At 59.8% G+C, this 57,671-nt stretch carries 47 protein-coding genes and 1 rRNA gene (1 of these 48 only partly in view); 29 read left to right on the top strand and 19 right to left on the bottom strand.

What is annotated here, in order from left to right:
- The first annotated feature begins 88 nt into the window (after positions 1-88).
- Positions 89-1,489 (top strand): glycosyl hydrolase family 28-related protein, encoded by a 1,401-nt coding sequence (locus tag Har1131_RS17195; protein ID WP_014031154.1) that lies wholly within the window; start codon positions 89-91, stop codon positions 1,487-1,489.
- 196 nt (positions 1,490-1,685) lie between these two features.
- Positions 1,686-2,672, top strand: coding sequence for a hypothetical protein (locus Har1131_RS17190; protein ID WP_014031153.1), 987 nt, complete (start codon positions 1,686-1,688; stop codon positions 2,670-2,672).
- A gap of 84 nt (positions 2,673-2,756) precedes the next feature.
- Here Har1131_RS17190 and Har1131_RS17185 read toward each other — a convergent pair whose 3' ends face one another.
- The 3 genes from Har1131_RS17185 to Har1131_RS17175 all read right to left on the bottom strand — a co-directional run bounded on the left by Har1131_RS17185 (position 2,757) and on the right by Har1131_RS17175 (position 7,117).
- Positions 2,757-4,178 (bottom strand): sulfatase, encoded by a 1,422-nt coding sequence (locus Har1131_RS17185; RefSeq protein ID WP_014031152.1) that lies wholly within the window; start codon positions 4,176-4,178, stop codon positions 2,757-2,759.
- 81 nt (positions 4,179-4,259) lie between these two features.
- Positions 4,260-6,080, bottom strand: a complete 1,821-nt coding sequence (locus tag Har1131_RS17180; RefSeq protein WP_050038322.1) for a hypothetical protein — start codon at positions 6,078-6,080, stop codon at positions 4,260-4,262.
- Positions 6,081-6,193: 113 nt separating this feature from the next.
- A complete protein-coding gene (locus Har1131_RS17175; RefSeq protein WP_225308163.1) occupies positions 6,194-7,117 on the bottom strand; it encodes a DUF1616 domain-containing protein in 924 nt (307 codons plus the stop codon).
- A 456-nt stretch (positions 7,118-7,573) separates the two neighbouring features.
- Here Har1131_RS17175 and Har1131_RS17170 point away from each other — a divergent pair, with 456 nt between their 5' ends.
- From Har1131_RS17170 to Har1131_RS17155, 4 genes are all read left to right on the top strand, one after another.
- Complete coding sequence (locus Har1131_RS17170) at positions 7,574-7,963, top strand: hypothetical protein (RefSeq protein WP_023842998.1); 390 nt, start codon at positions 7,574-7,576, stop codon at positions 7,961-7,963.
- Between the two features lie 206 nt (positions 7,964-8,169).
- Positions 8,170-9,333, top strand: a complete 1,164-nt coding sequence (locus tag Har1131_RS17165) for a glycosyltransferase (protein ID WP_225308156.1) — start codon at positions 8,170-8,172, stop codon at positions 9,331-9,333.
- Between the two features lie 225 nt (positions 9,334-9,558).
- On the top strand, positions 9,559-11,076 hold the full coding sequence (locus tag Har1131_RS17160) for a lipopolysaccharide biosynthesis protein (RefSeq protein WP_151147609.1): 1,518 nt from the start codon (positions 9,559-9,561) through the stop codon (positions 11,074-11,076).
- 82 nt (positions 11,077-11,158) lie between these two features.
- Positions 11,159-12,439, top strand: a complete 1,281-nt coding sequence (locus Har1131_RS17155) for a nucleotide sugar dehydrogenase (RefSeq protein WP_044952871.1) — start codon at positions 11,159-11,161, stop codon at positions 12,437-12,439.
- A gap of 33 nt (positions 12,440-12,472) precedes the next feature.
- On the opposite strand, the gene Har1131_RS17150 is transcribed toward Har1131_RS17155, so the two are convergent.
- The gene (locus Har1131_RS17150) at positions 12,473-13,609 is read right to left on the bottom strand and encodes a VCBS repeat-containing protein (RefSeq protein WP_044952869.1); all 1,137 of its coding nucleotides are present in this window, start codon (positions 13,607-13,609) and stop codon (positions 12,473-12,475) included.
- A 420-nt stretch (positions 13,610-14,029) separates the two neighbouring features.
- Here Har1131_RS17150 and Har1131_RS17145 point away from each other — a divergent pair, with 420 nt between their 5' ends.
- The 3 genes from Har1131_RS17145 to Har1131_RS17135 all read left to right on the top strand — a co-directional run bounded on the left by Har1131_RS17145 (position 14,030) and on the right by Har1131_RS17135 (position 17,913).
- Positions 14,030-15,100 carry a glycoside hydrolase family 88 protein gene (locus Har1131_RS17145; RefSeq protein ID WP_014031144.1) on the top strand — a complete coding sequence of 357 codons (1,071 nt, stop codon included), beginning with the start codon at positions 14,030-14,032 and terminating at the stop codon, positions 15,098-15,100.
- A gap of 50 nt (positions 15,101-15,150) precedes the next feature.
- Positions 15,151-16,482, top strand: a complete 1,332-nt coding sequence (locus tag Har1131_RS17140; RefSeq protein WP_050038325.1) for a glycerate kinase — start codon at positions 15,151-15,153, stop codon at positions 16,480-16,482.
- An 81-nt stretch (positions 16,483-16,563) separates the two neighbouring features.
- Complete coding sequence (locus Har1131_RS17135; RefSeq protein WP_151147606.1) at positions 16,564-17,913, top strand: DUF362 domain-containing protein; 1,350 nt, start codon at positions 16,564-16,566, stop codon at positions 17,911-17,913.
- Positions 17,914-18,137: 224 nt separating this feature from the next.
- Here the strand turns inward: Har1131_RS17135 and Har1131_RS17130 are convergent, their stop codons facing one another.
- Both Har1131_RS17130 and Har1131_RS17125 read right to left on the bottom strand, forming a co-directional pair.
- The gene (locus tag Har1131_RS17130; protein ID WP_151147603.1) at positions 18,138-20,318 is read right to left on the bottom strand and encodes an LUD domain-containing protein; all 2,181 of its coding nucleotides are present in this window, start codon (positions 20,316-20,318) and stop codon (positions 18,138-18,140) included.
- 2 nt (positions 20,319-20,320) lie between these two features.
- Positions 20,321-20,842: an LUD domain-containing protein gene (locus Har1131_RS17125; RefSeq protein WP_014031140.1), complete on the bottom strand. Its 522-nt coding sequence runs from the start codon at positions 20,840-20,842 to the stop codon at positions 20,321-20,323.
- A 462-nt stretch (positions 20,843-21,304) separates the two neighbouring features.
- Between Har1131_RS17125 and Har1131_RS17120 the strand changes: the two genes are divergently transcribed.
- Positions 21,305-22,309, top strand: a complete 1,005-nt coding sequence (locus Har1131_RS17120) for a HEAT repeat domain-containing protein (protein WP_014031139.1) — start codon at positions 21,305-21,307, stop codon at positions 22,307-22,309.
- A gap of 607 nt (positions 22,310-22,916) precedes the next feature.
- On the opposite strand, the gene Har1131_RS17115 is transcribed toward Har1131_RS17120, so the two are convergent.
- Both Har1131_RS17115 and Har1131_RS17110 read right to left on the bottom strand, forming a co-directional pair.
- Positions 22,917-23,684: an IclR family transcriptional regulator gene (locus Har1131_RS17115; RefSeq protein ID WP_050006930.1), complete on the bottom strand. Its 768-nt coding sequence runs from the start codon at positions 23,682-23,684 to the stop codon at positions 22,917-22,919.
- A 298-nt stretch (positions 23,685-23,982) separates the two neighbouring features.
- Positions 23,983-25,017, bottom strand: coding sequence for a galactitol-1-phosphate 5-dehydrogenase (locus tag Har1131_RS17110; RefSeq protein WP_014031137.1), 1,035 nt, complete (start codon positions 25,015-25,017; stop codon positions 23,983-23,985).
- A gap of 346 nt (positions 25,018-25,363) precedes the next feature.
- Here Har1131_RS17110 and Har1131_RS17105 point away from each other — a divergent pair, with 346 nt between their 5' ends.
- From Har1131_RS17105 to Har1131_RS17080, 6 genes are all read left to right on the top strand, one after another.
- Positions 25,364-26,797, top strand: coding sequence for a sugar ABC transporter substrate-binding protein (locus tag Har1131_RS17105; RefSeq protein WP_129756240.1), 1,434 nt, complete (start codon positions 25,364-25,366; stop codon positions 26,795-26,797).
- Between the two features lie 36 nt (positions 26,798-26,833).
- Positions 26,834-27,766 carry a carbohydrate ABC transporter permease gene (locus tag Har1131_RS17100; protein ID WP_014031135.1) on the top strand — a complete coding sequence of 311 codons (933 nt, stop codon included), beginning with the start codon at positions 26,834-26,836 and terminating at the stop codon, positions 27,764-27,766.
- Positions 27,766-28,644, top strand: a complete 879-nt coding sequence (locus Har1131_RS17095) for a carbohydrate ABC transporter permease (RefSeq protein WP_044952797.1) — start codon at positions 27,766-27,768, stop codon at positions 28,642-28,644. The genes Har1131_RS17100 and Har1131_RS17095 overlap by 1 nt, the downstream gene beginning before the upstream one ends.
- Positions 28,645-28,735: 91 nt before the next feature.
- The gene (locus Har1131_RS17090) at positions 28,736-29,896 is read left to right on the top strand and encodes an ABC transporter ATP-binding protein (RefSeq protein WP_064289109.1); all 1,161 of its coding nucleotides are present in this window, start codon (positions 28,736-28,738) and stop codon (positions 29,894-29,896) included.
- Positions 29,897-29,967: 71 nt separating this feature from the next.
- A complete protein-coding gene (locus Har1131_RS17085) occupies positions 29,968-30,621 on the top strand; it encodes a class II aldolase/adducin family protein (protein WP_129756242.1) in 654 nt (217 codons plus the stop codon).
- A gap of 32 nt (positions 30,622-30,653) precedes the next feature.
- Positions 30,654-32,129: a rhamnulokinase family protein gene (locus Har1131_RS17080; protein ID WP_151147599.1), complete on the top strand. Its 1,476-nt coding sequence runs from the start codon at positions 30,654-30,656 to the stop codon at positions 32,127-32,129.
- A 4-nt stretch (positions 32,130-32,133) separates the two neighbouring features.
- Here the strand turns inward: Har1131_RS17080 and Har1131_RS17075 are convergent, their stop codons facing one another.
- The gene (locus tag Har1131_RS17075) at positions 32,134-32,907 is read right to left on the bottom strand and encodes an SDR family NAD(P)-dependent oxidoreductase (protein WP_014031130.1); all 774 of its coding nucleotides are present in this window, start codon (positions 32,905-32,907) and stop codon (positions 32,134-32,136) included.
- Positions 32,908-33,027: 120 nt separating this feature from the next.
- Here Har1131_RS17075 and dgoD point away from each other — a divergent pair, with 120 nt between their 5' ends.
- From dgoD to Har1131_RS17060, 3 genes are all read left to right on the top strand, one after another.
- Entirely contained in the window at positions 33,028-34,179 is a 1,152-nt protein-coding gene (dgoD, locus tag Har1131_RS17070; protein ID WP_050038331.1) for a galactonate dehydratase, read from the top strand.
- 69 nt (positions 34,180-34,248) lie between these two features.
- Positions 34,249-35,280 carry an NAD(P)-dependent alcohol dehydrogenase gene (locus tag Har1131_RS17065; RefSeq protein WP_064289106.1) on the top strand — a complete coding sequence of 344 codons (1,032 nt, stop codon included), beginning with the start codon at positions 34,249-34,251 and terminating at the stop codon, positions 35,278-35,280.
- A 431-nt stretch (positions 35,281-35,711) separates the two neighbouring features.
- On the top strand, positions 35,712-36,740 hold the full coding sequence (locus Har1131_RS17060; protein WP_008311924.1) for an LLM class flavin-dependent oxidoreductase: 1,029 nt from the start codon (positions 35,712-35,714) through the stop codon (positions 36,738-36,740).
- Positions 36,741-37,002: 262 nt separating this feature from the next.
- Here Har1131_RS17060 and Har1131_RS17055 read toward each other — a convergent pair whose 3' ends face one another.
- The 3 genes from Har1131_RS17055 to Har1131_RS17045 form a co-directional block, all read right to left on the bottom strand.
- Entirely contained in the window at positions 37,003-39,408 is a 2,406-nt protein-coding gene (locus Har1131_RS17055; RefSeq protein WP_151147597.1) for a DUF2309 domain-containing protein, read from the bottom strand.
- Entirely contained in the window at positions 39,398-40,885 is a 1,488-nt protein-coding gene (locus Har1131_RS17050) for a proton-conducting transporter membrane subunit (RefSeq protein ID WP_151147595.1), read from the bottom strand. Before Har1131_RS17050 ends, Har1131_RS17055 begins: the two co-directional genes overlap by 11 nt.
- A gap of 440 nt (positions 40,886-41,325) precedes the next feature.
- On the bottom strand, positions 41,326-41,799 hold the full coding sequence (locus tag Har1131_RS17045) for an Lrp/AsnC family transcriptional regulator (protein ID WP_014031125.1): 474 nt from the start codon (positions 41,797-41,799) through the stop codon (positions 41,326-41,328).
- A 278-nt stretch (positions 41,800-42,077) separates the two neighbouring features.
- On the opposite strand from Har1131_RS17045, the gene Har1131_RS17040 reads away from it, so the two are divergent.
- The 5 genes from Har1131_RS17040 to Har1131_RS17020 all read left to right on the top strand — a co-directional run bounded on the left by Har1131_RS17040 (position 42,078) and on the right by Har1131_RS17020 (position 47,843).
- Positions 42,078-43,328 (top strand): ABC transporter substrate-binding protein, encoded by a 1,251-nt coding sequence (locus Har1131_RS17040; protein WP_370455092.1) that lies wholly within the window; start codon positions 42,078-42,080, stop codon positions 43,326-43,328.
- A complete protein-coding gene (locus Har1131_RS17035) occupies positions 43,325-44,515 on the top strand; it encodes an ABC transporter substrate-binding protein (protein WP_151147592.1) in 1,191 nt (396 codons plus the stop codon). Before Har1131_RS17040 ends, Har1131_RS17035 begins: the two co-directional genes overlap by 4 nt.
- Positions 44,512-45,711: an ABC transporter substrate-binding protein gene (locus Har1131_RS17030; protein WP_151147589.1), complete on the top strand. Its 1,200-nt coding sequence runs from the start codon at positions 44,512-44,514 to the stop codon at positions 45,709-45,711. Before Har1131_RS17035 ends, Har1131_RS17030 begins: the two co-directional genes overlap by 4 nt.
- A gap of 158 nt (positions 45,712-45,869) precedes the next feature.
- Complete coding sequence (locus Har1131_RS17025; protein ID WP_050038338.1) at positions 45,870-46,349, top strand: universal stress protein; 480 nt, start codon at positions 45,870-45,872, stop codon at positions 46,347-46,349.
- Positions 46,350-46,463: 114 nt separating this feature from the next.
- Positions 46,464-47,843, top strand: coding sequence for a sugar porter family MFS transporter (locus Har1131_RS17020; RefSeq protein ID WP_014031120.1), 1,380 nt, complete (start codon positions 46,464-46,466; stop codon positions 47,841-47,843).
- A 42-nt stretch (positions 47,844-47,885) separates the two neighbouring features.
- On the opposite strand, the gene Har1131_RS17015 is transcribed toward Har1131_RS17020, so the two are convergent.
- Both Har1131_RS17015 and Har1131_RS17010 read right to left on the bottom strand, forming a co-directional pair.
- The gene (locus Har1131_RS17015) at positions 47,886-48,761 is read right to left on the bottom strand and encodes a fructosamine kinase family protein (RefSeq protein WP_044952795.1); all 876 of its coding nucleotides are present in this window, start codon (positions 48,759-48,761) and stop codon (positions 47,886-47,888) included.
- Between the two features lie 122 nt (positions 48,762-48,883).
- Positions 48,884-49,237, bottom strand: a complete 354-nt coding sequence (locus tag Har1131_RS17010; RefSeq protein ID WP_014031118.1) for a transcriptional regulator — start codon at positions 49,235-49,237, stop codon at positions 48,884-48,886.
- A gap of 146 nt (positions 49,238-49,383) precedes the next feature.
- Here Har1131_RS17010 and Har1131_RS17005 point away from each other — a divergent pair, with 146 nt between their 5' ends.
- The gene (locus Har1131_RS17005) at positions 49,384-49,887 is read left to right on the top strand and encodes a GbsR/MarR family transcriptional regulator (protein ID WP_014031117.1); all 504 of its coding nucleotides are present in this window, start codon (positions 49,384-49,386) and stop codon (positions 49,885-49,887) included.
- Between the two features lie 8 nt (positions 49,888-49,895).
- On the opposite strand, the gene Har1131_RS17000 is transcribed toward Har1131_RS17005, so the two are convergent.
- From Har1131_RS17000 to Har1131_RS16980, 5 genes are all read right to left on the bottom strand, one after another.
- Positions 49,896-50,447, bottom strand: a complete 552-nt coding sequence (locus Har1131_RS17000; protein ID WP_014031116.1) for a hypothetical protein — start codon at positions 50,445-50,447, stop codon at positions 49,896-49,898.
- A gap of 204 nt (positions 50,448-50,651) precedes the next feature.
- Complete coding sequence (locus tag Har1131_RS16995; RefSeq protein ID WP_050006925.1) at positions 50,652-51,485, bottom strand: hypothetical protein; 834 nt, start codon at positions 51,483-51,485, stop codon at positions 50,652-50,654.
- A gap of 66 nt (positions 51,486-51,551) precedes the next feature.
- A complete protein-coding gene (locus tag Har1131_RS16990) occupies positions 51,552-51,785 on the bottom strand; it encodes a DUF2249 domain-containing protein (RefSeq protein WP_014031114.1) in 234 nt (77 codons plus the stop codon).
- Between the two features lie 167 nt (positions 51,786-51,952).
- Positions 51,953-53,386, bottom strand: coding sequence for a hypothetical protein (locus Har1131_RS16985; protein WP_044952793.1), 1,434 nt, complete (start codon positions 53,384-53,386; stop codon positions 51,953-51,955).
- Entirely contained in the window at positions 53,379-54,128 is a 750-nt protein-coding gene (locus tag Har1131_RS16980; RefSeq protein WP_014031112.1) for an ABC transporter ATP-binding protein, read from the bottom strand. Before Har1131_RS16980 ends, Har1131_RS16985 begins: the two co-directional genes overlap by 8 nt.
- A 165-nt stretch (positions 54,129-54,293) precedes the next feature.
- Here Har1131_RS16980 and Har1131_RS16975 point away from each other — a divergent pair, with 165 nt between their 5' ends.
- The 4 genes from Har1131_RS16975 to rrf all read left to right on the top strand — a co-directional run.
- Complete coding sequence (locus Har1131_RS16975) at positions 54,294-55,163, top strand: winged helix-turn-helix domain-containing protein (RefSeq protein ID WP_014031111.1); 870 nt, start codon at positions 54,294-54,296, stop codon at positions 55,161-55,163.
- Positions 55,164-55,310: 147 nt separating this feature from the next.
- Entirely contained in the window at positions 55,311-56,636 is a 1,326-nt protein-coding gene (locus tag Har1131_RS16970) for a hypothetical protein (protein WP_129756252.1), read from the top strand.
- Between the two features lie 161 nt (positions 56,637-56,797).
- On the top strand, positions 56,798-57,415 hold the full coding sequence (locus Har1131_RS16965; RefSeq protein WP_151147587.1) for a nitroreductase family protein: 618 nt from the start codon (positions 56,798-56,800) through the stop codon (positions 57,413-57,415).
- Between the two features lie 250 nt (positions 57,416-57,665).
- A 5S ribosomal RNA gene (rrf, locus tag Har1131_RS16960) occupies positions 57,666-57,671 on the top strand; it runs 117 nt beyond the window's last position.

Below are 57,671 nucleotides of genomic sequence, written 5' to 3'. Positions count from 1 at the left end.
CAGAAATATTCGCGGAGCTGACCCGGACGAGCGCGGTATTAGCACTACACAACCAGGACACAACTCCTGACACGGAGGTGCTGTAACCATGGCACAAGATGTTACCGACCACGGTGCTGTCGGAGACGGTTCAACGGACGACACGGCCGCGATCAGAGCGGCGGCTGACGCTGCGTCCCCAGGTGGAACGGTCTATTTCCCGGCCGGCACATACCTTGTCGGTTCCAACAGTCCCTTCCCGCTCGATTATCCGATGGACGGAAGTTGGGATAATCTCACGTGGAAGGGTGAGAGTTTCGGTTCGACAGTCCTTCAGATGGTCGGAGGGCAGTCACGCTGGCACATGATGTTCCGCGCCCGCAGCAGCGACGGGTCACAGATGACAGGTGTTCGGTTCGAACAGCTGACGATGGATATGAACGGCAGCCAGCAATCCGGTGCTCCAGGGAGTGGCTGGTTCCGCGTGTACGACGGGAGCGGAACCTTCACCATGCGCGACTGCGTCATCAAGAACTCACTCAACTTTGGCGTCCAGCTTGGCGATGATATCGCTGGAGACTTCAAGTACTGTCAGTTCTCACGCTGCGGTGATCCAGATGTCTCGGCCGGGCACGCGCTGAATCTGAATCAGTCGTCGAAACAAACCACAAACATCTCGTGGTGTCTCATTGAGGACAGCGCAGGGACCGATATTGATATCGGAGATGACACCACCGCGGACTACCAGACAGTCATCGTCGAACGGAGTTATTTCTCTGCTGGACTCGGCGCAGTAAAGATCGACCCGGGCAACCTCAAGACGGTTCTTCGGAACACCTACATCGCTGGTGGGAGCCGAACGACTCGGGGAATCAAGACCAACAACGACAACTACGACTGTGGCTCGCTTGAATTGGAGGACGTTGTCATTGAGAACTGTGGGGGTCCCGGAATTGACCTCGGTGGCGGCGGCCACGGTACTCTGACACTCAATCAAGTTGCAGTCAGAAACGTCGAAAACGATGGCATGCGGTCCTTTGGCGGCTACTCAGGCATGGGTATCTATGCGGAAGGTGTTGACTTGGGAACATCCGGAACCATCTCCGTACACAATGTCAGTCCGAACAACGATGGTATTGCTCTCTTCTTTGACGAGAGTTCGTCCGGGTCAATTGAAGAAGTCAGACACGACGGAACGAGTGGTATCGGTAGTCTCAGTTCCGTCACAGTCGGGACAGCCGCGGCCGGTAGTACTCAGCTGAAGCCGGACACGGTGGCCAAAAGCGAAGTCGGTCCACGAACTAGCGAGAGCACTACCGACGGAACAAACGAATCCGAAGAGACGACGGAGGAGACCAGCGGGTCGATCAACCTCGGAAACCTGGGGGGCTACAATCAGCCGGCAGAGGGCGTACTAGACTGGCATATCCCCCTGAACGAGAACTTCCAGAGTATCGAGTCGGATATTATCAGTCTTGCTGAAAAAGTGAACGAACTCGAAAACAACTGATGCGCCGTCCGGCGTGGCCCTGCTTCCAAGTTTGTTTGATCGGTTTACGTTGAGACAGGTGCGAATCGAACGAGGGGCGAATAGCTCGTTTTACAACGTTGTTTTCGGCCATTGAATGTACATAGTGTCGGGAGACAGTCGTTCTGGAACGGTTTTTGCAAGCATAACTAAACCCAAATACGCCGATGGCTGGTGTATGCATACCGACGCTCGAAGCTGGCTCACCGAACTGGCGTCGGGGATCCAGAACAAGCATCCGGCGGACATCGCCCGCTCGCTTCGCGGAGCGTTCAATGGTCCCTACTACACACTGACAACCAGGTATCCGATCGGAACGAATATATTCGAACGCGACTGGGACTTGCTTCTCGTCCTCGATGCCTGTCGTGTCGACGCACTCCAAGCAGTTGCACCCGAGTATGAGTTCATTGACGATGTCGGTTCGATCTGGTCCGTCGGCAGTGCGTCACACGAATGGATCAGTAAGACGTTCACAAACGACTATCAGGAGGAGATCGCGGAAACGGCGTTAGTGACCTCAAACCCGTTTTTTCCACAGACATTCGAGGACCGGACATACCCACCAAAGGCCTATACAATTCCGGTAATGTGGCCAGACTGGGATATTGTGGAAAAAGACGCCTTCAAGAAGTTCCTCCACGTCCACAATCACGATTATGACGACTACTTCCCTGAGGCCCCGCCACAGGTAATGACCGATTACGCTATCGATACCGCCCGAACCACTGAGTTCGAACGGATGGTGGTACACTACTTACAGCCACATACGCCGTACATTGCAGAGGCCTACGAGGAAAATCGGCCGCTTCTGGAGGTTGAAGCGGATCCGTGGACGGCCATGGAGCAGGGGACGGCATCCGTCACAGAAGTTAAAGAATTATACCTGGATAACCTCCGGTTCGTGCTGGATTCAATCGAACTACTGCTGCAAAACATCGATGCCGAGAAAGTCGTGATTACGGCCGACCACGGTGAACTCTTCGGTGAAATGGGACTGTATGGCCATCCTGAAGGATTCGCCCATCCGAATTTAAAAAAGGTACCGTGGGCGACTGCAACTGCTACCGACACAAACGAACACACACCAGAAGTAGACGAAACACGACAGGAGGCGATGGGATCCGATACCGAACAGCGGCTTGAAGATCTCGGTTACTTATAATCGAAGCGACGGTCTCCCGGACTGAAAGTACCGTCATCGGTCTGTGCTGTAAGCGGGAACGTGTTTACGCCCCGCGTGATTGGATTAGTCCGTGACATATCCAAGGTCGGCGAGATGATCTTTCATCTCATCTGTCATTGTCCGCTGTGTGTCGGTCGACTGTGACTCGCCAACTCGGTTGATGGCCTCTTCAAACGCGGCCCGGTATTCGGCGGCGACCGATGGATACAATTCGAGAACGTCTGTCTGCTCGTCCGGGAGTTTGTACAGCTGACTTCCCTGTTCAGACTGCAGAAATTTGAATCGTTTGCCGCGGAGGGCATGCAGAAGTCCCGAATGATAGCGATCAGTATCGACAGTCGGATCATGTTCCGTCATCTGTGTGATCGCTGTTTCGTACGTGTCGTTCCCGCGTTGGCTAAGAGCATAGGTTCGGGGGTCAGCACGTGGGTCCTGACCCTGGAATCCGTCCAGGGAGTCAGGACTGGCGCCAGCCTCTAAAAGCAGCGCTTGCATCACGTCAATGTGCTGTAAGAGCGTATCGGCCGGGAGATCCGCCAGCGATTGGAGTCCGTGAACCACCATTGGGACGTTGACCAACCCGTCGTGGAGCGACAGTTGATGGCCGAGCACATCGTCTTCGCCCAGTAGATCACCGTGATCGCCAGTCACAACGAACACTGTCGGACCCAGATCAAGCGAGTTCAGGTACTCGAAAAATTGCCCGACATACCAATCAGTGTACGACATGAGGCCATCGTACATCGCAGCGAGAGCGTTGTCGGTCCGATCGGAGAAGTCACATCCGGACGCCGTAGACCGGTAGTGGTTCGAACTCACTTCGACCGCTGTTTCGATTGCTTCATCGGTTGTCTGTTCGAGAGTGTCTGTGAACGTATCTCGGAACGACAGCGGTGGTGCGTACGGAAGATGCGCACCTAGCGTATGCACAAACATGAAAAAGGGCTCTTCGGACCCCTGGAACGACCGCAATCGACGTTTAGCAAGATCCAGAGCCAGGTAATCTGTCCGGTGCTGGTCCGTCGACAGCGTATACCCTCCGGAATGTGTCCGTAGTTTGAGAGCATATTTCAACAGCGTCCGGACTCCAACCGTACTGAGGAAATCAGATTTGTTCACGAGGTCGAACTGATCAAATCCACGCGACAGACCGGTTGAATCGCTGCAGTAGGCATTCTGCGAAACACCGGCTGTATGATAGCCAAGGTCCGAGAAGCGCTCGGCTACGGTCGGTATCTCTTCGGGTAAGACCTCGTTCCACAGCCCCGTTCCATGATACGAGGGGTAAGTCCCAGTGAGCATCGATGCATCGGACGGAAGCGACCACATAGCATGAGTGATGCAGTTCGTAAAGGCCTGCCCGTCGGCCAGGTTCGCAATACGCTGCATGTTTGGAGTCGTATCGCGGGCCTCCGGAGCCATACTCGTTCTATCGGCCCGGACGCTGTCGAGCGTGAGCCAGATGATATTCGGTTGTGTCGACATTACTCGTATTGGAAACTACTGGCGGTCCTGATAGCTTAAGTTTACACTGCGTAACGGCTCTCAAGTAGAGTAAGCACTGAGTTATTGGGTAATTCCCCCGGTAGCTGTAATCCGATAAATACGAACTTCACCGTTGTCGTATAGCTGACCAACGGTGGGGTCGTTCTGTAATTTATCGTAATCCGCCGGTCGGAATCTCCACTGGTCTTCGTACTCCGGATACATTTCCTGATAGAACTCCCGACCCTTCTTCGTGATTATCATATACCGGTCGCTGTCGTACGACGGCCCCAGCGTCGCGTTGCGGTCGTACGAGAAATGATCCGGAGGCCTCGGGCTGCTCGGGTCGATAACTTCACGACGAGAAGACTTGTTTTTGCCGTGATACGCGTCGCTAAACCTGTAAAACGAAATCCCGTACTCGACGGTCTTCGTGTACCGATTTCGATTGTCAAGCAGCCATTGTGAGCCTTCGAGTTCCTTGTCGGTCACCTGACGACTGGTTTCCGCTGCTAAAGGGGAGTGATACAGTGTCACAACGCCAAACACCGTATGAGAGAGCAGTAGTAAGCATAGAAAACCGGTAACTAGGTGTCTCATTTCGTACCGCTGGTAGAGTTTATAAAACAGCGACCCGGATAGCAAAACAGCGAAGATATTGACATAAATTAACGGCCGTCCGAAGCCAGCGATAAGGTTAAATACCAAAAACAGCACAGCCAGACCCAGGAAACCGATGAAAGATAGCGAAAACGATAGTTCGTACTCGGATATCTCAGGCATATCGGTCAGCGTGTCGTACGCTATCAGTAACAGATAGAGCCCGCCGATACCCATCAACACTCCAGAGAGTCCGTATTTTGCGAAGCCGATAACTAGTATATCGCTGAGTTGCGGGGACGTTTCGCTGACCACGGAGCTGTACTTATCCAGTTCCGAACCACCGCTTGACGTGCCGAGAAGGCCCTGAATCGCCTCTCTGCTTCGGTTTAATATCGGCTCGAACGTATAATACCACGAGAAAAACAGTGCAACCATCAGTTGGATGGTGACTCCCTTCCCAGTAGAACCACGCCATGGAGAAATCGTGTCCACAGAGGGGGTCAAGCTCCCGATATGGTTCGCAACGAAATACGCTATTAGACCCAGAATAAGGAATGCGGTCGTCAAAGGATGATAGATGACAACAGCCACGAGGACGATCAACAGAACCGCCCGTGATTGGAGCGAGCGAGTCCGGCGCTCACGGAAAAATACGTAGAGGACAAACGGAACGAGCAGTGAACTCTGTGTGAACGGGGATGGGTTCACGTATGCCCCACCAGCGACGAGCAGGAGCGCAAATGGCAGCGTCAGAAGCGCTCGTCTACCGTCGTAAAGCCAGGTCACCAGCACATACCAGGCCAGGACGGAGAACAGTGGAATGATGACCGAAATCGAGTTTATTATTTGAAGCGGGTCGATGCCGGTCACATACGAGAACGATAACGTCAGTAAGTGGATGTTCGGGTAGATGTCCGACGGCGGGAGTGCTCCCAGCGAGTGGATATTCCGAATAAAGCCCACGTGCGTGAGAACATCTGCGCGGTCATACGCTTGGTAGCCGCGAAAGTACGGGAGCAAAAACAGTACGGCCTCGACAGCCATGATAATTACCACGCCCAGGGGCCACGAGCGGAAGTCGGTTCTGTCGGTCAGTGCCGCCCTGAGAATCACAAGTTGGCCCGAAAAAATGCCGAAAAGCACGAGACCCCAAAAGAGCATCGGATAGCCCCGATATATCGAGAACTCGTACTCCTGTGCCTCGGGAGTGAGAAACACGATGATCGTAAGCAGCAAAACAGCGGTAGCACCGCCAACGAGCAATCCCGAGTCCAAGAGTTCTTGCTGTCGGTCGTTCATGCGTCTTGTTCACCTCGGAGCAAACAGCGACGGGTACTATTTCGCTCTAACATAGCTGTGAGTGGCTGAGACAGGACCTGAGGCGGTTCTGAAAGATATTGAATACACATGTATTATTGCGTGATATTGATCCAGATGTGGACATCTCGGTATGCATTTTCGAGAGTCGGATTCGCCGGTGGCGCCCCCTTGTACAGGAGCACCACTAGCCTGTGACGGTCAGCGTCCGCTACCGTGTTTGCCGTGATCGGCATTGCCTGACGTGACACGTCGCCGTCACCGACATTTACTGAGAGGGTGTCAATCGTGGTTGCCCGTGTTACAGTCCGTTCGCCACCGGATGTCGAGACGGATTGCAATCGAGTGACGACGGTGTATTGAACGGTTTGGCCCTCGTGATTCCCTACGGAGACGACAAGCTCAGTTTGCTCGCCCACCTGAAGCGAGGTGGGATAGCCGTCAGCAGTTAGATTACCAGTTTCCGCTTCCTCTGTCAGGATGGACAACTCCGTGTATTGTTCTCCACCGTTGGTCTGTGTCAGCGCCGCACCCGCGATTCCAGCGCTAAGTAACAGAAGGCAGACTGTGATCACCTCGGCTGCGGATCGGATCGTCGGCTTCGACTGAAACGAACCGGTCAGTATCGATGTCAGTCGTTCAATGGGTACGCCAGCACTCTGTGAGTCAACGATGCGATGGATAATTGCGATACCCGACATCACAGCGGTGAGCGCGGCGACTGTAACGACTGTGCTTACAGGTCCAATCGGCCACGCAACGAAATTTAGTACCAATACAGACAGCGGCACAATTGCGATACTGAGACCAACGGTCAGTACCACCCCCTCAGCGAATGAAATAGGGTAATGGGTGATCCGCTGTTCGTCCGCCATAGCAGACTGCGAGTATATCGCAGGAAAAAGTGATGTCAAAACTGTATAGCCCGGAAGAACGAAAATAAAGAGGAATCCAAGGGTCACGCGAATCGGTGTCGGCACTGCGTTTGGTCTCCGCAAGCTAATAATCACGGCCGCCATTGATATCAGGAGGACTAGTATGAGATCCGCACTGAGTGAGAGGAACCCTTTGATATCCGTGCTGTCGTCCGGCATTCTACAGGCCCCCGCTTGTACCCATTGCCGTGTCACCTGCCAGATAACCAAGACCCGCTATCAGGGCGGGGTTCACGTGCCAGCTAATACCCCAACGATGATTCATCGCTTCACAATGCTCCATACACGCTGATTGTTAGTTTGGCTCTAACGACCTCACAGCGGATTGTATGGATCTCAATTGCAGCCACGACTCCTCGGAGGACGAATTGGTTGTAGCCCCCGCTTATAAGTTAGATAGGTGCAAAGCGGCAACCACAGACTGCGTATATAATAATACCCCTGCTTGAGGGATAGTAAACAGCACATAATTGTAAGACAGTCCTGTCAACAGTGGATTGATGGTAACGCCCCTACAGGATGGGTTAGGAGGACCAGGCAGTGACAGACCGTGACGAAGGCACTCTTGATGCGAGACTCCCGGAACACCCTTCCGAGCTTGGGTTAGTTAATCAGGATGGGGCGGGTTCGGACGAGACCTCATCCCGTGGGTGGCCGACCGAGCAGTCAAAACTACTCCAAACGATAGTTGGGGCGCAAGCGGTCTGGATGCTACTCATGCTTGTACTGTTGATCGGTATCGATATGCTGTCCCCCGACCTCTATTTCATCGTTTCATTCCACGGTTTGGTCGGACTTCGTCTGCTGTTTGCACCGACAGACCAGCCACCGGATTGGTGGCGAAAGCTCGATATGCTTGTATATATAGGGTTTGTTATACTTGCAGCGGTTATTTTCCAGGGGCCGTTACAACTTTTCGAATGGCAGTAGTTGGATTTCCTCGGGTAGAACACTTCTAACAAAACGTGAAAGGGTAGATTGTACTGGTGAATGCCTGCTACTACCCGCTGTGTGTACTGCGTTCTATCCCGCGTGATTCGTTGGCCGGACACTGAACTACTGCGGCGAACAGACTCCACTCCCGTATCAACGGAGTCGCTGAGCACATAACAGACAGAGATGTACCGAACGTGCCATTGGCATTCGATGGAGGCTACTCAATGACCAGCGCTAGTGTGGGGGCTGAACCGGACCTGGCGTTTTATATTCCAAACCTGACTGTTGGTGGGGCCGAACAGGTTACTGTCAATATCGTTAATGGGCTGGCCGGTAGGGGCTACGATGTCGAACTTGTAGTGTCACATCCGGGTGGCGAACTGCGGACAGCGGTCGCCGATAGCGTCGCCGTGATCGAACTGGCTGACGTGCGTATTCCTGGCATCGGTATCGGTGCCCATCTGCACAAACTAGCGCAATACTTGGGGGACACAGAACCAGATATCCTCATTTCTGAGAAAACCGACGCAAATATCCTTTGTCTGGGTGCAAAACGAGTGGCCGAGTCGACTACGACAGTTGTTCCGACAGAACACATTGCGTTCGGGATGATGCCCGACGAATCGCTGAAGTCGAGAGGTGTCCGGAAAGTAGCGGCACAGCTTTATCCAGCAGCGAATGACCTGATCGCTGTATCAGACGGTGTCGCCGACAGCCTCGGCGAAAAGACAGCCGTGGACCGAGGGGATATCTCTGTTCTTCACAATCCAGTCGAAATAACCACAGTTCAGGACCGGGCGCATGAGCCGGTATCACACAAGTGGATCGAGGACACTGACACCGATGTGCTGCTGTTCGTCGGTCGTCACCATCCCCAGAAGGACCTCAAAACGTGGCTCCGGTCATTCAAGCGCGTTAACGATACGTTACCGGATACTCGTGCAGTAATCGCAGGCCGCGGGTCAGAAACCGAAACGGTCCGTGAACTTACCGTCGAACTGGGGCTCACTGAGGTTACGTCTATTCCAGGTTACGTCGATAACCCATATCGGTTCATGAACCAGGCTAGCCTGTTCCTTCTTTCCTCTCAATTCGAGGGATTACCCACAGTATTGATCGAGGCGATGGCCTGTGGGTGTCCGATCGTCTCGACAGACTGTCCGAGCGGTCCGCGTGAGATACTCGCAGATGGAGAGTATGGAAGACTTACACCAGTCGGGGATGTCGATTCAATCGCCACTGCCGCCCTGGAAATGTTAGAGAATCCGACACCGGCAGCAGTGTTACAGGACCGCGCAGCCGACTTCGCACCGCAAACTGTTCTTAATGACTACGAGCAGTTTATTGAAACGAGACTCGGGTGAGCAGTACCAGAGTAAGCCACTTGGCGAGTAGTAGCTTAATAACTATCCTGTCTGTTTCCATCGTGTTGGATAAATGGACAGTGAGCGTGTCGGGAACCACGGTAAGCCTCTCATAGACCGGGTTTCAGCACCTGAGATGTGTCGACAAGATGTCTCAGCAGGCGACGACAGTAGAACAACTGTTTGTGAGGGCCTGGCTGGCTCTCCTCACTCCGCTAGTGGAAAATGACACGGATACTGAATTGGTTACGTTCTCTGGCTTCTCGCATAAAAACCATACTGACCCCGGAAGGAGGGTTATTAGAGCAGTCCGTCACCGGCGGAATCTGGCTTACCGCGCTTAACATCTCCGGTCGTATATTTCAGATCCTGACTCTATTGGTACTGGCACGGCTTCTGGATCCGCGTGCATTCGGTATTGTCGGACTTGCGTCACTCGTTATCGTCGGCCTCCGACGTGTCTCGAAGCTCGGTCTCGACGACGCTCTCATCTACAATAAAGACGAGAACGTCGATAGATATCTCAACACCGTCCTTGTGATGAAAGGAGTTCGTGGGCTTGTCATCGGTGGTCTCGTCTTTGTCGCTGCGCCACTCATCGGCCAGTTCTTTTCAGAACCGGCGCTAATCAGTATTGTACGCGCAATGGCAATCGGTTCGGTTGTCATGGGCTTTCAGAACCCGGCGATTGTCTACTTCAAGAAGGACCTGAACTTCCATAAGGAGTTCGCGTACGAAGTCGGAGCTGAAGCCGTGTACTTCATCGTCGCGTTCGCGTACGCGCTCGTGAACCCCACAGTTTGGGCCCTTGCATTTGCATATATAGCTCGAAACGTCGCCCGGTTCGGGCTCTCGTATCTGCTCCATGAGTACCGGCCGTGGCCGTCCTTCGATACGGACCTGGCGCGTGAAATGATAGACTACGGGAAGTGGATCACTGGCTCAAGTATCCTGAACTACATCAGCAACGAGGGTGACGACATCTTCGTCGGCTGGCTGTTGGGGTCAGCAACTCTCGGGTTCTATCAATTCGCGTATCGGCTCTCGAACGCCCCTGCAACCGAAGTAACACATGTGATTTCCCGCGTTACGTTTCCGGCGTATTCGAAGATCCAAGACGACATGGAAGCGCTACGGGCCGGGTTCTACCGAACGATTCGGCTGTCGACGTTTTTGGTCGCTCCGATGGCCGTTGGCATCGCAGTCGTCGCTGAGCCGTTTGTCCTCGCGTTTCTGGGTGAGCAGTGGTTGCCGATGGTCCTGCCGATGCAGATCCTCGCTATCTATGGCTTGATCCGCGGGTACATCGCTTCATTTGGCTCTGTCTGGCGTGCAACTGGGAACCAAGATTATCTGGTCAAGCTACAGGCGCTGACTATCGGCCTCATCGCCATCCCGATATACCCAGCCGCAACCGAGTTTGGGATTGCAGGTGTTGCGGCGACAGTCGTGGGTGTGTACGTATTCATTATGATGCCTTTGGACATGTATCTCGCTGCTGCTGCTGTCGAGGGGAGTCTCCAACGGTTAGCCATTGAGTTCGCCTACCCGCTTCCAGGGGCAGCGGCAATGGCCGCAGTAGTGCTGTGGGTACAAGAGATGATCTCAGTCATTCCAATCGTAGAGTTCGCGGTGCTTGTCGTCGTAGGTGCGGCTACATACGCGGTATCCGTTTTGTTGATGGAGGCTGGCAGCGAGTGGGGGATCATCAACGAGTTGCGGTCACTAGTAAGGACTATCTGATAGCTGTGGCCGTAATATTCTAACAGTCTATATGCCAGTATCCAACATATAACAGAGTAGTGAAACGACCAGAATGCTATCGATGAGAGTCTGCGTTCACGGACTCGGGTACATCGGGATGGCCACTGCGTCGTTGTTTGCGAACAACGGCCACGACGTAGTCGGATTCGATACCGATGACCGAGTCCGCAGCCAACTCAAACGAGGCGAGCCAGATGTTTCGGAAGACCAACTCGAATCCTATGTCCGAGCGGCAATCGATTCGGGCCTGACGATAAGTGATGAGCCGGTGCCGGCTGCATATCACATTATCTGCGTCCCGACACCGTATGACAAATCGGCCGGCAGTGCTGATCTCCGATACGTCAAAGAAGCCTCCCAGACTGTCAGCTCGTTGCTACGCCCCAACGATGTCGTCGTCCTTGAGTCGACCGTTCCCCCCAGCACGACGGCAACAGTGGTTGCACCGATACTCTCTCAGTCGGGATTAGAACCCGGCGAAGACATCGGACTGGGATACGTCCCCGAAACCATGCTCCCGGGGAACGCGATCACCGAATTACGTTCAAACGACCGGATCCTCGGCGGATACGACAGTGCATCTACTGCCGCAATCAAGAACCTGTATGAGGCGGTTCCCACGGGCAGTCTCAACGTTGCCCCTGACGCTACAACTGCTGAATTCGTCAAACTCGTACAGAACGCGTTCCGGGATGTCAATATCGCGTACGCCAACGCCTTAGCGCTCATAGCCAGAGACTATGGAGTTAATGTACGCGATGCAATCGAATTAGCGAACAGTCATCCACGAGTCGATATTCTAAACCCTGGACCGGGTGTCGGCGGTCATTGCCTCCCTGTAGACCCGTTCTTTTTGGGCGCTAATTCGGATAATACTGACCTGATCGACACGGCAAGGCAAGTGAATCAGCGCATGCCACATTACGTCGTCGACAGACTCGCTGAGGAACTGGGACCGCTCGACGACAAGACGATTGCTATCTTGGGCGTCGCATACAAAGGGAATGTCGACGATACGAGGAACAGCCCAGGACTCGAGATTGCACGGACGATAGTGGGCGCCGAGAGCGAGGCCCCCAGTCTTGAACCAGACCGGCAAGATACTACTTCGCTCCGTTTATGTGACCCCTATGTATCGAACAGTCGGTACGATTTGGAACCGCTTTCCGATGCTCTAGACGGAGCAGACGCGGCGGTACTGGCGACAGCACACGATGAGTTCGCAGACCTTTCGCCGGAGCGGGTCGGTTCGCTCCTCGATACCCGCGTAATTTTTGACACGCTCGATGTCCTCGACTCGGAAGCGTGGACGGAAGCGGGGTTCGACCTGCTGCGTATTTAAGGACAGGGTGCGGGGTTGAAACCCGTTCCAGTGTCAGTGCCGATACCAGACATCGACGTGGTGGGCCGGACCGTAGGACTTGCCGACGATATCCAGCTTTCCGTCACCGTTCATATCAACTAACTGTGCTTCGTGCGTGGGAATCCCGGAAACGACGGTGTGGTCCCGGAACTCTCCGTCCCCGAGGTTTTCGAAAACCAACTGCTCGGGACTGGCGTTTTCCCCGAGCGACATCTCACCGACGTAGATGTCGGGATATCCGTTCCCGGTCAAATCTGCGGTTTGAAGGCTATGTGGACAGAACAGATCGTCTTTGAGAACCGTCGGCGACCCCGCCGGATACTCGACCACAGCGAGGCGACCCGGATGCGTCCCGTACGTTGGTGAATCACCCTCAGAGAGAATGATTTCCGGCGTGCCGTCTTGATCGAGATCGGCAACGGTGACCCGCGTATCGTCCCAGCCCGTACAGACATCTGAACGAACCCAGTCGCCGTTGTCGTGGTGATATACGTTCGTCCCAGCAACCACCTCCTTCGTTCCGTCGCCGTCGATGTCGGCCACAGCGAGCCCCTCGATACGGATGTCTTCGTCGATGATGTGAGCGTTCGAATCAGGCCACGGTTCCTGGGACGGAGCAGCCGGAATATCGTAGTAGAAGACGGTTTCGCTGTCCTGTGAGAGTCCGATCAGTTCGGCGTCCCCATCGTTGTCGACATCAGCGACGAGCAGGTCGTGGTACTTCTCGAACCGATCGGATATCAGATGCTGTTGCCAGGGATCCGTCGGCGATTCCGGTTGCTCGTACCAGTACACATTCGACCGTCCGAATCCCTGTCCGACGACGAGGTCGACGTTTCCATCGCCGTCGATGTCTGCGAGGTCGGTTCCGACGCCAGGGTGGAGATCGGTCTCCGTCGCAAGCGTGTGCCGTTCCCACCCCGGGTTCTCGTACCAGAAGATGTTCGTCTCAAGCCGAGGTGTGACTCGACTGAGTGGCCCGTGTGTCGGAACCTGAATTCGATTGCCCGCGACCGAAATTGTCGGATTTCCGCCCATCCCCGTTACGATGATATCTGGTCGACCGTTGCCAGTCAGGTCCGTGGTTTCAAGACTACTTAGTTTGCTACATGGCGGGTCGTCATCGATACGTTCGTGAGAGAACTCCATGTCGACGGATTCGAGGGACACCGGTATTGTTATTCTAACCCTATCAGGGAAGGATCACAGGGGTACAGATTAGAGATTGATAGGATGTCTTATTGAGTCCGGACCTGGCCATCCTATATCCGTAATGCGCTATGTTACAATAGACAATCATTAGAATGATACCACATATGAGAATACAGTTCTATATTGGCAGCATAGGAAATGGTATAATGAGAATATAATCCCAAAACCCAATTTTCAGTAGCCATGACACCAGGTCAAATATATAGATACTGGACGACCTATCTCAGTTAACAGGAGGTACTCTTCTCTACAGTATGCCGTTCGAAACAAACACGTCTCAGGCGTTCGTCAGCCCGCGATAGCTATCGGACACATACTTTTTTATTAGTACGGCTGGCAGGTAGATGTAGCGATCAGATGTCGTCAGACAACGCCACACAGCCAGCAACACGTGCAGCGTCGCATCTCAGAACGCTCGACCTCGACGGCAAGTCGTGGATCACCGGCGTCGCCATAAACGGCCTCCTCGCCGAGGGGAGCGAGCAGTCCGTCACGGCTGCGAAAGACCTCGTCGACAGGGCCGTCGCGACACAGGACGACAACGGACAGTTGGGATACGGACCGAGCTACCCCATCGAGGTGTTCAGCCACGGCCGGGAGTACGAGGCCAGCTGGGAGCTCACGGTGAAAAAGTGCATGAACACCAACAACACGACCGCTATCGGCCACGGCGTGCTCGACTTTTACGAGCGGACGGGCGACGAGCGATACCTCGACGCGGCGAGGGGCGAGTACGAGTGGCTCCAGTCAGTCGACCGGACGGAAACGGGGGGTATCCCCCACCACGACCCGGAGGTTGCCGGAATCAAATCGCTGTGGATCGATTCGGTGTATATGATGTGCCCGTTCTTCAGCCGATACGCCGAGGCCGCAGACGAGCCAGCGGCCCACGACGAAGCCGTCACGCAGTATCTGGTTCACGCCGAGCATCTCCGCGATCCCCGGACTGGACTGTTCCGACACATCTGGGTCGAAACGCCGGATCACTACCCGCAAGGGGCGTTCTGGGCGCGGGGCAACGGCTGGGCCGCCGCGGCGGCCGTCGAAATCCTCGACCGCTTGCCGGACGACCACGATCAGCGCGAGGATCTGGTCGAGCGCTTCAGGGATCACTGTGAGAGCCTGCTCCCACTGCAAGACGGGAGCGGCTTCTGGCACAACCTCGTCGACGACACGGATACGCCCCTTGAGTCATCTGGGACGCTGATGTTTGCCTACGCGTTCAACCGCGGCATCGAACTCGGACTTCTCGACGAGTCGCAGTACCGCGATTCAGCGGATGACGCGCTCGATGCTGTGACGCATGTCGTCGACGACGAGGGCGCGGTCGGCCGCGTCGCCGGTCCCCCGGGCGGACCCGAAGCGCCGCTGACGGTGACGCCGTACGGGCAGGGCTGGTATCTCATGGCCGCCGATAGCGCGCGCTGACCCCGCCCCGGCGAGGCAGATTTTTTACCGGCCCGGGCGGAAACAGTGGTATGATCCGAAACCGAGCGACGCTTGCAGCAAGCTCCGCACACGAGGTGGCACTCGACTGTATCGAGGCCGCCATCGATGCGGCTGCGCCGGATGTTGCCACCCGGTCGGCCGTAAGCCGTGAGGGTGAGACGCTCACTATCGGTGAGACGACGTACGATCTCGACAGCTACAGCGACGTTGTCGTCGTCGGCGGTGGGAAGGCCGCCGGCGGTGTGACGCGCGCACTGGAATCCATTCTCGGTGACCGTCTCAGCGGCGGGCACGTCGTCGTCAAGCAGGCTGCCGACACCGACACGGTCAGGAGTTCCGTCGGGGACCACCCGTTACCGTCTGACCGCAACGTCGAGGCCACGACCGATATTCTCGAAACAGTCGACGACGCCGACGAGGACACGCTCGTTCTGTTCGTCCTGACCGGCGGTGCGAGCGCCCTTCTGTCGGCCCCGGCCGGAGAGCTGACGCTGGAAGCCCTCCAGACGACGGACAGGCTCCTGAGCGGCGGCGTTGCGATCGAGGAGATCAACGCCGTCCGCAAGCACCTCTCGGACCTGAAAGGCGGGCAGATAGCGCGGCGTGCGGCTCCCGCAACCGTCGCCGGCCTGCTTCTCAGTGACGTGGTCGGCAACGACCGCTCGACCATCGGCAGCGGTCCGTCGGTCCCGGACGAGACCACGTACGAGGACGCGCTCGCCGTGTTCGATAGATACGATCTCACCCCACCACCAGCGGTTCGCAAACACCTCGAAGCCGGACGGGACGGAAAAATTCCTGAGACGCCGTTTCCAGACGACCCGGCCTTCGACAGGGTCCGGAACTATCTCGTCGGCGACAATGCGACCGCACTCGAAGCCGCCGCTGTCGTCGCACGGGATGCCGGGTACGACCCGCTCGTACTCACATCTCGCCTGCGCGGGGAGGCCCGGGAGGTGGCGAAGCCGCTCGTTGCTATCGCCGAGGAGGCCACATCGACGGGGACTCCGGTCGAGCCGCCGGCCGTCCTCCTCGCCGGGGGAGAAACGACAGTCACCGTGACCGGAGACGGGGGGCAGGGCGGTCCCAATCAGGAGTTCGTCCGCTCCGGCGCACTGGACCACGGCGGCGACGCGGTCATCGCGGCCGTCGACACTGACGGCGAAGACGGGAGCTCCGTCGTGGCCGGTGCCATCGCCGACGCGACCGTCATCGACGACCGCGAGCGCGCTCGTGAGGCGCTGCTCGCAAACGACGCCGGCTCGTACCTCTCGGCGGTCGGGGCGACGGTCGAGACCGGGCCGACCGGCACGAACGTCAACGACGTGGCCGTTCTCGTAGTTCCTGACTCGACCGAGTGACGACTGCGTTTGCCGTGCCCGAGAGCTGGTTCATCGAGCCTTTGGGTCACGTTTATGACCGGACGCGCTGATACGTCACGTATGGACGCAAGCGATCAACAGATCGCGGCCAGCGCGCTTTCCTTGCCGGAAGAGACAATCGTCGAGGCCTGTGGTGATCCACAGCTCCCCGAACTCGGCGTCATCGAACAGAACTGGGAGACGGACCCGATAGCGCCGGACGACGTCGCAACACACGCGGCCCGGGCGGTCGAGTCCCTGTCCTTTGCCGACGTGCCAGAAGGCGGCGAAGTCGCGCTGGGCGTCGGCAGCCGTGGTATCGCGAACCTGCCCACTATTGTCGCCGGTGTCGCCGACGCAGTTTCCGACGCCGGCTACGAGCCGTTCGTCTTCCCGGCCATGGGGAGCCACGGTGGGGCTACCGGCGAGGGGCAACGAACAATGTTGAACGAACTGGGCGTGACCGAGTCGACCATCGGCTGTGAAATCCGGTCGAGTATGGACGTGGTTGAGGTCGGACGAACACCGGACCGTGACGTGCCTGTCGTCGCCGATGACAACGCTGTGGCGGCTGATGCAATCATTCCCATCAACCGCGTCAAACCGCACACGGACTTCGACGGGCCAGTCGAAAGCGGGCTCTCGAAAATGCTCGTCATCGGCATGGGCAAGCAGCGCGGCGCACAGATTGCCCACAAGTGGGCCGTCGACTGGTCGTTTCGCCAGATGATTCCAGAGATTACTGGCCGGCTGCTCGAAGAGTTGCCCATCGTCGGCGGCGTCGCAATCGTCGAGGACCAGCACGACGAGACAACGCTGATAGAGGGCGTGCCGCCGAGTGGCTTCCTCGACCGCGAAGAAGAACTGTTAGAGACCGCCTACGAACTGATGCCGACGCTCCCGTTCGAAGAGCTGGATCTCGTGGTGTTCGACCGTCAGGGGAAAGAAATCAGCGGTCAGGGACTCGATACAAACGTCATTGGCCGCCGACCGTTCTCGATAAACGAGCCGGCCCCAGAGACACCGGATATCAAACGCATCTTCACACGCGGGCTGACAGAGAAGACCCACGGGAACGCGATGGGCGTCGGTTCAGCCGATGTCGTCCACGAAGATGTCGTCGCGGAACTCGACGCGCAGACGTCGCTGATCAACGCGCTCACCGCGAGCACGATTCGCGGGGTGAAAGTACCGCCAGTGGTCGAAACCGACCGCGCCGGCATCGTCGCTGCGCTGTCGACGATAGGGGTCGTCGACACCGACACCGTTCGAGTCCTCCGTGCAGCCGACACGATGCATCTCCACCAGCTCTACGCATCGCCGGCGCTGGTCGAGGCCGCACGCGACCGTGACGACCTTCGTGTGGTCGAAGACCCGTCACCGATTGAGTTCGATAACGGACAGCTCGTCGCGCCGTCGCTTCGCGAGTAGCTGCCGGTAGCGGACCTGTGGACTTGCACTGCAGAGCATGAACAGGACAAGCAATGGTACATAAAGGTCGTCAGAGCACGGATGCGCGACCTCAGATCCCGGGATCCAATCCGACGTACGCCCCCGACATACAGGTGGATATAAGCACGGTATAAATAACGGGCGTACACGCGTTAGGTACAATGTTTCCTGCCTGCACGCAAATAACAAGCCGCAGCGGTCGCTTACGTCGCCAACAGCTCGATAGGATGGCGCGGCTGCCGTTCCAGCAGGGCGTCGATCTGTTCGAGACAGGAAGTCCCGCTTGCGACGACGGGGCGGTCTTGGACACCGTCCTCGCGCAACTGCGTCCGGAGCCGGTCGCCAACGTCCATGCTCAGTTCGTAGTAATCGGACTTGTACCCGAAGCTCCCGGCCATGCCACAGCACTCCACGTCGGATGTAACAACGTCGTAGCCACATTCTTCGAGGACAGCGACGGTATGAGCTTCAAGACCGAGTGTTCGCTGCTGGCAGTGGCTGTGATACGCGATTTCCGCGCCGGTGACGGTCGAGAGCGACTCGACGGACCCTCCATTGTCGAGCAGCCCGAACACGTATTCGAACACCTCGTAACTGTTCTCCGCGATGTCGGTGAAAGACGACTCATCAAGGAGTCGCTCGTATTCGCGGGTGAACATCGCGTGGTCGCTCGGCTCGATAACGACCACGTCGCGGCCGTCTGCGATATGTGGTTCGAGGGCCTCTGTGACCCGCTCAGCGTGGTCTGTCGCCGTCGCAACCATACCCTGTGACAGCGGCGCGCGGCCGCTGGATGGTACCGGTGGGACCACCACATCGACGCCCAGCGATTCGAGCACCTTCACCGCGGCTTTGCCGCGCTCGACCTGTACGTGATTCGTGTACAGGTCCGGGTAGAGCACCGCCCGGCGCTCGGGGTTTGTGACCTGTGAGTCACGGGCAGCGGCCCAGTCGACGAGCGTCTCCCGCTCGAACGTCGGGAGGTCACGTCGCGGGTCGATACCCAGAATTAGGGCCATCGCTTGCTGTGCGACTGTCGTGTCGGCCAGCCAGTTCGACACCGGTGCGGTGGCGCTGCCGAGCTTTGCGACGGTCTCGAAGTTGCCGAAGAAGCGCTTTTGCAGTGGCGCACCGTCGTCCTCCTCGTCGGGCGTGAGTCCGTCGACGAGCCACTCTCCGGGAGCGTCCTTGTCGCGGTTGATCCGGTCCCGGACGACGGTGTTGATCCATGGGATATCGATGCCGACCGGGCAGGCGTTCACGCAGCGGGTACACCCGGTACAGAGGTCGTTGAACTCCTCGGCCACGTCCAGCCCTTCGATGCCGGCCTCCCAGCCCGTCGCAATGCCACCCGAATACGTCTCCCCGCCGAAGGCGTGGCCGCCGACGCTCTGAAAGTTCGCACACGAGTTCGAACAGGCGGAACATCGGATGCAGTACAGCGTCTCCCGAAGCTGCTCGTCATCTCGCATCTCCAGTCGGCCGTTGTCGATCAACACGAGATGGAAATCGCGGTCGGAATCGAATTCCGACAGCGGTGTTTCGTCGTCGGTGAAATCGACGACCGGCGTGTCGACTGGCGGAGTCAGCAGCGAGACGTACGACGTGATGTCCTGTCCGGTGCCCGAGCGACCGATGAGTTCGATGAACGGGTGGAGGTCTCCAACCGTCGGGATGACCTTCTCGACGCCGGCCACTGCGACGTGCGTGTCCGTCGCGGCCACGGTTTTGCGGGCGTTGCCCTCACTGGTGACCAGCGCCATCGTCCCGGTATCGGCCGTGACGAAGTTCGCACCGGTGATGCCGACTTCCGCGTCGATGATCTGCTCGCCCAGCTTTTTCCGGGCGAAGCGGGTCAGTTCCTCGGCCGTCTCCAGCGGCTCGTCGGGCTCGAACCGTTCGTTGAACAGCTCCGCGATGCTCTCGCGGGACTTGTGAATCGCCGGGGCGACGATGTGAGAAGGGGCTTCGTCGGCGACCTGCAACACCCACTCGCCCAGGTCCGTCTCGACCACGTCCACGCCATCTGCTTCGAGCGCTTCGTTGACCTCGATCTCCTCGCTGGTCATCGACTTGCTCTTGACGACCCGGTCAGCCGCTCGTTCGTCGACGACATCGCGAATGTAGTCGTTCGCGTCGGCGGCGTCGTCGGCGATGTACACCGTTCCCCTGTTCGCTTCGACGGTCTCCGTCAGTTGGTCGAGGAGATCTGGAAGTTCCTCGATGGCGTCCTCCTTGATACTCCGGGCCGCTTGCTTGAGTTCCTCGTAGTCTCCCAGGTCCGCGACAGAGTCGTAGCGCCCCGTGTTGAACCCCTGCGTGTTCTCCGCGACTGCCGCGCCCTCGGTCCGCATCAGTTCGCGGAGTTCGTCGGCGGTCGCCATCGTCACGCACCCTCCTCGACGATGATGACGTGGACTTCCTTGGGTCCGTGTGCGCCTTTGACGAGCGCGCCCATATCGGCTGTCGCGCTCGGTCCTGTTGCGATGATCGCGCTCCCACCGGTTTCGTTGAACCGTTCGTCCAGTTCTGCCACTGCCGCGTCCATATCGGGCTGGATGTCTTCCTCGTGAAGAATGGCGACGTGACGCTCGACAAACAGGCTCAGGAGTTCGCTGGCCTCTTCGGTCATCGAGAGGACGAGCGAACCGTAGTCGCCGATGCCGAGTTCAGCACCGGTTACGCCGGTGGTCGCTTCGCGAAGCGCGACCGGAGTGGGGTCGACCGTGACCGGCGTCCCCGTGAGAGAAAACGCCTCGTCCCCGGCCGTTTTGTCGAGCGCGATCCCGACTGCAGGCTCCGTGACTGCCTCCGTAACAGCGGCTTCGAGGTCGGACTCGGCAGTGCTTGAAACTGTCACACCCAATGCTTCGAGAGCGTCCTCGAACGACGCGCGTTTGCTTTTCATCTATGCGCGAACCGAAAACCTACATCATCATTTAGTTTTTGTCTGAAACGGGCGGAAGTCCGACAAATCCAGTGGGCTGCCGCGTATATCCAGCTACGCTGGGCATCGTTTTACTATAGTAGCCATTGAAAATCAATGCACACCTGATCGCACGACGGCAGTGCGATCAGTGTGTAAATCGTTTCAATTGTTACTATAGATCAGCAGACAGTTACTGTATTTACTTATATTGCCACTCGCCCGATGTAAGCTGATTAATATATTCGCCACACAAATACATCCAAATATCGGTACTCTCTACCGACATCTCTCATAAATAGGTGTATAAACCATAGATGCATTACCATATACGGCATTAATGGCGGTATCACAGTTTCAACGGTGTGCGGTTATTTCGGATCGAGTAATACCCGGGAGGCAAGGGGTTTTGTGGGTTCTCCGAGAAATGCCGACAACGGACCGATGGACGACCAATCCGGTGCACCTCCAGATTCAGAGATTGTGACGTTACTCGAACAAGGAGAGAAAGCTGACGCACTGACAGCACTTGAGCGGCTTTCGATGGCCGGAGCGGCTGACCAGCAGGCGTGCTTGCGGTCACTCAAAGCGGCTGCTGACGACCAGCCGAAACTGTTCGACGGCGTACTGACGTCGCTCACTGTGTTTTTGCAGAATAGCGAGCGGCCAACACGGCTCACGACAGCGAAATTGTTCGTCACGGTCAGCGAGAGCGCGCCGGACAGCGTGGTTCCGGTTGTCCCGACGCTTGCCGAGCGACTGGCGGATGAGTCGGAGTTCTACTACGTTCGCGCCCGGTGTGCAGAGGCGCTGGGCTACGTCGCCGTCGACCATCCCGATGCCGTCGTCTCACCTGAGGTCGTGGCAGACCTGCGCATCGGCCTGGAGTTCGACAAACCAGAAGTTAGGGAGAAATTAGCGAAGGCGCTGGCCCACGTCGCCATGGGCCGTCCCGACAGACTCCGCTATCAGGTCGACTCGCTCGCCGAGCATCTTCGAGCGGACAGCGAACTGGTTCGATATCACCTGAGCACAGCTCTCGTCGTTATCGGCTCTGCGTGTCCCGAACGGCTTACAGACGCCAGGGAAGCACTCGTCTCGTGTCTCGAAGACGAAAGCAGATACGTCCGCGGGCGGGCAGCCGAAGCGCTGGGGTTGCTTGCCGGCACTAAGAGCGTGGAAGCGTTCCCGGAAGCACAACTCGAAGAGTTCACTGTGGACGAGGAGTTTGTTGCCGAGCGAGCCCGGTTCGCTCTCTCCCAGTATCGCGGGGCGGAACCTGCTGATGGCTTTACAGGAATAGCCGCGAGAGATGCAATCCGCACACAGACATCCGACATTGTCTCGGAGATCCGGACGCCGGAAGGCGATGACGGGTGCCCACACTGCGGGCTTTCGCTCCCCGAATCCGGCCCCCCGCTGTGCCCGGGCTGTGGCACCCCATTGTGAGGGCACAGTCGGTTTTCCTGCAGTTCCCACAGAAACCGCATTGTCTCCGTCTCTGACAGGGTCACGGTTGCAGTAGTTATCTGGTGCTGCGTCGTCTCGTAGCGATACCCATCAGAGCTATCTACTTCCGTGGAAGATCAGATGTTGCGTATGGGACATACAGACTTGGATGGAATAGACGTATATCTGGCAATTCCATCTCCAATTTTGAGATATATGACCGGAAATGTGTCAATTATATATTCATATTAGCGGTGGACGTGAGTTAGAGACCAATAGCCGCTGTTGTAGTCGGTGGGACTGTCCCCACAACACCTCGCTGTTCAATCCTGCGGCCTGTTCTGCTGTAGAGAACAGCACGCGATTGACAGCAGTAGCACTCACACGATGGTGCTTAATCTCACAGTCAGTACAGAGGGGCATAAAGTGATCCGCGATTCCTTCGTGAGATTACTTCTGATGCCGGGGTGACCGGAAACTATCTTTTCGACGCATGAAGATCAGGCGTCGTCGGTAGCGGTGTGTGGCAGTGAGGCCGTTCGTCCATTCCGATGGCGGCCACCAACAGAATAGAATAACAGTAGTACGCTCGTTATTCAAGAACCCATCAATTCGATGTAAGGGCCACCTGAATGGATTTTGTCGTGCTGAGGACTTGCCCGGTGATATCCTCCCTGAGGTATCGGCCGTTCAAACGCTCAACGGGGCCACAGATGCCCAGTGCAGCGATCCGATCACCACTGACGTCAGGGAGCGGGGCGGCAACACCGATAATCCCCTCGTACTGTTCTCCTCTACAGAACGCAATGCCGTCATCACGAACCCGGCGCAGTTCCTCGATGAGTTCATCTGGGTCGACGAGAGTTGCGTCAGTCGGTGCGACAAGCTCTCTTTCATCGAGAACCGATTCGACGCGATCACTCGGGAGCGACGACAGCAGTGCCTTTCCCGGTGCGTTGACATGGAGTGGCAACCGTTCGCCCGCGTGGAACGGGACTGCCCAGCCGTCCTCGGGTTCGGAGATCGACACCGGGACACCGGCCGTTTCTTCGAGGACGAACAGTGTCGCTGTCTCCCCTGTTGCCGTCGCGAGATTGTCCAGTTGTTGTTTCGCCGCCTGATAGAAACTGAGTCCATCACGCGTTCGCTCACCGAGAAACAACGGGCGGAGCGACGCCTCGTACTTCTCTGCGCGCTTGACCACGTATCCGGCCGCACGCAACGTCGAGAGGTGGTTATGGGCGACGCTCTTGGAAACCCCGACGAGATTGGCAAGCTCTGTAACGCCGACAGGCCCCGTCGCGTCGACAAGCGCTTCGAGGATAGCCACCGATGTCTGGGTTGCTTCGACTGCATACTGTGGTTCGTCGGTCATTGACCGTCGTTTCGACCCGCCGCGACAAAAGCCTGTTCACTAGAGCAGAACAGATGGTGGCATGTGCAGTAGGCCCAGAAGATATCCTACATTATTTATCACTATTTTCTGGATCGCTACGAGTTCCGACTGTCGAAATTTATTCGTTCTTCTCTCCAGAACAACTGCGGCCGGTTGCAAGGCACCGCGTCAAGTGTGGACTGTACTGTTCGAGTTCACGAATTGCTTCCATAGCGATACCGTGGTCAAGCGCCACGACGACCGCATTTCCGGACAGTATCGAGGAGGTCGTACTCGCTCACTCGGAATCCCCTGGAACGACTACTTTCTTCAGCCCCTCAGCGTTGCCCATCCGTTCAAACGCTGTCGGGAGATCGTCGAGCCCGATACGTTCGGTGATGAGCGTCTCGGCATCGATGCGTTCGTGTCTGAGCAGTGTTATCGCTCGCTCGAAGTCCTCGGTCGTCAGGGAGAACGAGCCGCGGTAGTCGACCTCGTCGAAGAAGACATCGAACGGGCTGATTTCCATTGTCGCTTCTTGGTCAGGGACGCCGAAGATGAGTGTCGAGCCACCGGACGCAGTCACAGCGTTGGCCTGCTTGATTGTCGGGACGAGCCCAATAGCCTCGGCGCCGACGTCGACCGGTCCGCCGGCCGCCGCACAGATCGCCTCCTCGGGATCTTCTTCGTTGGGGTCGACGACGGCATCTGCGCCGAGGTCGGCAGCCAGCTCTCGGCGTTCGTCATCAAGTTCGGAAACCACGATTGGGGCAGCGCCCGCGTTGCGGAACGCCTGCAGGAGCAGCAAGCCAATCGGGCCAGCGCCGATAATACCGACGCTGTCTCCGGGTTTGATGTCTGTCTGCTCGACGCCGTGGACACAGCAGGCGAGCGGTTCGGCGAGCGCGGCCCGTTCGAATGACATCTCGCCGATGTCCTCGACGTTGATCGCCGGGACGCGGACGTATTCAGCGAAGGCACCGTCGAGGATGGTGTCACCGGCACCGCCGATGCTCGTGTTGTTCTCACAGAGGTGCGTCTCCCCCTTCTTGCAGTATGAACAGGCGTTACAGGGGACGGTGGGGTTGATTGCGACGCGGTCTCCGACCGCGAAGCCCTCAACGTCGGCACCGACTTCCGCAACGGTCCCGGCACCTTCGTGGCCCAGGACCAGCGGTGTCTCTGCGGCAAAGGTGCCGTGGTACATATGATAGTCGGTCATGCAGACGCTACAGGCGCCGACCTGCACGAGAACCTCGTCATCCGCAGGGTCCGGTCGGTCACGCTCTTCGACGGTAATTTCGCCGACATCGGTCAACGTGCTGGCGCGCATCAGTCGTCCTCCGACGGTCGGGTCGCGGTCGTCACTACAGCAGTACCTCGGTCGTGAGTTGGTGTGGGTCGGGTCATGGGTGGTCTGGGCCGTAGCCCGTTGTCACTGGTCCAGCCGAGCTGGACGCACACAGCGGACTCAGCCACGATCCGTACTATCGATGTTTTCGGACCGCATATTAAAATCTTGCCACGGTCTCCCGTAATCGGGCGACAGAGGAATTCGCAGATAGAGGCGTCCTAGTACTGCAAACCGTCGGATCTCGCCCAGTGAGATGGGTATTCTACCTTACAGATGATTACCTTTATTATGCATCGGTAATTCGGTAGTGACGAGGCAAACTGGCATGACCAACTCCAACAGGCGGACGTTTCTGAAAGCGACAGGTGTCGGACTACTCAGCGGTCTCGCTGGCTGTACACGAGGCGGCGATGGCTCAGATGGGAGCGGAAGTGACGGCTCAAGTGGGGGTAGTGATGGCGGAACCAGCACCGACGGAAGCGATGGCGAGCTCGCGATTCCACTCAGCGAGTACGAGGACGCCGATATCGACTGGCGACAGTTCGAGGGGTCCTCGATCAACATCGGGGCCGTCCAGCACCCCTGGGTTTCGGCCATCAAACCCGCGGTCCCGGTCTTCGAGGAACTGACCGGGATCGACGTCGTCTGGAACGTCCTGCCCGAACAGCAGTTCCGGACCAAGCGCCAGACGGACGTCAGTACCGGCGCTGGGCAGTTCGACGTTTTCTACATGGATCAGGTCGTCAACCAGTTCCGTGAGGAGGGCTGGATACAGCCGCTCGATCCGTTCTTTGACGACGACAGCCTCTTCGACGAGGACTGGTACGAGCCCGACGACCTCTTCGAAGCGTCGCGGTGGCAGGCTCACGGTGGCGGCTACAGCGACACATGGACCGGGATGCCGATTACGGTCGAAGTCCAAACGCAGTTCTACCGCAAAGACCTCTACGACAAGCACGACCTGGAGGTCGCGGAGACGCTCGAAGAGTTCCGTCAGAACGCACAGACCATCCACGAGAACGAGTCGGACGTCGTCGGCACCGTCGGCCGTGGCGACAAGGGCTACGGGATGAACATCTACGTCCTGAACACGTTCCTGCGCCAGAACGGCGCAGAGCTCTGGGACAGTTTCCCGGACGATTCCGGACTGGACTCCGACGGCGTCATCAACGCGGCGGACTGGTACGTCAGCCTGCTGCAGGACTACGGTCCCGAAGGGGCCTCGACCCAGACCTGGTCGGACGTGCTCTCGACGATGCAGGAGGGCCGCGCCGGCCACATCGTCTCCGACGCGAACCTGTTCTGGCCCGGACTCACCGGCTCTGACTCCTCAGTTGCGGATAACGTCGGTATCGCGAAGGTGCCCAGCCCGGCCGACGGCCAGTTCTCGCCCAACGCGTTCAACTGGCAGATCTCCACGTCCAAGAACGCCCAGAACTCCGAACAGGCGTTCCTGTTCATGGTGTGGGCGTCCTCACAGCCGACCAACACCTGGATGCACGTCGAGGGCGACGCCGCCTTCTCCGTCCGACAGTCCGTCTGGGAGAACGACGAGTTCCGCTCTCGCGTCGGCGAGAACTTCGCACAGGTCACCCTCGAATCCCTGCAGGAAGCAGCGCCGGACCCGTTCGACCGGAAGTACCCCGAATGGGGCCAGCGGTACTCGGAGGAACTGCAGCGCGCCATCGCCGGGCAGAAGTCCGCTGAGGAGGCGATGACACAGGCGGCATCCATCGCAGAAGACATCTACAGCAATTAAGTCTCAGCCACACCTGCGCCACAACACATCCCACAAATGAGTACACCAACGCAAACGGAAACGACACCTCAATCGACCTTCGCCAGGCTGCGGGACCTGTGGAACGACTACCTCCCGTACTGGTTCATGGCACCGATGGTGGCGGTGATGGTGATGATCACCTTCTTCCCCGGTGCCTACGACCTGTATCTCAGCCTGATCGCGGAGCCGACACTCGATGTATTCGCAGCTGATTTCGTGGGGCTGCGCAACTTCGAGACGGCGTTTACCCGCGGCGGCGCGATCCACTCGTTCGTCATTACGATTACTGTCGTCGTCAGCGCGCTGCTCCTCGAAACTATCCTCGGGTTCGTCCTGGCCGCGCTCGTCGCCGGCGTCGGCTCCGGCCGGGCGAAGTCGTTCTACCGGGTGTTGTTCATCATTCCGATGGCCGTCGCCCCCGTCTCGCTCGCGACCATCGGCCGGATCATGCTGAACAGCGAAATCGGAATTATTCCGTACGTCATAAACACCGGCACGCCGTTCGCAGCGCCGAATTTCCTCTCGGAAATCCCGCTGCTGACGGTTATTCTCTTAGACGCGTGGAACTGGACGCCGTTCATGTTCATCATCTTCTACGCCGGCCTCTCGTCGGTGCCGAAGACGCTCATCGAAGCGTCGCGCGTCGACGGTGCGCCGATGTGGCGTCGCTACGTCCACGTCATCATCCCCTACATGAAGCCAGTCGTGTTCGTCGCGACACTCATCCGGTTAATCGACCTGTTCCGAACGTTCGGCGTGGTGTACGGGCTCACGGGCGGCGGCCCCGGGACGGCGACCCAGCTCGTGAGCATCAACATCTACGAACAGATGTTCATCAACAACCAGATCACCGTGGCCGCAGCGATCGCCGTCGTTTACCTCGTCCTCGTCGTTGCACTGTGTAACGTCATCATTGCGAAGGTCGGCTTCGAGGGGGTGTGGGACTGATGGCGACAACGGATAGCGACTCCGCGACCGCGTCACAGCGACTCGACAAGGATACGCGTGAGACCATCGTCACGGTGGTTCGACACACCATTCTCCTGACGTGGTCGTTCATCGTGCTGTTCCCGCTGTACTGGCTCGCTTCGATGTCGCTGAAGCCGCCCGGAACAGCGAATTCGCTGCCCCCGGACTGGATCTTCCTGCCGACGGTGTACAACTACATCCAGTTGATCCAGGATTCCGGGTTCGTCGCGGCGTTCGCCAACAGCCTCGTCATGGTGTCGGCGTCGGTCGTCCTCGTGCTGTTGATCGGCGTCCCCGCCGCGTATGTGCTCTCGCGGTACGATATCCCCATGGAGCGGGACGTGCTCGTGTGGATACTTTCCTCACGAATGCTTCCGCCGATTGCCGTCGTGCTCCCCTTCTTCATCATCTTCCGGGAGCTCAATCTGTTCGACACGCGGGTCGGGATGGTGCTGATGTACGTCAGCATCAACCTCTCGCTCGTCGTCTGGGTGATGAAAGCGTTCTTCGACGGCATCCCCGAGACGCTGGAAGAGGCGGCCCGTGTCGATGGCGCGACCCAGTTCCAGGGCTTCAGGAAGGTCGTCCTCCCGGCGGCCAAGCCCGGCATTTTCTCGGTCGCCATCATCAGCTTCATCTTCGCGTGGATCGAGCTGCTGTTCGGGCTCGTGCTGACGAGCTTCGAGGCCGTACCGGTGACGCTGTTCGTCTACTCGTTCATCGGCTCGCGCTCGATCGAATGGGGGATGCTCGCGGCCGCCTCGACAGCGATGATCGTTCCGGTCGTCATCTTCCTCATCGCGGTCAACAAGTACCTCGCGGCCGGGCTCAGCTTCGGCGTGGTGATCAAAGAATGACGACGCTGTCCACACCACGACAGGTATCGCTCGCAAACGACGCCCCTGCGGCGGCGGTAGCTTCACTTAGCCGCACATCGGAGGCAAGATAATGGCAAAGATCACAATCGACGACGTTACGAAGCGATTCGGTGAAGGAGATGAGTCAATCGTCGCGGTCGACGACGTCTCGCTGGACATCCGCGATGGCGAGTTTATCGTCTTCGTCGGTCCGTCCGGGAGCGGGAAGTCGACGCTCATGCGCATCGTCGCAGGGCTGGAAACGCAATCCGAGGGCGATATCAGAATCGGCGATAAGGTGGTCAATCAACTCGGCCCGCGCGCCCGGGATATTGCGATGGTATTCCAGAACTACGCGCTGTACCCCAACATGACCGTCGAGGAGAACATGTCCTTTGGGCTGAAAATGTCGACGGACATGTCCGCCGACGAGATCGAGGAAGCCGTTACGTCCGCTGCCGAGATGATGGACATCGATATGCTGTTGGACGACAAGCCCGGCGAACTCTCCGGGGGACAACAACAGCGTGTCGCGCTCGGCCGCGCTATCGTCCGTGACCCGAACGTCTTCCTGATGGACGAGCCGCTGTCGAACCTGGACGCGAAGCTCCGGGCGGAGATGCGCACCGAGATCAACCGGCTCCAGAACGACCTCGACGTGACGACGCTGTACGTCACCCACGACCAGACGGAGGCGATGACGATGGGCGACCGGCTCGTCGTCCTCAACTACGGGGAACTCCAGCAGGTCGGCACGCCGCTGGAGTGTTTCTACCGCCCGGCCAACCAGTTCGTGGCCGGCTTCCTCGGCTCGCCGTCGATGAACTTCTTCGAGGGCACCGTCGAGGGCGGAACCCTCCGCGCGGACGGCTTCGACTTCGACCTGACCGAGCGGATGCAGTCCGCTGTTGGGAGTCGAAACGAACTCGTCCTCGGTATTCGGCCGGAGGATATGACGCTTCACGACCGGGCGAACTCGGGCCACGAGTTCGAGGCCGTCGTCGACGTCGTCGAACCGATGGGGAGCATCTCCTACGTCTATCTCCAGGCCCGGTCACAGAGCCACGAGCAGACGTTCATCGTCGAGACGGACGGCCAGCGCCCGATCAGCGAGGGCCAACACGTCTACGTGGAGATCCCGGACCGGGACGTGCACCTGTTCGACCGCGCCAGCGGCGAGACGATCCACCAGCGCCAGCTCGGTGACGACGCGGAGATGGCGCTCGAAGAGCAAATGAAACCCGCCGAGTGACGGCGATACCTGTCGTCGCCTCACTCGCCGTAACCGACAGTTATCGACACACGACACATGACACATGACACATGACAGCTCAAGATATTCCACACTACGAGACGCGTAACGCTATCTGCGAGTACGGCCGGAGCCTGCTCGACGACGACCTGACAACCGGGACTGGCGGGAACCTCAGCGCCCGGCTCGACGAGAACCACATCGCGATCAGCCCGTCGGGAATCCCCTATGGAGAGATCGAACCGGAAGACGTTCCGATCGTACACACGGACGGCACTGTCGTCGAGGGCGACGTCGACCCGTCGACAGAACTGCCGATGCACCTGGCCGTCTACCGCGAGCGACCGGCGGTCGGCGGCGTCGTCCACACCCACTCGCCGTACGCGACGACGTTCGCCTCGCTGGGCGAGCCGATACCGGCCTCGCACTACCTCCTCTCGTTTACCGGGACGGAGGTCCCCGTCGCCGAATACCGGACGCACGCGACCGAAGAACTCGGCGAAGCGGCCGTCGACGCGCTGGGCGAGTCGTTCAACGCCACGCTGTTGCGCAACCACGGCGTGCTGACCGCCGACGAGTCGCTGGACGACGCCTACACGGTCGCGTTGATGGTCGAGTACTGCGCCCGCATCCACCATCAGGCCCGGGCCATCGGCGAGCCGGAGATCCTCCCGGACGAGGAGATCGACCGGCTGGCCGATAAGCTCGACAGCTACGGACAGTGACCACTCGTGCGAACCACACCTGAGAGCATCCCATGAACCACGTCGCAATCGACATCGGCGCGAGCGGCGGGACGGTGTTCCTCGGCGAGGTGACCGAGTCCTCGTTCGCGGTACAGGAGGTCCACCGGTTCGACAACCGACCCGTCGAACGGGACGGCCGCTACGTCTGGGACGTCGACGCGCTGGTCGACCACATCGGCGACGGGCTCCGTGCGGCCGACGACCGCGCCGACGGCCTCGACACGGTCGGTATCGACACCTGGGGGCTCGACTTCGGACTCCTGGCCGACGGCGAACTGCTCCGGGACCCGGTCTCCTACCGCGACCCCGAGTCGACGGCCACACGCGAGCAAGTGTTCGAGGCCGTCGGCAAGCGGCGGCTGTTCGACGCGACCGGCATCACGAACTGGAACACCCCGAACACGCTGTGGCAGCTCCATACCATCGCCGAGCGCGAGCCGGAACTCCTCGAAGCGAGCGACGGCCTGCTCATGATGCCACAGCTCCTGTCCGCACGGATTGGAGGGGTGCCGGCGGGCGAGGTGACGATTGCCTCGACCACGCAGATGGTCGATCCCGAGGAACGAACGTGGGCCACCGACCTGCTCGAAGAGCTGTCGGTGCCGACTGACCTGCTCCCGCCGCTGTCTGAACCCGGACAATGTCTCGGGGCGGTCGATGACGACGTCGTCTCGGGGCTGTCTTCGCCGCCGGAAATAGTGACGCCGGCGAGCCACGACACGGCGGCGGCCGTCGCCGGGCTCCCGCTGGTCGAGGACGCCGCGTTCCTCAACACTGGCTCGTGGTTCATCCTCGGCGTCGAGCGCGATGCACCAGTGCGGACAGACGACGCCTTCGAACACGGCGTTTCGAACGAACTCGGCGTCGACGGGAGTGTCCGGCTCCTGAAAAACATCAACGGCTTCTTCATGCTCGAAGAATGCCGCAAAGCGTGGCGCGAAGCGGGCGAACCGCTGGAGTACGAGACGCTGTTGTCGGCCGCCGAGGAGGCCCCGCCACGGGCCGCACTCGTCGATACGGATGCCGAGACGTTCGGCATCGACGAGCCGATGCCCGAGCAGATCCGGGCCTACTGCCGCCGAACGGACCAGCCCGTCCCGACGGGGCAGGGCAGCATCGTCCGCTGTCTCCTCGACAGCCTGGCGGCGAAAACGGCGCTGGAACTCGACGCGCTCGCGGCAGTCGTCGACGACCCGCCATCGCATATCGTGCTCGGTGGCGGCGGTGTTAGAAACGAGCTGTTCTGTCAGCTACTGGCCGACGCCACTGACCGCCCAGTGTCGACTGGGCCAGTCGAGGCGACGGCTGTCGGCAACGTCCTCACACAGGCCGTCGCCGCCGGAACGGTTTCTGACATCGAAACCGGGCGGCAGTTGGTCGAATCGGCGTTCGAGACGACGACATACGAACCGGGTACCGCTGGCGAGTGGGCCGACGTAAAAGACCGGTTGGCCGCACTGACCGACGCCTCGTCGCCCGAGGCCTGACACCTCACCGCGAGGTGTAGCCGCCGTCCATCACGACGGTCGACCCCGTCATGTACGACGACGCGTCCGACGCGAGGTAGACGACGAGTTCTTTCAGTTCCTCAGGCCGGCCGAGTCGGCCCATCGGCGTGTTCTCGAGCCACGTTTCTTCCATCTCGGGGCTCTCTTCGAGCACTTCGTCGACGAGTTCGGTCCGCATGTAGCCGGGCGCAATAGCGTTGACACGGACGCCCTGCTCGCCCCACTCGACCGCCAGTGACTGGGTCAGCATCCTGACGCCGGCTTTCGTCGTGTTGTAGCTGGCCTGTTTCTGCGGGACGTTCACGTCGAAGCCTGACATCGAGGAGACGTTGACGATGCGGCCCTCGCCCCGTTCGAGCATCTGCTGGCCGACGTGTTTGGCACAGAGAAAGACACCGTCGAGGTTGACCGATACGACCCGCCGCCATGACTCGATGCTCGTCTCCTCCGCAGGGGAGTTCTCGACGATCCCGGCATTGTTGACCAGTACGTCAATCGGTCCGAGGCGGTCGGTCACGTCTTCGACCATCGCCTCGACCGAGGCTTCGTCCGTCACGTCGACCTCCGTCGCGACGACGTCCGTTTGACCGTCGAGTTCTGCGGCCGTCCGTTCCGCTTTCTCGATGTTCACGTCCGCGATAGCCACGTCGGCCCCCATCTCGGTGAGCCCGGTCGCCATCTGTTTGCCGAGACCCTGCGCCGCACCGGTGACGATAGCCGTCTCTCCGTCGAGGGAGAAGCTGTCAACTACACTCATGCGTACGCTTGGTGCTCCGGTAGCCTCCAGCATAAATGTACGCCTATTTTTGTTACAGTCTTTGTCGGGCCGATATCGGCAGCCAGTCATTACAAGTACTCCCTCGCAGATAACATAGCTATGCAAATCACCGACTTCGAACTGTTCGCCGTGCCGCCGCGGTGGTTGCTTCTTAAACTGGAGACTGACGAGGGGATCGTCGGCTGGGGCGAGCCCATCGTTCAGGGCCGGTTGGAGACAGTCCGTGCCGCTGTTACCGAGCTTATCGAGGCGTATCTCCTTGGGGCCGACCCACTTCGAACCGAGTATCACTGGCGGAAGCTCTATCAGAGCGGGTACTTCCGCGGCGGGCCGATACTCATGAGCGCGCTCGCGGGCATCGACCACGCGCTCTGGGACATCAAGGGGCGGCACTACGGCGCACCGGTGCACGAACTACTCGGCGGGCACGTCCGCGATAAGCTACTCGTCTACCAGTGGCTCGGTGGCGATGATCCGCAAGACGTGGCCGCGGCCGCGAAAGAGGACCGAGAACGCGGCTACAGAGCGTTCAAGTTCAATTTCGCCCGGGAGTTTCGGCCGATTGAGACGCCGAACGCTGTCGATCATGCGGTTGAGCGTGTGGCTGCAATCCGTGACGCCGTCGGTGACGACGCCCTCGTCGGAGTCGACTTCCACGGCCGCGTCTCGAAACCGATGGCCGCGGATCTCGTCGAGCGACTCGAACAGTTCGATCTGATGTTCATCGACCAGCCGCTGCTCCCCGAACACGACGACTCGTTTGCCAGTATCGCCGAGCGGACGACTGTTCCGATAGCGACTGGCGAACGGTTTTATTCGCGTTATGACTTCAAGCGCCTCCTCGTTGACGACGGGGTGTCGATACTCCAGCCCGACGTGACCCACGTCGGTGGCATCAGCGAGATGCGCAAGGTCGCGTCGATGGCGGAAACGTTCGACGTAGCCGTCGTTCCACACTGTCCGCTCGGCCCCGTCGCGTTCGCGGCGAGCCTGCAGGTCGGGTTCTGCGCCCAGAACGTCGTGCTGCACGAACAGGACCTCGATCTACACGACCCGACGACGAGCCAGCGACTCAAGGTCCTGGAGGACCCGAAGACGTTCCAGTTCGAAGACGGCTACGTCAAACGGCCGACCGGCCCCGGACTCGGTATCGATCTCGACGAGACTCTCATCCGTGAACTGGCACAGACAGAGGTCAACTGGTACAACCCGGTATGGCACCACGAGGACGGGAGCGTCGCGGAGTGGTAGCTGGACACGGCAACCCAATGGGGCGGCCCACCCTGTGTATTTTTATGGCTCTGTTCCGTGCCAACAGGTATGCGAACTGCTGTACTGGTAGAACCAAATGAGTTCGAGCTGAAGGACCGTCCCAGACCGTCGCCCGGGCCCGACGACGTACTCGTTGCCGTTCGCGACGTTGGGATCTGTGGCTCCGACGTCCACTACTACGAACACGGTCGTATCGGCGACTACGTCGTCGAAGACCCGCTCGTCCTCGGACACGAGAGCGCCGGTGAAGTCGTCGAAGTGGGCGAGAACGTTACGCACCACGAACCGGGCGACCGGGTCGCGCTCGAACCCGGCGTTCCGTGCCGGCGCTGTGCCCACTGCAAGCGCGGCGATTACCACCTCTGTGAGGAAGTGACGTTCATGGCGACGCCGCCACACGACGGCGCGTTCACGGAGTACGTCTCGTGGCCGGCCGACTTCGCCTACACGCTCCCGGAGGCCGTTTCCACTGCTGAAGGGGCACTGTGCGAGCCGCTTTCGGTCGGCATCCACGCCTGCCGCCGCGGCAGCGTCGGAACCGGGGATACAGTGCTGATAACCGGAGCTGGGCCGATTGGGCTGATGGTGCTGGAGGCCGCGCGTGCCGCGGGCGCGACGGACGTAATACTGACCGATGTCGTCGACGAAAAGCTGACCTTCGCCGAAGAACGGGGAGCGGACCTGACCGTCAACGTTACCGAAACGGATCTCGATGCGGCGGTCGCCGAGTACACGGACGGCGTCGGTGCTGATGTGGTCGTCGAAGCCTCCGGCGCGGAGCCGTCGATCAAGTCGACAATCGACGTGGTCCGTCGGGGCGGCACGGTCGTTCTGGTCGGACTCGCCAGCGAAGCGGAGGTCCCAATCGACGTGCTGGAACTCATCGACAACGAGGTCGACGTCCACGGCTCGTTCCGGTACAAGAACACCTATGACGCGGCTGTCGACCTGTTGGCCGACGGCGAAGTCGACGTTGAGGGAATCATCGACTTCGAATCCGGACTTGAGGACATCGACGACGCGTTCCGCCGAGCGATGGAGCCGACTGTGGTCAAGGGCATGATATCACTTGATTCGTAACCGGCACTGCATTGAGAAGACTGCCCCGGAAAAGCGCGATATGATAGCTATACAGGTATTGCTGAGTATTGGTAGTAATTTCAGCAGGCCCGTTGTACGCACGACCCCGTGACGCGACTCTGAAACAATTAATGAGGCGGTATATTCTCTGAATGTACGGCCTCATAGCGCTTGAGGCCCACGTATTTGGGATCCGGAGGGTTTCGGTAGGTGCCCGAGAGATATAATTCTCCGACCTTCACACTGCCCAGAGATAGCCAGTATAGCGAAGTGAGACATTCTGATTATTATAGTATTGCATAAAACTATTGCTTTTTCTAGATATCAGTTATATCCGGGTGGGACGTTCCATCAGAGCGGCGTGCCCGAGTGAGATACCCACGCACTGTGAGTAGCCGAACGGTTAAACCTCGCCACCGTTGTGGGCGGATATGGACCTCTCAATCGTCGATCTCTCTCCGGTCCCGAATGACGGAACTGCGGCTGACGCGTATTCGAACACCGTCGACGCGGCCCAGCAGGCCGAACGCCTCGGCTATTCCCGGTTCTGGGTGGCGGAACACCACGGGATGGGAAACAAGCTCGCCGGAACAACACCCGAGGTACTGCTCGGCAACCTCGCCGCCGAAACCGACTCCATTCGGCTCGGGTCGGGTGCGGTCCTCCTCAACCACTACAGCCCGTTCAAAGTCGCAGAACTGTTCGGCTCCCTCGATGGCCTTGCTCCCGGACGAATCGACGCGGGGCTTGGGCGGGCAAACGGGTCTCCGGCCGTGGACCGCGCGCTCGGGACGGACCGCCGCGTCCGGAACCCCGACGAAGACCACGCCGAAAAAATCGAAGCCGTCGTTTCGCACCTCTACGACAGCTACCCGGACGGACACGCGTACAGTGATCTGGAAATCCCTCGTTCAGATGCGGAGACGCCTGTGCCGTGGGTTCTCGGGTCGAGCCCGTCGAGCGCCGCACTGGCCGGCGAGCTTGGTCTGCGCTACTGTTTCGCCGCGTTCATCCGACCGGGGTTAGCCACCCGTTCCTTCGAGGAATACCGAACCCACTTCGAATCGTCGGAGTTGGCCGGCGGCGTCGACGAGCCACAGGGGATGGTCGCAGTGAACGCGGTCTGTGCCGAGACCGACGCGGAAGCGGCGCGGCTCCGCGCCGTGGCCGAAGCGTCGTTCAAGCGGATGGAGCGAGGGGTCGTTGGCACGACTCCATCTGTCGAGGAAGCGATCGACGAACTCGGAGCGGTGCCCGAACCGACGCCCGCCACGCTGGATGCCGGTGAGTGGCCACGAGCGATCTCCGGGAGCCCGGAAACGCTCAATAACCTTCTCGAACAGCTGTCTGATCGTGTCGGAGTCGATGAGGTGATGATCCAGCACGTCGTCGGCGACCACGCTGACGCGCTCCGCTCCCACGAGTTGCTCGCAGACGGTGTCGGGCTCACACCGCGCTGACTCTCTCTATTGGCGTGGGATGTAAACGGAGTTCTATGTTATACTATCAAAAGTCCAGTTTATGCCACTAAATATTCGCTTGATAGCCTCTATTTGCGTTGTTTACACCACTATTTACCATATATGGAAGTATCTATTTCTGATTGTAGACAAATTACATAGATAGGGTTATTTTGGAGTGGTTTTCTATTTTGAGTGTCTTTTATATAAGTTCAAAAAGTTAGTGTGCCAGCAGTTCCAGATACCGGCTGTTCGGGCCAGCTTAGTCGTTTGCGGCCGCGGGTGCGAACGGTTCCGTCGCTTCAGCTTCTGACAGGTCAGACACTGGCGACCACTCTAGGTCACGCTCGTACTCGAAGGCACGGTGGTCCTGCGTGGGATCGACGACTGTCAACGAGAGCCAGTTGTTGTCGAGTAGGTCTGCCAGTTCCGGGTGTTCAGCGAGGACGCCGTTGACGCGGTCGACCGGAGCGTGGATGACCGTCGAGAGGCGGAGCGGCTGGTGGTACGGGTCGTCGTCGGCCGCCATCAGCGACTGGAGCGGCAGGCCGGTCATCAGGTCGCCGCCGTTGCCCTGGTAGACGCCGACGTTGCCGACGGGGTTGTGGGTCACCTTCGAGCCGCTCCCGTAGACGGCGTTGTCGACCGTCGAGAAGTAGTACTGGGTGTTGATCCACTGCGTGACGACCATCGGGCCGGTGAGTATCGCTTCCAGCGCCTCGCCGTCAGCGTCAGTCGACCAGTCGTAGGAGTGGAGGAACGCGCGGCCGCCGAGGTCGACATCACTCGTCAGTTCGCGGGGGCCGACGACGAAGCCGGCGTTGCCGGCCAGGCCCCACTCGGGGCGGGTCTCGGCCCAGTCGGCGGCGCGGCGCTCCGTCTCGGTGACCCCTGATGAGGTGTCGGCACCCATGGACTCGGCACGCTCGGCGGCCGCGTTCTCGCGGGCAGTGGCGAGGTCGGCGCGCAACTGGTCGAGATCGGCAGCGTGGCTCTCGGGTACGTCGCTGTCGTACAGTTCCACCTCGTCAGTCGTCGTGTTGTGTTCGCCAGCGAGGAAGACGGTGTCTTCGGGGATTTCGAAACCGCGGTCGCGGAGCGCGGCCCTGACCTCGTCGTCGTTGCAGATTTTCGCCAGCACGCGGGCGTTCGGGCCGCCGGGATTTCCGGCGCAGGCCCCACAGTCCAGACTCGAATCGTAGGGATTGTTGGTCGTCTCACTGGCATGCCCGGTGAAGACGACGAGGCGGCTGAACGTCTCCCAGCCCATCAGGTAGAACGCGGTGGCGGCGTACTCGACTTTCTCGTCGGTGGTCAGTCCCACCGGCAGGTCACCGGCGTAGGTGTGCTGGTGGTGGACGAGCGGGTCACAGAACTCGTGTTCATCGGGTACCGAGTCGTCGACCGCGTCGAACAGGTCATGCACGCGCCCGGGGACGAGCGTGCGGGCTGCGAGCGCGAGGCCGTACCCGCTCCCGGCAGTCTCGACGTAGCCGTAAGCTGTGGCGGCGTTGGCCTCTACCGTTTCGATGATTTCGTCGGCGGTCTCACAGATGCCCGACAAGCGGTCGTGGCTCGCCTGGGAGTCGTCGTCGGTCGGCACGTCGGTGACGTGGTGCTGCGGGTCGAGAATCGGTGGACAGGCATTGACAGACACGTCGGTGTCGTATCCCTGGTACTCCATCGGGATCCCGAAGAAACCGGCGTACCCATGGGTCTCGTAGTCGCCCGCGGCCTCGATGTGACGGCGGATGATCTCCGAGCGCGTGTCGATACAGAAGACCATCTGTGCGTCCGGGCAGCCCGGTTTGTCACTGTCGGCGAGCGACTGGCTCTCCGCGGCGACGGTCTCGACGAGGTCGCCGCGGTAGGTCGCCTCCCAGGCGCGCAGGAACGCCCCGGCGAGTTCGGCGGCCGGGTCCGGGTCGATGCTGTCGTTCGAGGGGGCGATATCAGCACCGACGGCATCTAGCAGGGCCAGACGCGCCGCGAGGTACCCCGCCAGTGAAATCGGGTACGCCGACTGCCACGCGCCCTCGTCGTCGGCACGCTGCTTGATGAGTCCTGTCCAGCCCGGGAGGGCGGTCAGTTGCTCCTCGAAAACCGGCACCCACTGACTCACCGGGTACGGTGCGAGCACCGCTTCGATGGCCGCAGTCGGCGTTTCGGGCAGATCAGTAATAATTCCCTCGTCGGGGATTTCGCTGTCGTGCTCAGCCACTCCGCGGAAAGCTGTGTAGAATCCCGCTTCGCGGTTCGGCATCGACCAGTGGGCGCTCCCCTCGTCGAGGAACGTCGACAGCCACTTCGTCAGCACCTGGTCGACGCGGTCGGTGGCGGTGTCGGAATCGCTTTTCGAGGCATCGGTCGCTGTGGCCATCCGGTCGAGCAGTACCTCGGGGTCGTTCTCGTAGCCGGCCTCGGAGAGTTCCGCGTCGAGAATCTCCGGGTCTATCTGGCCGTGTTGTAGCGCCGCACGGAACGTCTCCGCGCTGGGGTAGCCACGGCCGCCCAACAGGTCGGCTGCCTGCGTGACTGCCTCACTGAACGGCTGGTCCTCGAACCCCGTGAGGGGGTTTGCTGTCACGAACGAGTGGATGGGCCAGAGGGAGCCGACGGTGGTCGCTGCGGTGTCGATACTGTCGTGGATGGTGGATTCAGTACTCATTGTAGTCCTCCGTAGCAGTTAGCACAGTGTCGGCTGCCGGTTGACCGGCGTTCAGCAGCGCCACGTAGAGGCGCTGGCTGCGCTCGTGAACCCCGGTCTCGATGCCGGTGTAGATGCCGACGAAGACGACGGCGATAATGCCGTGGAGCAGGGTCAGTTCCGTCGTTGCCGGGCTGACAGGCATGAGCCCCGAGACGCCCGTATAGACCGCGGCGTAGATGACGATAGCCGGGAAGAAGACCACTGGGACGGCCCCGTAGCGGGCCGCCGTTGGAAGCGAGGTATGCTGTACGGCGCTACGGGCCGCGTGGAGCGTCGTGAACACCACAAAGAACGTCAGCAGGAGGCCGCTGTCGACCTTCGTCCCTTTCCCCGTCAGCACCGCGAACACTGCGCCGCCGGCGATGCCGGTCAGCAGTGTGACGATGACACCGATGATGCTCGTCGTCGTTCCTACCGTGTGTGGCGTCCCCTCGCTCGGGCTAGTGTGTTCGACCTGTCCGCCGGCACTGAGGAACTGGTAGGCCTTGTAGAAGCCGTGGAGGATGAGGTGGGTAATAGCAGCCCCGAAAAAGCCGAGGCCGGCCTGCATGATCATGAATCCCATCTGGCCGACCGTCGAACAGCCGAGTTTACCCTTGATGTCGGTCTGGACCGACTTCAGGAGTTTCCCGCCGATGGCGCTTGCACCGCCGACGGCGACGATTGCGAGCATGAGCGCAGGGTCGACAGTGATGACTGGGGCGAAGCGGGTCAACAGGATGCCGCCGGCGTTGACGAATCCAGCGTGCATCAGCGCCGAGGCGGGCGTCGGTGCGGTCATCGAAGAGAGAAGCCAGCCGTGGAACGGGAGCAGAGCGGACTGAATCATCGCTGCGAGCACGAGCGCGCCGGCGGCGACCAGCCACACCGGGCCACCGAGTGCGTCGGCAGCCGCCGTAACTCCGGTGACTGTGGTCGCATCGGTCGTCCACCACAGCGCCGTTAGCGCGACGGCGAGAAGCGCGCTGCTGGCGATGAAGTACTTGCGGGCGACCGTCGCAGCCGCCTGTGCCTGGTCCCAGCCGCCGACGATTCCGATGAGTTTCGCCATCAGCAGCCCCATCGCGAGCCACAGCGCCCCGAACAGGGCAAGGTGGTCAGCCGCGACCAGTCCCATCACGACCACCGTGAAACCGAATACAGTGGCGAAAAAGCCCGTTTTGAGGCGGCTGCCTGCCAGGTAGCGGCGCGAGTAGCTGTGAACGATACCGCTGAAGAAGGTGGCGACCACCCACATCAGGACGGTCAGCCCATCGACAGCAACAACGCCGGGTATCTCCCACGCGACTCCGGTTCGGACCCGAACGGCAAGCACAGCAATGCTCGCGGCAAACATCGACCACACGAGCCATGTGAGTGCGACGGGTACGAGCGGCGAGTCAGCCGTCGTGTCCGGGAGTGATCCAACCGTCTTCGGTGAGTTGTGTCCTGACATCGTTTTTCGTGACTGATCACGGCAATCACGGAATGTGATTGACCAGTTCCGGTTGTCTTCATCCCTAGTGCGAACGGACTGATTATTAAATCCTTCTATACTACCAATTTGTTCCTAAAATAGTAGATTATAGAACATTATGTTTTTGTGGTTGAAGCTCGGTCGAGAACCACCGCCAGGGGAGTAAGCGGGTACCTCGCGGCCTGTGCTGGCAACACCGTTCGATTACGAGTCCGCTGTACACACGTACACAGATTCGACTATGAGGGACCGAGTGAGTATTGAGATGGAGCGATATTACCAAACTGTTCGGAGAGGCTGCTCAGGAAAGCAGATCGTTGCCGGGCATGAGACGGTTACTCTCATACCCTGTCTGACCGCGTCGTCCCGGGCACGCAGGTGTCCAGAGCGTAACCCTGTGGTCGCGGCGGCGTCGTCAGCTAGCTACCGTTTTCGGAATCGAACTTACCGAAAGGCGTCGTCTCATGGCTCCGAACGAGTACTTCGTCGGCCACTGTCAGGCCCATATCGAGAAGTGCCTGTGCGACAGGGGTGATATCGCTATCCGATTCGCCGACAGCCGTCACGAGGAGATTCTCCTCGCCGGTGACCAGTTCCTGTACCGATACCACACCGTCTATATCCAGAATTTTCGGGATTAAATCGCCTCGCTCGGGAATCGACGCAGTGCAGTAAAGCAGCATCCGGAGCGGATAGCCCGCCTGCTGATAGTCGACGTCAGCGCTGTAGCCCTTAATCACCTCGCTGGACTCGAGATGGTTAATGCGCTTGCGGACGGTGCTGTCGGACGTATCGGTTCGCTCTGCGATGTCCCCGGACGACATGTTTCGAGCATCCTCCTGTAATGCGTACAGGATTGCCCTGTCCACGTCGTCGATTTCCTCGTCAGCCATACTAGTGTGTCCACAGCAAGGACACTTTACTGTTGTACGTTCCCCCGATCCGCTGTTGTGGCTGTCAGCGGTAGCAGCGAGGTCTCGAACGCGCCAGCCGCAGCTTGTGAATAGATGCAGCATGTCTCAGGGTGGATAACAGCGGGGAAGTTGCGCTCTCGACGAGCATACGTGACACGGACTGCCGGGACAACCGACCGGAGTCCGTGACGGCGGCCAGTTTTCAGGCGCGCCTAAATTCCGAAGCAGTTATATATTTTTAGGTGGGCCTAACAATCATGTCGAGAGATGATACAAACCACAAGTCCCCGACTAGACGTGACTACATGAAGTATGGTGGCGCGGTGATAGGTGGGGGGTTGTTGGCGGGCTGTGTAGGTCAATCCGACTCCAAGTCAACTCCGAGCGAGCGAGGCACAGGCGACGGGTCGACCTCAATGGCCGAACCAACCACGGCTGATGACGGGTACTTGGTTACAATGTCGCCCATGGGAACCGTCGAGTTCGAAACGGTCCCCCAGAGTGTGTTCACGATACTGGGCCACCACGTAGACATGCTGGTCGCGCTTGGGCGAGGCGACGCGATCAACGCGATGCACGCGCCTGAATACCACCAATCGCTGTATCAGAAGTTCCTCCACCGACTGGAGGGAGTCTCAATCGACTGGGATGACCTGTACTCTTCGTGGCCGCCGTCGAAAGAGAAACTGTACGAACTCGATAGCGATGTCCATATAGCGGACCCAGCGAAGGTTGCGACGGCCGAGGGATGGGACGACAGTAGCCTCGAAGAGATAGGCTCGAACGTCGGCCCGTGGTTCGGGAACACGCTCAGCGGCACTCATCAGAAACCGCCATCAGGCTGGGCTGATGCGTACGAATACTATACGCTCTGGGAGATCTTCGGAAAGATCGCGCAGGTGTTCCGAGAGAGCGACCGGTACGAGGCACTCACATCGGTCCGCGAATCGATGCTGCAGACTATCAGAGCGGGCCTGCCCCCGGAACAGGAGCGGCCGAGCGCGGCCATGGTCCTGTTCTCCACATCCGACGAGAAAATATGGGGGTACAAAATGAACCATCCGGGCTACTACGCTGCCCACACCCGCCCGCTGGGTGCTACCGATGCGTTAGCCGACGCCGTTGGTGACGAGTACGGCGACGACGGGCGGAATATCACGCTCGACTCCGAACTGCTTCTTGACGCCGACCCGGACGTGTTACTCGTCCTCGGGCCGATGACGGGGTACCACAATCTCGACGACATTCGGTCACAACTGGCAGACGACGAGGTACTGAGAAAGATAACTGCCGTCCAAGAGGGGCGGATATACGCTCAAGGTGCCCGTCGGCAGGGTCCGCTCCTGAACCTGTTTCAGACTGAAATGACCGCGAAACAACTGTACCCCGACCAGTTCGGTGAGTGGCCGGGCTACGTCGACGGCGAGCCATACCCCGAACTCCCCGTCGAGGAACAGCTGTTTGACCGCCAGCGTGTCGCTGACGTAATCACGGGTGAGGGACAGTGACTGACCCCGGTAGACCGGCGCTTGAACAGCCGACACGCAGAGATTATATCAAGGGAGCCGGGCTGATTGCGGGCGGCAGTTTGCTCGCCGGGTGTTCGAGCAACTCCGCCACGGACTCTACCGCGACTGAGCCAACGGAGACAACCGAGACCCCAACAGCGACTGAGACTGAATCATACACTGTCAATATGGAGCCGGTGGGCGACGTTACGTTCCAGACGGTTCCCGAGCGATGGCTCCCCTACGGTGGCACTTACGCCGATATGGGCGTGGCACTCGGGCAGGCCGATGGCCTCACAGGTATCGGCGGGGCGGACCGCTACTACACGTACGTCTACGATGAGCTTCCCGGTGTGTCCGTCGACCAGGAGACGATTGACGCGAATCCGGAGGTCCGAACGAAAGAGGAGTTTTACGAACTCGACAGCGACGTGCACCTCTATGACCCAGGGATGCTCATCAACTGGTTCGACTGGGCGCAGTCGGACGTCGACGAAATCGCCGAAAACGTCGCTCCGTTCATCGGGAATCTGATCTTCCGTCGCTCCGACGAGTGGCACGACTACCGGTACTACACCCTGTATCAAGCCTTCGAGAAGGTTGCTGAGGTCTTCCAGGAACAGGCTCGGTACGAGGCGTTCAAACAGCTACACGACGACTTTATCGCGGACCTGCAGAGTCAGCTCCCGCCAGCTGAGGAGCGTCCGAACGTCCTCCTTACGTTCGAGGGCACCGACGAACCGGAGTCGTTCTCGCCCTATCGGCTGAACGACAACGGCACGAGCAAGAAGCAGTGGCGTGATCTCGGCGTCACCGACGCGCTTGCCGGAACCGATATCGAGAACCTCAGCACAACCAATCGGGGCGAGTACGACTACGAAACGCTTCTCTCAGTCGATCCGGACGTTATCCTCGTCCGCGGCCACGAGCGAAAATCTGCGACCGAGTTCCGGGAGACCGTTCTACAGTTTATGCAGGACCACAGCGTCGGGAGCCAACTGACCGCGGTACAGAACGGACGCGTGTATCGCGGTGGCTACCTCCGACAGGGTCCGATTCACAATTTCTTCCTGACAGAACGGGCGGCCCAACAACTCTATCCCGATATCTTCGGCGACGTGACCTCCGACACCGAACTCTTCGACCGGGAGCGAATCGCCGATATCGTCACGGGTGAGTTCGAATGAGTGGCCCGGACGGAGCAACGTTCGAACGACCGACGCGGAGAGAAGTCGTGAAAGGCGGTGGTACACTCGCCCTCGGTGGACTACTCGCCGGATGTTTGGGCAACAGCAGTCAGGAATCTTCGGAAGCTGGGACCGGTGACTGGGCCACGGATACCGAACCGAGCGCTACCGGGCCAGCGACTTCCGACGGAACGTATTCGGTGACGATGGAGCCAGTCGGAACCGTCGAGTTCGAAACTGTGCCCGAGACAATCGCCCCCTTCACCGCGGACTACATCGATATGCTGGTCGCGCTCGGTCACGGCGACGCAGTACAATCAATCTGGTACCGTGGACGGTACAAGACGCTGCACTACGAGGAACTCGATGGAGTGTCTATAGACCTCAACGCCCTCACACAGCTCTGGAGCGACGGCGTCTCGAAGGAGGCGTTCTACGAGATGGACGCGGATCTGCATCTCATCGATCCGCACGCACTGACACACTGGCTCAAAGCATGGGAACAGTCCGACCTCACGGAAGTCCGGGAGAACGTCGCTCCGTTTATCGGAAACCTCGTTTTCCGACGGACTGACGACTGGCACAACTACCGGTACTACAGCCTGTACGAGGCTTTCGAGAAGGTGGCTGAGATGGTTCAGGAACAGGCGCGCTTCGAGGCGATCCGTTCAATCCATGCCGAGCTAGCCGAAACGGTGCAGGCTCGGCTCCCGGCACCAGAGGAGCGACCGAACGCCGCGCTCATGTTCGCCGGCGAGGAGCCGGAAGCGTTCACGCCGTATCGGATTAGCGGGAACGGGGCCAACAAGGAACACTTCCAAACGCTCGGAATTGCCGACGCGTTCTCGGACACCGGAATCGAGGGGTACTCCGGCTCGGAGTCGCTCGATTACGAAGCGTTGCTGGAGATAGATCCAGACTCACTCCTGCTGCGATACCATCGCGAGGGGAAGACCCGTGAGGAGTTCGAGAACTCAGTGCTCGCCCATATGAAAGAGCACGAAGTGGGCAGCCGGTTGAGGGCCGTCCAGAACGACAGGGTGTTTCGCGGCGGTCCGATCTACACCGGCCCGTTGCACAACCTATTCATGATCGAACGGTACGCGAAGCGCTACTTCCCCGAGACGTTCACAGAGGCGCAGTTGTTCGACCGAGAACGCCTCGCGAGGATTATTACAGAAGGAGTTGCCGAGTGAGAGACAGGTCCGTGCCACCGCGACACCCGCTCTCAGAGGAGTAGGTGGATGTCCCCGTCGCGGTGGAAGCGGGTCGTATAGCTGAATACAAATAATTACTATAATTATAGTAAACTCATAGCAACTTCTATTTACCCCGGCAGCGAAGCTCAGTGCTGATGACTGAAGTGACAGCAGCGACCGATACGCGCGGCCTCGAAACCGTGCTACTCGCGGTCGGTAGCCGCGACGACGCCCGAGTCGACACGCTCGTCGATGCCGTTACTGAAGTCACGGTGCCGACAGACGCGACAGTAATCATCGCACATGTGTTCGATCCGGACTCGTACCGGGAGGCGGTAGAGCAACTGCTCGAAACGCCAGACGAAAACATCGACCCGGACGAGCTGGCCGCACAGATGTCGGTCACCCAGGAGATCATCGACGAGCTGGAAGCCGAGTCGGTGACGACTGTCCCCCGTGCGACGACTGGGACGAGTGGGGAAGGTATCGTTTCCATCGCGAGAGACGTGTCCGCCGACCGCGTGATTGTCGGCGGGCGGCAGCGCTCTCCGGCGGGGAAGGCTATCTTCGGGAGCACGGCTCAGGAGGTGATGTTGAACGCCCCGTGCCCGGTTACGTTCGTTCGCGACCGATGACCGTGCAGACTGCGCTCCGGGCCTTGCCCGACGCCGCCCGCCCCCAGTGGCTTCGCCGTGGTACGAAAAGACTTGGAAAGACTTTTACACAGATTCGAGTTCATTTTTACACGGATGTCCACAGCCACCATACGGAACGTCCTCAGCGGTGACGGCGACCGGTTCGTCTACGTCGTCTCCGCGTTAGCCGCGCTGAACGGACTGTTGTTCGGGTTCGACACCGGGATCATCTCGGGCGCGTTCCTGTTCATTCAGGACTCGTTCGTCATGTCGCCGCTCGTCGAGGGAATCATCGTCAGTGGTGCGATGGCCGGGGCCGCGGCCGGTGCGGCCGTCGGCGGCCAGTTAGCCGACCGCCTCGGTCGCCGCCGCCTCATCCTCATCGCGGCCATCGTGTTCTTCGTCGGGTCGTTCACGATGGCTGTCGCGCCGAACGTCCCCGTCCTCGTCGCCGGTCGGCTTATAGACGGCGTCGCTATCGGTTTCGCGTCGATTGTCGGCCCGCTGTACATCTCCGAAATCGCGCCGCCCAGGATTCGCGGCGGGCTCACCTCCCTCAATCAGCTCATGGTGACCACCGGAATCCTGCTCTCGTATTTCGTCAACTACGCGTTCGCCGACGCGGGCGCGTGGCGCTGGATGCTCGGTGCCGGGATGGTCCCAGCCGTCGTCCTCGCTATCGGCATTCTGAAGATGCCCGAAAGCCCACGCTGGCTCTTCGAGCACGGACGGAAAGACGAGGCGAGAGCCGTCCTCAAGCGGACGCGGTCCGGCAGCGTCGAGGAAGAACTCGGTGATATCGAGGAGACCGTCGAGACACAGTCCGAAACCGGCGTCCGGGACCTGCTGGCTCCGTGGCTCCGCCCAGCGCTCGTGGTCGGGCTCGGACTCGCCGTGTTCCAGCAGATCACCGGCATCAACGCGGTCATTTACTACGCCCCGACGATTCTCGAATCCACCGGGCTGGGAAACGTGGCCTCAATCCTTGCGACAGTCGGTATCGGAACGATCAACGTGGTGATGACCATCGTGGCGATCCTGCTCGTCGACCGTGTCGGTCGTCGCCGACTGCTCCTCGTCGGTGTCGGCGGGATGGTCGCGACGCTGGCCGTCCTCGGTACTGTGTTCTACCTTCCCGGTCTCGGCGGGGGCCTCGGCGTCATCGCCACGATCAGTCTGATGCTGTTCGTGTCTTTCTTCGCAATCGGTCTCGGCCCGGTCTTCTGGCTCCTGATCTCTGAGATATACCCGCTTTCCGTTCGCGGGTCGGCGATGGGTGTCGTCACCGTCGCCAACTGGGGTGCGAATCTCCTCGTGTCGCTGACCTTCCCCGTCCTGACTGACGGCGTCGGAACCTCTGCGACGTTCTGGCTGTTCGGCCTCTGCAGCCTCGTAGGGTTGGTGTTCGTTTACCGCTACGTCCCCGAAACCAAGGGCCGGACGCTGGAGGCAATCGAAGACGACCTCCGGCAGAACATCTCGCTGGCTGACTGAGTCGACCATCGGAACGGCGGGCGGGTCCACCGCTCCCGCTTTTTACACCCCGAGGCGGTCTAACGCGCTGTCGAGCCTCGGGAGTCCGTCGTCGCCGAAAAACCGGACGTTCTCCAGGGCGTGGAAGGCGATATACACGTCGCGCCGTTCGTCGAAGTACCGCTCGGAGATATTGCGGTGGCGGCGGTACTCATCGTAGAACGCAGCGCCGATCGAGTCCAGTCGGTCGACGTACGCCAGGTCTACTTCAGCGTGGCCGAAATATATCGCTGGATCGAGGACGGCCCGAACGGTTCCGTCAGCCACGACAACGTTTCCGGGGTGGATGTCGCCGTGCAGCAGCGACGGCGTGGCCGGCTCGACGAGACGAGTATCGAGCGTTTCCGCCAGTCGCTGCACCCGGTCGAACTCGGTGGCTGGCAGAGCCCCAGCGTCCCGCGCAGTCCTTGCGAACGGGAGAAGCCGTCGCTCGCGGAAGAAGTCGATCCACGACTCGGTCCACGGGTTCGACTGGCTGAACGGCCCCGAAAGGGTATCGAACGGAAAGCCGAACGCGTCAGCCGAGACGTCGTGGAGAGACGCGACGTGGCGCGCGAGGTCGCGTTCGGCCCGTTCACCGAATCGGCCGTCTCCGCGGACGAACGACAGCACGAGCAGTTCCGGTTCGACGTGGAGGACGTCCGGAACGGGGAGCGGCGTGTCACGGTCGAGGTACTGAAGCATTGCCGCCTCGATTCCGAGCGGCGAGTCGTCGACTTTCACCGCCACGTCAGGACGGTCGCGAAACGTCACACGGTAGACCGACCCGACTTCCCCGCCGTCGAGTGCCGTCGCGCTTTGAGCGTCGGCGTCCAGTACGCTCGAAACCCGTTGTCGCACTGTCGCCGTCATCTGTTCCGCGCCCGTCTCCTCGTCCATATTCGGCATACGATAAGGCGTCCAATAGGTCTGTTTGTCTTCTGCCTCGGTAGCGAAAACAAAGCCATCCGAACCTCACTGCAGACTCCGATTACAGGCAGCACTCGAAACGAGTGGTGACGCTACACGGATCGGTCGGTGCTGTCACCGAACTGCACGACGAGGCGTTCCGTGGCGAGAGCGTACACTGTCATCTCTGTCCCCTTCTCCGAGTACCACGTTTCGGCGGGTTCGATAAGGTCAGCTTCACAGAGACGGTCGAGGTGATAGGAGACGCTCTGGAGCGAGCGGTCGACTGCATCGGCGATATCCGACGCGGTCCGCGGTTCGTTCCTGACCGCCCCCAGTATCTCCTGAGCAGCCTCAGACGAGAGAATCTGAAGGACGTCAGTCGGTTCGGTACCGTTGACTACGACGTTCGTCTGCTCTCGGGGTGCATAGTCAACTGGCGGGTGATGGGGGAAGACGCTTGCCATGGATTGTAGGGAGGGTATTGACGTTCGCTTCTGTTTGTTCGGCTCAATCCGAACAAACCAATCAAACAATTTAATACTTACGGAATAAATAGCCTGAGGTATGACGCAGCAGGACACGCGGCAAACAGGGCAGCCAGTTCGGATGCATGAGTGATGACGACAGCGCGGTCGCACGCGAACGCGTCATCGAATCGATGGAGCAATCGGCCGAGGTGTACGGCCTCAGCCGAAGCGCCGGGCGCATCTACGGCGTGCTGTACTTCGCATCGGACCCCCTCTCCATCCCAGAACTCGTCGAAGAAACCGGCTACGCGAAATCGACGGTGAGTAACGTCACACGGACGCTGTCGCGTATCGGGCTCATCCACCGCAGGTCGTCTGCAGGGGGCGGCAGACGAGTCCGGTTCGAGGCCGAACGTGAGGTCTGGTTCATCCTGCAGGACGTGTTCCAGCAGTACATCCAACGGGAAGTCCAGACGACGCTCAGGACCATCCGCCGGGCGGAAGAGCAGGTATCAGCAGAGACTCGCGAGCAAGAGCGCGTTCGAAATCTCCGTGAAACGTACGAAGACCTGGAGGAGATCGTACAGCTCGCGTCGGAGTACTCCGCCGCAGAACTCCGCGAGGCGCTCGAGTCCTACGAGCGGTAGTCACCGCGTTACCAGTAGACGGTGTACGTACACGTATCGTCACCGTTCCGACGACACGTCTGACCCGTTTCTTCGATGAACACGAACGCGCCGACCGGCGCGTATTGCTGGGCGACACCCCGGATGAGGCCACGGTCGAACGGGCACGGATACGGGTTCTCACACGTCACCTCGCCGGTCCGCTCGCCCACGGATTCGAAGCGATAGTGCCCGATATCCCCGCCACGGTGATTGCGCTGGTAGGCCTCGTCTATCGACTGGAGCCCCTCCGGAACAGAATCGAAATCGTTCGGCCAGTCAGCGACACGCGGGATCTGTTCGCCGAGTCGGTCGAGGACGTGCGGTTGCAGGTCGTCGGCAATCGTCTCGAACGCGTTCAGCCAGGCCTGTTGTGGGTACCACTCGTCGGCCGCCGGGTCGGTGATTCCCTCCGCATCGAGCGCCGTTAGCGCTCGTTCCCGGTACTCGTCTGAGAACTTCCCCATCGCCTCCTCGACTATCGTGAGTACCGTTTGCCCGTTGATTTCGACGGCTGGGTCAAACGCCTCGTAGGATGCCATTCTGTCCGGTAGTTCGCGGGGAAGGAAATAAAAACCGGCCATACACGCGGCGAATATGGCACTTTCAGCCCGTCGAGGGGAAGACAACCGCAGTTTTCTGCTCTACTGCCTGCAGTCCCAGTCTCTACAGCGCTTAGTCTTCACTCTTAGACGGGTCGCCGAGGGCTGGCGGCTCCATACAGACCGTACACGACAGCCCTGCCGTTACGACGCGTCCTGTGACTGTCCGCTACGTTCAGTACGGGCGTCGGTGACCCACGCCGGTCGATTCACTGTCGTCTCGCCCGAATCGAACTCGAAGGAGAGGTCGTATGTTTCCGGTGCCTTCCCTGCCAGTCTGCCCAAGGCGAGTTCTGCATACGTCCCCGCGGACTTCGTCAGGTCCCACGTAACTGTCGCGGAGCGAACGTCAGTCGTGTCACCGACTGTTCGCACTGTCCCCGTAGCCCCGGTGACGTGGTACGTTTCCCGCCCCTCGTACCAGCCGTTTTTCGGCTTGTAGACGGTCGCTACCTGAGCGGCGTCGGCTTCCCGTTCGTATTCGACGAGGTACAGGCTCCTGACGACTACCGACGCCGCGCCCGAGACATCGTCCGCCACATCCTCTGACTCCTGCTTGAGGATGAACGTGACGGCCCCGTCAGTCCGGGTCTCCTGAAGGAGTTCCCGATCGGTATCGCTCTGGATCTGCTCTCGCCGGCGGTCGGTACTGCCGTCGTCGTCGACGACGATACGACTGTAGACCGGGTCGCCCGGCGACGCCTGATACTGTTCGGTTCGGACATCACCCTCGTCAATGAACAGGTAGCGGCCGCCGTCAGCGGTCACAGCGCCCTCGAATTCGAGCGCTGTTTCACTATCCGCGACAATCGCTCCCGACGCCCGGTATTCATCGGACTCGGGAACGGTAAACCGTTCGTCGACCGGGTTTTCCGCGTGTGGGCTCGCAGTACTGAACGGATACACGGCAGCGAAGACAAGCGCGAGACAGCATAGCGCTAGCACACCGTTCAGTAGTCTCGCGGTACGGCGGTCCATATCCGAGTACCAATACTGACCAACAAAAGCGATTCGGAAACCGGGACTTGGACTCCGAGTTTGTCGCTACTTCTTCGGGAGGGTCGCGATGAACTCGTTCGGCCCGATGCGGTCGACAGTGTAGCCCTCGGCGTCGAACGATTGTCGCTCCGCGGCCATCTGGTGATAGAGCGGCGTCGGCTTGTGGTCGTTGACAATCGTCAGTGCCTCTCCGCTGTCCAGTTCCTCGAACGCGTCGAAGATCTTCGGGTGTCGCTTCGGCGGTGGAATCTCTCGGAGATCGAGTTGCTGTTCTGCCATACGATCTATCGGTCGCTAGCTGCCGTAGAGAGCCTTTGTGCGAATATATTCAGCGCGGGAATCCGGCAGTGACGACACAGAGCCCGCATTCGGTTACGTCGACCGCATTACCGATACATTTCGGTGGCTTGTGTCCGATTCGTCGTCACGGACAGCTGTTTTGCAGTTCACGCCTGTTGATACCGCGTCGCCCACTTCGGTAACGACCGACGGTAAAGGCCGACGCCGACAGCGCCCAGGACGCCACCAGACCCACCGAGCGCGGCAAGCAGGGGCCCGGACAGCGGTGAGATGGCGAACCCGGCGATGAGGATCGGGACCAGCGGGAGGACCATTGCCGCGCCGAAAACAGCGAACAGGGCCGTGTCGAAGAGGAACTCGTTCGGAGAGAGGCCGGTGAGGTACACGGTGGTGCCGAAGATGTAGCAGGCGACACCGACGAGCAGGACGGCCCCGACGACCGCCTCGGCGACCGGCCCGCCACGCCAGGCCAGTGCGAGTCCGTAGAACGCGAGTCCGACCAGCGGGCCGAGCAGGAGGAACGCCCGGAACTTCCCCGCGAAAACGGCGTTCACAGAGAGGGGATGGGCGAAGTACAGGGTAACGTCGTCGGATTGCGTGAGCCAGTTATACGTCGTAAATCCCGAGAGCCCGAGAATCGCACCGAACGAGATTCCGGTCGACGGTGGCACGCCCGTTATCTGGCCGGCGAAATCGACCAGCGCGGCGGTGACACCAAACAGCACCGCCGCCGAGAAAAGGACCTTCCCGAACCCGCCTGCGCTCCGGTGGATGTCGAGCAGGCTCTTGGTCGCAACTGGGTCACCGATCCGTCGCCACCAGCGGCGGAAGACCGGTTCGACTGTTCGAGCGGAGCGAGGGGCGGTTGCGTCAAAGGTGAGCGCCCCGAGCAGAAAGACGCCGAGGATGACGGTCGCTGTCGCGCCGACCCGCAGGGGAGTCTGAGCGAGAAACAGGCCGTAGGGGGTGTAGGAGACGACATCGACACCACTGGCTAGCGCTGCACCGACTGCGACGAGTGGGGCCGCGAGTAGTGCCAGACCGGGAACGCCGCGGCCGGTGAGACCGAGGGCCGCAATCGTCGTTCCCATCCCGAGGACGAACGTCAGTGCCAGGGTCGTCCACAGAAGGGAGACAGTCGCAACGACGAGGAGAGGCCCGGCGACGCCATGGACTGCAAGCACCGTTCCCAGAGAGATCGGCAGCAGAAACAGCACTGCGTAGTAGACACTGTCCTTGACGACGAACAGCCCCAGCAACGTGTTCTGCGACAGCGGGAGCGTGCGGGCAGAGAACACCAGCAGCGTCACGTCACCGAGGAGGTTCCGGAGGGCATCCCGTCCCACAAATCCGAGAGACCCCGTGTGGAGACCGAAGACGAACACCAGTGCGTGGAGCCCGGCGAACACGGTTTTCGGTTCGGTCCCGGTAACAGCGAGAAGCTTGGCTGCGCCGCCAACGAGCAGGCAGATGAACACCGGAAACAGGGAGAAGTGACTGCCGCGGAAGAGCCGGCTGTGGAGTCGCCACTCCTCGCGGAGCATCTCGACGAACACCCTGCGCGCCCGACCGTCACTCATGTGTCAGAGGGTTGGCTCCCCGGTCCACTGTTGCGTCGACGTTGTCCAGAAACACGTCGAGGAGCGTTACATCGGCGTCGAGTTCCGCCGGACGGACGTCGGCGACGAGGTCGCCGCCGTACATGATGCCGACCCGCGAACAGAGTTCGGCGGCGACGTCTACGTCGTGTGTGGTGACGACGATTGTGTTGCCGTCGTCCCGGTAGGAGCGCAGGAAGCGCTTGACCCGCTCCTGAACGATCGGGTCGAGGTTCGCCAGCGGTTCGTCGATGAACACGACGGCTGGCTCGTGGAAGAACGCGCCGGCGATCATCACTTTCTGCTGTTGGCCCCGCGAAAGGTCCGATGACAGTGTATCGAGTTTCTCGGTAAAGCCGAGACGGTCGGCCCACGACTCGGTCTGCTCGGTCACCGCGTCGTCGGGCATATCCCGGATAGCACCGACGAAGTCGAAGTACTCGCGCGGCGTCATGAAACTCGGTGGTGACTCCTTCTCCGGGAGGATTCCCGCTCGTTCGCGGACCGCTGTTGGCTGCGTCGCCGGGTCGACACCGAGTACCGACACCTGTCCACCGTCCGGACTGAGCTGTCCGGTGAGTATCTCCATCGTCGTGGTCTTGCCAGCGCCGTTCGGCCCGAGCAACCCGAAAAACTCGCCGTCGTCGATGCTGAGCGAGAGGTCCGGTATCGCAGTCACGTCGCCGTACGACTTCCTGAGCGACTCGATCTCGATTGCTGTCACGGCGTTCTGCCTACCATCGTGGTTCTGTCGATATAAGTTGTTATACTGAATAAGAACATCCCAGATAATCAGACACCGGTTTCGTGGATACGTACATCTAAACTCGGACAACAGGCCGAAGGAGAAACTGTTTTAGGCAGTCCTAAACTATCGCTGGATACCCAAATGACGACCGCAAACCTGCAGAACGGAACAGCGGCCCGGTCCGCCGAGGGGCTGTCGAGCGATGCCATCGAAGCGGTGGCGTTCCTCGCCCGCTCGGAACACCGCCTTCGCGTCCTCGAACTCTTGTCTGACGGTCCCTGCAGTCGTGACGAACTGAGCGACCGGACGGGGGTGACGCGCGTGACGCTCAGTCGAATCCTCGGTGACTTAGAGGACCGTGACTGGATCACGCGACGGAACGGGGAGAAGGTGTACGCGCTAACCGGCCTGGGAAAGCTTGTCTACGACGATTTCACGCAGTTACTCGGGACGGTTTCCATCGGACAGGAGTATCCCGACGTCGTCCAGCGACTGCCGACAGACTGGTTCGACTTCGATCTGCGGTGTCTCGCCGAGGGACAACTCGTGGCCGACCAGAGTGCCGACCCACTCGCCGCGGCCCGCATCGTCGCTAACGCTATCCAGAACGCGTCGTCGTTCCGCTCGCTCCTAGGAACGTTCATCGCGCTCCCGATGTACACGTACGAGGAGGCGGTACGGGCAGGCAACGAAGCGGATGGGACCGTCGTGTTCGACACCGACCTGACCGAGACGATGCTTTCAGACGCTGACCTCCGTGGCCGCTGGCAGACTATCGAGGCCGCGACGGCGTCCGTGACGTACTACAGTCTCGACGAATCTGTTCCCTGCAGTATCGACCTCATCGACGGCGAAACGGTGTTTCTGACCATCGACCGGGAGCGCGACATCGGATTCGATATCATCCGCTGTACGCACCCCGATGTGATCGGGTGGGCAGCAGGAGTAATCGACGAGGCCCAAACGGCGGCCGCTCCGCTCAGCCACCACACTGACACCGCCGATACTTGAATACGGCCTGAATCGCCCACGCGATATGTATTAGACGGTACAATTGTCAGAGATGTTTTGGCCGAAGTGTCACTCGCCGTCCGTGTTGGTATAACTGTTGTTTGAGTAATCGATAGCTCTTAACACATGACAAGGTAGATATGTTATATGGCCCCGCATCGACTCCACCACCTCGCCCTCCTCTGTCTGGTCTGTGCGTCGCTCCTCGTCACTGCCATGCCCGCTGGTGCAGCGCCGCCGCCGCGGCCGCTGTGTGACGCCTGCGGTGACACGTTCGAATCGACGGCCGAGTCCCACGGCGTCTCGGTCACTGTCACCCACAGCAACGCTACCGTCGCCGTCAACGCCAACGGAAGCGCAACGTGGGTCGTCCACAACCGCCTGTCCGACTCAGATGGGGTTGCACGTCTCCGGGCGAACGAGAGCCTCCGAACCGCTATCGCCGACAGAGCGATGTGGGACACCGAGCTTCTGAGCGCGAACGTCTCCGGCGACGGCGTCATAACGCTGCGCTACCGCGAGGCCGATTTCGCCGAGCAGTCTGTCGGCGGGGCGGTCCGCACTGGCGAGTTTACCGAAGCCTACGGCTATCGAAACCTCGACGGCCTCGGCGCTGACCGCCTCGTCATCGTTGCCCCCGATGGGATGCGAGTCGGGCGGACCATTGACGGCGCGACCGTCTCAGACGACGGCCAGCGGATGACGCTGACCGAACTGAACGACGGGCGTGTCGTGACGTTCGTCCCCCGTGATACGGCCGTTGGGCCGGTGTTGAGTCTCCTCGCGGTCGGAACACTTCTCGGTCCCGTGATGGCGGTGAAGGCGCTCGCATACATCACGCTCCCCGCAGCGGTGTTTACCCTCTTGATCGGCGCGGCCGCTGGAGGGCTCTCTTGGCTCGATTGGGACCTCAAACGAGTCCGGGACTCCGCAGGCGTCGCATTCGCCGGGTTCGGCGCGTTAGCGACTGCCCTGTCGCTGCTTGGAGCGACGGGCGTTTTGCGGTTGGGTGGGATAGCGGCACCGCTGTTCGGTGGTGGCACTGCGCTGTTCGTGTGTGGAATAGCACTTTCACAGCGGCGTGTCCGTGAGCGCGCGAGCTATCGTGCGGTCGTTGGCGGTGCAGTAGTCGGAGCGAGCATCGCGCTGGGAGCGACGATAGTGGCGGCTCCGATGGTCGTCACGGACGGATTCACGCCCCCGGTGTCGGCGCTGTTAGTTCTTGGACCCGCGTTCGTGCTTCTCCCGGCCGGGTACGCAGTCGGCCACGGGAACCGTCGGTTAGCGATGAAAACGGCCGCTATCGGGTTCGTACTGTCGATGCTACCGGTACTCCCGGTACTGCCTGCGCCGTTCGGACTGGGCGTGCTTTTTGTCCCTATTGCCACAGCCAGCGCCGCCGTCGTTGCTATCGCCGGCCTCCCGATATTCCTCACCGGCGTCTCGCTCGGCGTTCCATCATCGGCCCACTGACCGATCCGCAGGCTACAGTCGCAGTGAGTTGCTCAGCCGTGTGTGGCTGTGACACTTCGTATCTTATTACTCGACAGGTACTGACTGATAGCGTCGGTGTCACCTGATTGTGGCTGTGTTGCCATCAATACATAAGCGGGCGTACCGAACGACCGTACACGATGTCACAGACGTATCACAGCCGTAGCCTCGACGACGAGATTTCGGAACACCGGGACCCTGCTCACGACGTCGACCCGCTCTTCGTTAATCGCTGGTCGCCGCGTGCGATGGCTGGTGATTCGCTTGCTGAAGATGACCTGCTGCCGCTGTTTGAAGCCGCGCGCTGGGCACCGTCCGCATTCAACAATCAGCATTGGCGATTCGTCTACGCCACCCGTGAGGACGACGAATGGGAGTCGTTCCTCGGCCTGCTGAACGAAGCCAACCGCTCATGGGCACGCAATGCTGGCGCGCTCATCGCCGTTTTCTCGAAGGTCACCCTCGAGCACAACGGCGAGTCCGCTGGGACGCGTTCGTTCGATACCGGTGCTGCGTGGCAGAATCTCGCTCTGGAGGGCGCCCGGCGCGACTTGGCTGTTCACCCGATGGCGGGCTTCGACTGGGATCGGATCCACGAAGCTCTGGGCGTCCCAGAAGACGAATTCGACGCCGAAGCAATGATCGCCGTCGGTGAACGGGCTGATCCCGAGACGTTACCTGAGGACCTCAAAGAGCACGAAAAGCCGAGCGGTCGGAAACCACTTGACGAAATAGTCTTCAGCGGCCAGTTCGAATGAGCGATGGACTGAGATCTAAACACTAGCCTGAACGTTCACACTGGCCGTGGCGAGATCAGGACTCCCGACGATGATATCGAATTAACCGGTAGTCCTGAGAAGTGGATTAGCGGACCGGAACGCGATTACGAACCGATTGGGACGGTCTCGTGTTCCGTGCAGACCTGTTCCATTGAGTGACTGGACGATATTTCGACGGCTCCCGTCTCCAAGTAGCTACTCTTATACCTGTGGCCGTCAGAGGTATCGTATAGGC

This window comes from Haloarcula sp. CBA1131, assembly GCF_008728975.1.
Taxonomy (GTDB): domain Archaea; phylum Halobacteriota; class Halobacteria; order Halobacteriales; family Haloarculaceae; genus Haloarcula; species Haloarcula hispanica.
This window is presented reverse-complemented; position numbering and strand designations above follow the sequence as displayed.

What these genes read in the sequence shown, in the direction of transcription:
- Har1131_RS17195 (WP_014031154.1), top strand. Translation starts at nt 89, where the DNA reads ATGGCACAAGATGTTACCGACCACGGTGCTGTCGGAGACGGTTCAACG.
- Har1131_RS17190 (WP_014031153.1), top strand. Translation starts at nt 1,686, where the DNA reads ATGCATACCGACGCTCGAAGCTGGCTCACCGAACTGGCGTCGGGGATC.
- Har1131_RS17185 (WP_014031152.1), bottom strand. Translation starts at nt 4,178, where the DNA reads ATGTCGACACAACCGAATATCATCTGGCTCACGCTCGACAGCGTCCGG.
- Har1131_RS17180 (WP_050038322.1), bottom strand. Translation starts at nt 6,080, where the DNA reads ATGAACGACCGACAGCAAGAACTCTTGGACTCGGGATTGCTCGTTGGC.
- Har1131_RS17175 (WP_225308163.1), bottom strand. Translation starts at nt 7,117, where the DNA reads ATGGCGGCCGTGATTATTAGCTTGCGGAGACCAAACGCAGTGCCGACA.
- Har1131_RS17160 (WP_151147609.1), top strand. Translation starts at nt 9,559, where the DNA reads ATGACACGGATACTGAATTGGTTACGTTCTCTGGCTTCTCGCATAAAA.
- Har1131_RS17155 (WP_044952871.1), top strand. Translation starts at nt 11,159, where the DNA reads ATGAGAGTCTGCGTTCACGGACTCGGGTACATCGGGATGGCCACTGCG.
- Har1131_RS17150 (WP_044952869.1), bottom strand. Translation starts at nt 13,609, where the DNA reads ATGGAGTTCTCTCACGAACGTATCGATGACGACCCGCCATGTAGCAAA.
- Har1131_RS17145 (WP_014031144.1), top strand. Translation starts at nt 14,030, where the DNA reads ATGTCGTCAGACAACGCCACACAGCCAGCAACACGTGCAGCGTCGCAT.
- Har1131_RS17140 (WP_050038325.1), top strand. Translation starts at nt 15,151, where the DNA reads ATGATCCGAAACCGAGCGACGCTTGCAGCAAGCTCCGCACACGAGGTG.
- Har1131_RS17135 (WP_151147606.1), top strand. Translation starts at nt 16,564, where the DNA reads ATGGACGCAAGCGATCAACAGATCGCGGCCAGCGCGCTTTCCTTGCCG.
- Har1131_RS17130 (WP_151147603.1), bottom strand. Translation starts at nt 20,318, where the DNA reads ATGGCGACCGCCGACGAACTCCGCGAACTGATGCGGACCGAGGGCGCG.
- Har1131_RS17125 (WP_014031140.1), bottom strand. Translation starts at nt 20,842, where the DNA reads ATGAAAAGCAAACGCGCGTCGTTCGAGGACGCTCTCGAAGCATTGGGT.
- Har1131_RS17120 (WP_014031139.1), top strand. Translation starts at nt 21,305, where the DNA reads ATGGACGACCAATCCGGTGCACCTCCAGATTCAGAGATTGTGACGTTA.
- Har1131_RS17115 (WP_050006930.1), bottom strand. Translation starts at nt 23,684, where the DNA reads ATGACCGACGAACCACAGTATGCAGTCGAAGCAACCCAGACATCGGTG.
- Har1131_RS17110 (WP_014031137.1), bottom strand. Translation starts at nt 25,017, where the DNA reads ATGCGCGCCAGCACGTTGACCGATGTCGGCGAAATTACCGTCGAAGAG.
- Har1131_RS17105 (WP_129756240.1), top strand. Translation starts at nt 25,364, where the DNA reads ATGACCAACTCCAACAGGCGGACGTTTCTGAAAGCGACAGGTGTCGGA.
- Har1131_RS17100 (WP_014031135.1), top strand. Translation starts at nt 26,834, where the DNA reads ATGAGTACACCAACGCAAACGGAAACGACACCTCAATCGACCTTCGCC.
- Har1131_RS17095 (WP_044952797.1), top strand. Translation starts at nt 27,766, where the DNA reads ATGGCGACAACGGATAGCGACTCCGCGACCGCGTCACAGCGACTCGAC.
- Har1131_RS17090 (WP_064289109.1), top strand. Translation starts at nt 28,736, where the DNA reads ATGGCAAAGATCACAATCGACGACGTTACGAAGCGATTCGGTGAAGGA.
- Har1131_RS17085 (WP_129756242.1), top strand. Translation starts at nt 29,968, where the DNA reads ATGACAGCTCAAGATATTCCACACTACGAGACGCGTAACGCTATCTGC.
- Har1131_RS17080 (WP_151147599.1), top strand. Translation starts at nt 30,654, where the DNA reads ATGAACCACGTCGCAATCGACATCGGCGCGAGCGGCGGGACGGTGTTC.
- Har1131_RS17075 (WP_014031130.1), bottom strand. Translation starts at nt 32,907, where the DNA reads ATGAGTGTAGTTGACAGCTTCTCCCTCGACGGAGAGACGGCTATCGTC.
- dgoD (WP_050038331.1), top strand. Translation starts at nt 33,028, where the DNA reads ATGCAAATCACCGACTTCGAACTGTTCGCCGTGCCGCCGCGGTGGTTG.
- Har1131_RS17065 (WP_064289106.1), top strand. Translation starts at nt 34,249, where the DNA reads ATGCGAACTGCTGTACTGGTAGAACCAAATGAGTTCGAGCTGAAGGAC.
- Har1131_RS17060 (WP_008311924.1), top strand. Translation starts at nt 35,712, where the DNA reads ATGGACCTCTCAATCGTCGATCTCTCTCCGGTCCCGAATGACGGAACT.
- Har1131_RS17055 (WP_151147597.1), bottom strand. Translation starts at nt 39,408, where the DNA reads ATGAGTACTGAATCCACCATCCACGACAGTATCGACACCGCAGCGACC.
- Har1131_RS17050 (WP_151147595.1), bottom strand. Translation starts at nt 40,885, where the DNA reads ATGTCAGGACACAACTCACCGAAGACGGTTGGATCACTCCCGGACACG.
- Har1131_RS17045 (WP_014031125.1), bottom strand. Translation starts at nt 41,799, where the DNA reads ATGGCTGACGAGGAAATCGACGACGTGGACAGGGCAATCCTGTACGCA.
- Har1131_RS17040 (WP_370455092.1), top strand. Translation starts at nt 42,078, where the DNA reads ATGTCGAGAGATGATACAAACCACAAGTCCCCGACTAGACGTGACTAC.
- Har1131_RS17030 (WP_151147589.1), top strand. Translation starts at nt 44,512, where the DNA reads ATGAGTGGCCCGGACGGAGCAACGTTCGAACGACCGACGCGGAGAGAA.
- Har1131_RS17025 (WP_050038338.1), top strand. Translation starts at nt 45,870, where the DNA reads ATGACTGAAGTGACAGCAGCGACCGATACGCGCGGCCTCGAAACCGTG.
- Har1131_RS17020 (WP_014031120.1), top strand. Translation starts at nt 46,464, where the DNA reads ATGTCCACAGCCACCATACGGAACGTCCTCAGCGGTGACGGCGACCGG.
- Har1131_RS17015 (WP_044952795.1), bottom strand. Translation starts at nt 48,761, where the DNA reads ATGGACGAGGAGACGGGCGCGGAACAGATGACGGCGACAGTGCGACAA.
- Har1131_RS17010 (WP_014031118.1), bottom strand. Translation starts at nt 49,237, where the DNA reads ATGGCAAGCGTCTTCCCCCATCACCCGCCAGTTGACTATGCACCCCGA.
- Har1131_RS17005 (WP_014031117.1), top strand. Translation starts at nt 49,384, where the DNA reads ATGAGTGATGACGACAGCGCGGTCGCACGCGAACGCGTCATCGAATCG.
- Har1131_RS17000 (WP_014031116.1), bottom strand. Translation starts at nt 50,447, where the DNA reads ATGGCATCCTACGAGGCGTTTGACCCAGCCGTCGAAATCAACGGGCAA.
- Har1131_RS16995 (WP_050006925.1), bottom strand. Translation starts at nt 51,485, where the DNA reads ATGGACCGCCGTACCGCGAGACTACTGAACGGTGTGCTAGCGCTATGC.
- Har1131_RS16990 (WP_014031114.1), bottom strand. Translation starts at nt 51,785, where the DNA reads ATGGCAGAACAGCAACTCGATCTCCGAGAGATTCCACCGCCGAAGCGA.
- Har1131_RS16985 (WP_044952793.1), bottom strand. Translation starts at nt 53,386, where the DNA reads ATGAGTGACGGTCGGGCGCGCAGGGTGTTCGTCGAGATGCTCCGCGAG.
- Har1131_RS16975 (WP_014031111.1), top strand. Translation starts at nt 54,294, where the DNA reads ATGACGACCGCAAACCTGCAGAACGGAACAGCGGCCCGGTCCGCCGAG.
- Har1131_RS16970 (WP_129756252.1), top strand. Translation starts at nt 55,311, where the DNA reads ATGGCCCCGCATCGACTCCACCACCTCGCCCTCCTCTGTCTGGTCTGT.
- Har1131_RS16965 (WP_151147587.1), top strand. Translation starts at nt 56,798, where the DNA reads ATGTCACAGACGTATCACAGCCGTAGCCTCGACGACGAGATTTCGGAA.